The organism is Aestuariirhabdus sp. LZHN29 (genome assembly GCF_049985285.1).
In the GTDB taxonomy this organism is placed as follows: Bacteria; Pseudomonadota; Gammaproteobacteria; order Pseudomonadales; family Aestuariirhabdaceae; genus Aestuariirhabdus.
Genome location: NZ_JBNIEU010000005.1, coordinates 1 through 56,068 on the forward strand (window position 1 = coordinate 1; position 56,068 = coordinate 56,068).

Here is a 56,068-nt window from a genome sequence, read left to right on the forward strand (position 1 = left end):
CCCCTTCGTCTAGTGGCCTAGGACACCGCCCTTTCACGGCGGTAACAGGGGTTCGAACCCCCTAGGGGACGCCACTTAAAAGCCCAGCTTTATGCTGGGCTTTTTCTTGTCCGGCATCCAAGATCCTTAATCAAACGCTTGTATGGTTTTTATGCTGCAGCTTCGTTAGCATGGAGATCGCGTGAAAATGGGATCGGGACTAATGAAAAACATCTATCGGATAGTTTCTGTAGCACTTATCACTTTGGTGGTGATCGTGCTGGGGCGGACGCTGCTATTCAGCCAGCAACCACTCGTTGTAATAGAGGAGGTTGCTGATGTCGAACTTGATGAAGCAAGCACTGCGCGGCGTCTGGCCCAAGCACTAACGTTTAAAACGATCTCTCGTCCATACCCTGAACCACAGAACCCCGAAGTTTTCGGCCCCTTTGTCGATTACCTTAAGGCAAACTACCCGCAGGCTTTCTCTCGACTCGAGGTTGAAACGGTCGGTGGTTTTAGCTTGCTGATTCGATGGCCTGGAAGCGACCGAGCGCTAAAGCCGATATTGCTGATGTCACATATGGATGTTGTTCCTGTCATACCGGGAACAGAGGTGCGATGGGCCCATCCTCCTTTCGCCGGAGTGGTGAAGGATGGGTATATTTGGGGTCGTGGAGCGCTGGATGACAAGTCGGGTGTATTGGGGATTCTGGAGGCCGTAGAAGCCTTACTGGTCGAAGGGTTCGTGCCTGCCCGGGATATCTATCTGGCGTTCGGAGAGGATGAAGAGGTAGGTGGTCAGTTGGGTGCGGTCCAGATTGCGGCCCTGCTCGAATCGAGAGGGGTCAAGCTGGAGTTTCTGCTTGACGAGGGCGGGGCGATTACAGAGGGTATTGTTCCGGGGATGGAGGGGCCTGTGGCGTTGATTGGCCCTGCAGAGAAGGGGTATTTAAGTCTTTCCTTAAGGGCAGAGGATGCGGGAGGGCACTCATCTCAGCCGCCGGCCATTACCGCGGCCGGACGCGTAGCCCGTGCGGTCGACCGAATTCAGTCAAATCCCTTTCCCATTGATATGGGGCAGACCGGTGATTTTATTGCCAGCCTTGGTCCTGAAGCCCCGTTTATGCAGCGCCTGGTGTTTGCTAATGCCTGGCTGTTTAATCCTTTTATCGAATGGTTGCTACCCGAAAACCCGGCATTGATTGCGGGTATGCGAACAACCACAGCGCCGACCATGCTTTCCGGTAGTGTTAAAGACAACGTGCTGCCGATTGAGGCTGAGGCGGTGGTGAACTTCCGGATTTTGCCGGGAGAATCTATCGCATCGGTCACTGCGCGCGTTATTGAGCTGATCGATGATGAAAGGATTGAGGTCACCCCCTATGGGTTTGCGTCTGAACCGTCGGCGGTTTCGTCGGTGGACAGCTACGGGTATCAGATGCTGTCTCGCTCGATCCAGGAAGTGATTGAAGACCCCCGGTTAGTGGTTGCACCACGATTGGTGATTGGGGCGACCGATTCCCGTCATTTCTCTCGCGTGACATCATCCAGCTTCCGTTTTTTGGGTGTGACCCTGGGGCCGGAAGAGCTCAAGGGTTTTCATGGAAGTAATGAGCGTGTGAGCGTACAGGGCTATATGGAGGCGATAAAGATCTATTATCGGCTGATTCGAAATGCAGCAGGCTAGGAGATCTCGGGGAAAACCTGGCTCGATCGAGACAGGGGGAGTTATATTTGTCATAATTTAGTTTGTTTATGACTGCTGTTGGCGGCATTGAATCTATGAATGTTAATCGTGTTGACCTGAATCTGCTGGTTTATCTTGATGTTTTGCTTCGCGAGCGCAATGTAACGCGAGCCGCTAATCAGCTGGGGATTACCCAGCCAGCCATGAGTAATGGTCTGCGCCGCCTGCGAGATCTGTTTGAGGACCCGTTGCTAATTCGAACCAGCGAGGGTATGACGGCAACCGAGCGTGCGCTGGAGCTTCAGCCGGTTATTCGTAACGTACTGGCCACTATTGATAAGGCGGTACAGCCACAAAAGGACTTTGAAGCGTTAACGACCCAGCGCGTCTACCGAATTATGGCCAGCGACTATGCTGAAGCAACCCTGATTCCGCAGGTGCTTTCGCGGCTAAGAACCGAGGCTCCCGGTATAACCCTGGATATGTTGACACCCAGTGATGTGAGTTTCCTGGATGTGGAGCAGGGCAGGGTGGATATGGCCATCAACCGTTTTGATCAGATGCCGCAGTCTTTCCACCAAACAACCGTGTGGATGGATGGGTTCTCCTGTTTGATGAGTGTCGACAATCCGGTGGTGGATCGCTTTAACCTGGATTCCTATTTGACCTCCCAGCATATCTGGGTGAGTAAAACCGGGATGGGGGTGGGCGTCGGAGTCAATCCGAAGGATGTGCAGCGGCTGGGGTGGGTCGATGAGGCTCTGGCCCGGCTGGATAGAAAGCGCAATATTGCGGTGTTTACCCGGCATTATCAGGTCGCCATGTTGCTCGCACAACAGCGTGACCTGATTGCGACGTTACCGAGCCGTGCTGCAGCGCTGCAGACTAGTAACCCGGAGCTGGTCGTTAAGGCGCCACCGTTTGATATTCCCCCTATCGAGTTAAAGATGGCCTGGAGCCCTCTGTTGCAGCACAATCCGGGGCACCAATGGCTCAGGCGATTGATCTCTGATGTCGCGAAAGAGGTGCGTGTACCGCAGTTGAGTGGGTGATGAGAGTACCAGTGTACGGAGAGGTCAGCTAAAGCCGCTCTAGCGCAATGTATCTCCGGGGCTGTTAGCGAGCGACTTAACGCGGTTACCTTGTTGGTGGCTCCCGCCATGGCGGGGCGTTATCACGAGCGATGCAGGCAAGGAGTCGGTTTGTCCTCGGGGATTTCAAGGGACCGGGCAGGGAGAGGGGCTATTGCAGGTACACACCCATCGGCCCGTACATCCTTTACGGGGCAGCTGTTAACGGCAGATTGTATTGGGCAGTGGGTGGGATGATTTCGTCTTTTTATGGCAAAAGATCCAAGTATTTTGCATCAATATCAGCGTTTATATACGCCATGCCTAATTTGTATAGATAATCTAATCGGTCTGATTTAGCGGGGTCTATGGTCGGTGCTTTAAGGCCAAGCTCGTTATATATGCTGCCTAGATAGTCTAAATAGTCATTACCTTCTACCAGTAACAGGCTGGCAGCTCCCACATCAGGCTTTACTGAGTTATTGATCTGTTCGGGAAGATTAATCGCCACGACCACAGGCGACTCCTCGGCACCGGTATGGGCCGTACGTTTATTAACGGTTTGCGTTGCCCAATAGTAAGCAAGCTCTTTGCTCTGGGTTAGAAAAACAGGCTCGATGGTTTCGGTGTAGCTATTGCCGATTGTCGCCATAATTTTTTTTGTGCTTTGTTTTAATGCCTCATCACCTGAGCGTTTTAAACCGAATTCCTTTATTGATGTGATCAATGCCGACGATGTACCGTGATACCAAGTACTTCCAGCTTTAAAACCCTCTTTGGTTAGTAGATCTTTTGCATCTTGTAAGCTGTTTGGGATATTCGTCATCATCAATCTCGCTTTTTAAGGTTTTGCATCAAGGTTAAAGAAAAGGCGGCTCCCTTTTTCAAGGGGCCGCCTTTTTCAAACACTTTAAACTTAAGCTTTATTAAATCAAGGCCTAAGTGACCGAGTCCAATTAGTTGAACTGGTTAGAAGTGTTCTTGGCGCCGCCTGCTTTAAGCGCGTTTTCACCAGCAAAGTATTCTTTGTGATCGTCACCCATGTCAGAGCCTGACATGTTCTGGTGCTTAACACAGGCGATACCCTGACGGATCTCCTTGCGCTGTACGCCGGCAACGTAGCCCAACATACCTGCTTCACCGAAGTACTCTTTAGCCAGGTTGTCAGTAGACAAGGCTGCTGTGTGGTAAGTAGGAAGCGTAATCAGGTGGTGGAAGATGTTGGCTTCGCGAGCACTGTCAGCCTGGAAGGTACGGATCTTGTCGTCTGCGTCTGCAGCCAGCTCAGAATCATCGTACTCAACGCTCATCAGGTTAGCGCGATCGTAAGCAGATACGTCTTTACCTGCTTCAACCCAGCGATCGTATGCTTGCTGGCGGAAGTTCAGAGTCCAGTTGAAAGAGGGCGAGTTGTTGTAAACCAGCTTCGCATCAGGAACCTGCTTACGTACTTCGTTCATCATGCCAGCGATATCAGCAACGCTTGGTGTTGCAGTTTCGATCCAGATCAGGTCGGCACCGGCTTTAATGGCTTCAACACTGTCAAATACGCAACGCTCTTCACCGGTACCTTCACGGAACTGATACAGGCCAGAAGGTAGACGCTTGGGGCGAACCAGCTTACCGTTGCGGTTCAGGCACACATCGCCTTCAGCCATATCAGCAACGTCGATCTCTTCAACGTCCAGGTAAGAGTTGTAGATGTCACCCTGATCGCCAGGCTCTTTAACAACGGCGATCTCTTTGGTCAGGCCTGCACCTTCAGAGTCGGTACGAGCACAGATAACGCCGTTATCGACACCCAGCTCCAGGAAGGCGTAACGCAGAGCGCGGATTTTTGCGTGGAAGTCGGAGTGAGGTACGGTTACTTTGCCGTCCTGGTGGCCACACTGCTTCTCATCGGCAACCTGGTTCTCGATCTGCAGGCAGCAGGCACCCGCTTCGATCATCTGCTTAGCCATCAGGTAAGTCGCTTCTGCGTTACCGAAACCTGCATCGATATCAGCAATAATCGGTACAACGTGTGTCACGTGGTTGTCGATTTTGTCTTGAATTGCGGCTTCAGCAGCGCTATCTCCAGCTTCGCGGGCAGCGTCCAGCTCGCGGAACAGGCCGCCTAGCTCACGGGCATCTGCTTGACGCAGGAAGGTGTACAGCTCTTCGACCAGGCTGGCAACGGAGGTTTTCTCGTGCATGGATTGGTCGGGAAGAGGGCCGAAGTCTGAGCGCAGGGCCGCAACCATCCAGCCCGACAGGTACAGGTATCGACGATCAGTCTGACCGTTAAAGTGCTTCTTGATAGAGATCAGCTTCTGCTGACCAATGAAACCGTGCCAGCATCCCAAAGACTGGGTGTATTTGGTCTTGTCGGCATCGAAGGCGGCCATGTCGGCGCGCATAATGTCAGCGGTGTACCGGGCAATATCCAGACCGGTTTTGAACTTGTTCTGAGTGCGCATGCGAGCTACAGATTCTGCACTAATCTCATTCCAGGCGCTGCCCTGAGTATTGATCAAGGTTGCAGCGGTATCGGTATCTTTTGCGTATTGAGACATGGTCGATCCTTAAAAGTAGGTTGCAACATTCCAGCGGTGCTGGCGGGGTTGTGTTACGCCGGCAATACTAGGGTAAGATGTTTCATAATTGAAATAAATGTCGTTTATTTTTGTTATTCATAATAAGAATGTGATGGCTCACAAAGTTACGGGGGTAGCGGTTGTCGCTTGAGAACATTTAGTTATCGGTGAGTGGGTCCAGGATGGAAGGCGCCTATAGCGTTGAGGGTCGGTAGTGCTTAAAGTGAGCAATCGAAATTAAGAACATATCTTAAGTTGTTGTAATATATGATTGTAATTTATCTCTAAGATCTTTTTTTTAGAAAAATAATCAACGTTGTTAAGTGCTTAAACCCGTGGCGGGCTGTATCGCTAACACGTTGGGTCTGGTGAGTTAGTATGGGGCCCGTTGCTTCTATTTATAGTGGGATCTTATATATTCATTGAAAGAATAGTGAGAATAATACCTATAAATTAGTGAAATTTAGGGTGACTTATTACAATTCTCACGATGCGCACCAGTGCACTACAATTGCGTTTGCTACTTTAGAGGCTTCCAGATTATGACTAACCGAATTCAAAAAGGCGGGCTGCAGATCGCCGATGTTCTATACGATCTGATTACGAATGAGATCGTTCCAGGTACCGGCGTTGAGGCAGACAGGTTTTGGGGTGAGCTTGAAGCAATCGTGAATGAGCTGGGCCCTAAAAACCGGAAGTTGCTGGCCAAGCGTGATGATTTTCAGCAGCAGCTGGATCAGTGGCACAAAGAGCATTCTGGCCAGCCTCACGACGGGGCGGCGTACAAGAACTTTCTGATTAGCATTGGCTACCTGCTGGAGGAGGGGGAAGCGTTTCAGGTACAGACTACAAACGTTGATACCGAGATTACATCTCAGGCTGGCCCGCAACTTGTGGTGCCGGTAAAAAATGCCCGCTTTGCCCTCAACGCGGCCAATGCCCGCTGGGGTAGTCTTTATGACGCTCTCTATGGAACCGACGCAATTTCGGAGGAGGGGGGTGCCGAGAAGGGCAGCGGGTATAACCCGGTGCGGGGTGCCAAGGTTATAGAGTTTGGTCGTAACCATCTTGATGTGGCAGCTCCTCTGGTTGGGGGTGCAAGTCATAGGGGTTCAACCTCCTATCGAATTGAGAGCGGACAGTTGGTCGTCGGTCTTGCCGGTGGCGGCGTGGCGGGCCTGGTTGACCCTGACAAATGTGTTGGTTTCCGTGGCGACGCCTCGGCACCAACGGCCGTGCTGCTGAAGAACAACGGGCTGCATATTGAGATTCAGATTGATGCCAGTAATCGGGTGGGTTCCGATGATACCGCTGGAGTGAAGGATCTATTGGTTGAAGCCGCGGTGACCACCATTATGGACTGCGAAGATTCTGTTGCTGCGGTTGATGCCGAGGATAAGGTCGAGGTCTACGGCAACTGGCTCGGGCTAATGAAAGGCAACCTTGAGGACACCTTCGAGAAAGGCGGTAAGCCCATGACGCGAGCATTGAGTGATGATCGCCGTTACACGGCTCTTGATGGTGGTGAGTTGGTGCTGCATGGCCGCAGCTTGTTGTTCGTGCGTAATGTGGGTCACCTGATGACGATCGATGCCGTGCTTGATAAAGACGGTCGTGAGATTCCCGAGGGTATTTTGGACGGGATGGTTACCGTTCTCGCCGCAATCCATGACCTTAAGGGTAATGGCGAGCGTGGCAATAGCAGGAGCGGTTCGGTCTATATAGTAAAACCCAAGATGCATGGCCCCGAGGAGGTAGCGTTCACGTGCGAGCTGTTCGGGCGCATTGAAGATGCCCTGGGTCTGGCCCGCAACACCGTCAAAGTGGGTATTATGGACGAGGAGCGGCGCACTACTATTAATCTTAAGGAATGCATTCGTGTTGCCAAGGATCGGGTGGTCTTCATTAATACGGGCTTCCTCGACCGTACCGGGGATGAGATTCATAGCAGTATGCTCGCCGGGACCATGATTCCCAAAGCTGCGATGAAGGCTCAGCCATGGATCAGCGCCTACGAAGATTGGAATGTCGACAATGGACTTGCCTGTGGTTTGCAGGGCCGCGCCCAGATCGGTAAAGGGATGTGGGCGATGCCCGACGAGATGGCCGCGATGCTGGAGCAGAAGATAGGGCACCCTATGTCCGGCGCCAATACTGCGTGGGTACCCTCACCAAACGGCGCAACCCTGCACAGCACTCATTATCATCGTGTCAATGTTGTTGCCCGCCAGAACGAGCTTGCAAGCCGCGAACGTGCGAGCCTCGATGATATTCTTACCATTCCGGTGATGGATGACCCATCAACGCTGACGGCGGAGCAGATTCAGCAGGAGCTGGACAATAATGCCCAGGGTATTTTGGGCTATGTGGTGCGCTGGATCGATAGTGGTGTTGGTTGCTCCAAGGTTCCTGATATCAATAACGTTGGGCTGATGGAAGACCGTGCGACCTTGCGTATCTCCAGTCAGCATATCGCTAATTGGCTGTATCATGGTGTCTGCTCGGAAGCGCAGGTGATGGAGACTATGAAACGCATGGCGCAGGTTGTCGATGGCCAGAACGAGGGTGATGCCAGTTACTCCAATATGGCGCCCGCCTTTGATGGGGTAGCGTTTAGAGCCGCTTGCGACTTGGTGCTGAAGGGGACCGAGCAACCCAATGGCTACACCGAACCCCTGCTTCACGCTTATCGTCGGGAGGCGAAAGCGCAACAGTCCTAATACAGGCTCGGTCTTGTCCTGAAATAAGTGTCAACCCTATTCAGGACGGGTCACCCAAAACAAAAAAGCCGACGTCATGTCGGCTTTTTTGTTTTTCAGGCACGCAGTTCTCTTTAGTCGCGTATTAAGCCTGTGAGCGGGGGCACTCATCCGGGGTGGGCGAAACTGCACTGGTGTCGTTGGCCGGTGCGAGGGGCAGTTCCGGGTGGGCGTAGACAGATTGCGAAACCGGGTTGATCGCCTGAGGAGTAGCCTTTGCCAGGCCCAGGGTCGTGAGCGAGAGGGGGCGTACCTGCTGGAGATGCTCTGCGTCGTCTATCAAGGAGATGCCGTAGGAGGGGAGCATCACCTGCAACCGCTCTTTCCAACTGTCGAGCTGCATCTGCCTGGAAAAGCAGCGGGCTAACACATCAAGCATTGCCTTGACGGCGATTGATGCGCCCGGGGATGCACCCAACAGCGCTGCGAGGCTCCCATCCTTGGACGCGATCATCTCCGTGCCAAACTCCAGCGAGCCGTTACCCTTGGAGTCGCGTTTGATGACCTGTACCCGCTGGCCAGCATCGGCAAGTGACCACTGCTGGTCGTTAGCCTGCGGCAGGTACTGGCGCAGGGATTCCATACGCGAGTGGTGGGACTGCAGTGTTTCCTTGATCAGGTAGCGGGTCAGATCCATATTCTTAAGCCCGACTGTGATCAGGGGGCGAAGGTTCCCCGGGCGTATCGAATTAGGCATATCCAACACGGAGCCCTGCTTAAGGAACTTGGTGGTAAATCCTGCGAAGGGGCCAAACAGTAGCGCTTTTTCGCCATCTATGACGCGGGTATCCAGGTGGGGAACGGACATAGGAGGCGCTCCGAGTGCTGGTTTTCCGTACACCTTGGCGCTATGGGCAGCAATAGTTTTCGGGTCTTTGCAGATAAGCCACTGTCCGCTCACGGGGAACCCGCCGTATCCGCTGGCCTCTTCGATCGCTGATTTTTGCAGCAGGGGAAGGGTGCCGCCACCGGCACCGAGGAACACGAAACGACTGGTAAGGTTCAGCGTCTCAGCGGTTGCTGTATTGCGCACCCCTACCTGCCATAGCCCATTGTCATCCTGTTTAAGATCTTGCACACGGGTTCCCAATATCAGGCGGAAAGCCGGGCTGCGCTTAAGGCTGTTTACCATTGCACGGGTCAGTGCGCCGAAATCAATATCGGTGCCCCGAGACATGCGAGTAGCCGCAACTGGTTCTTGTGGGTCTCGTCCGTTCATTATCAGGGGCATCCAGCGCTCAACAACCTGTGGGTCTTCGCTGTACTCCATGCCCTCGAACAGGTGGTGGGTGCTCATTTGATGGTACCTGTCGCGCAGGAAGGCTACGTTTTTCTCACCCCAAACGAAGCTGCAATGGGGAGTGGAGTTAATGAATTGAGCCGGTTCCGGCAGGCTACCCGTTCGTACGAGGTGGCTCCAGAGCTGAAGCGATAGCTCAAATGCGGCGTTGATATCAAGGGCCTTGCTGATATCTACCTCCCCCTTATCATTTTGAGGGGTGTAATTCAGCTCGCAGTAAGCTGCGTGTCCGGTGCCGGCATTGTTCCAGCCTGAAGTGCTCTCCTGCGCGACATCGTCGAGTCCCTCGATCATGGCGATACGGAGCGTCGGATCCAGTTCGTTCAACAGGGTGGCAAGCGTAGTGCTCATGGTTCCGGAGCCTACCAGCAGGGCGTCGTAGAGTTCGTTTTTCATGGCAAGTACCTCGGTGTTGTCTGTTTACGCTGTCTGGCGCGGAGGCCTTTCGGCTCGGGTAAGGAGTTCAGATTGCTACTTTACCGTCATTGACTCATTAGTAAAAATTGATATAAATTATATTGAGCATTAATAAAGGTATATGGTTGTGCGAGCGACTCTTCATCAGTTGAAAGTGTTTCACAAGGTTGCAACGCTGCTCAGTTACACCGCCGCGGGTAACGAAATGGGTATGACCCAACCTGCGGTGAGTATTCAGTTGAAGCAACTTGAGGAGAATATCGGGCTTCCCCTGCTCGACAAGGTCGGCAAGCGAATCTCACTCACTTCCCCTGGGGAGGAGTTGTATCGATTTTGTATCGACCTGTTTGATCGCTTCGACAATATTGATATGACTCTGAGCGCACTCAAAGGGGGACTGGAAGGGGAGTTTCGTTTGGCTGCAGTAACCAGTGCTATGTATTTCACCCCTCATCTTTTGGGCGCTTTTCGCAAGCAGTTTCCCAAGGTCAAGCTTCGTCTTGATGTCGTCAACCGGGAACAGATTATCAATCGCGTAAAAGAGAATAGGGACGATCTGGTGATTATGGGGCTTGTACCCGAAGCCATGCCTTTGGCTTGTTACCCCTTCGTCGATAACCCAATCGTTTTTATTGCTAACCCCTTGCACCGTCTGGCAGTAAAGCAAAACATTCCGTTGAGCGAGTTGGAGCATCACGACATTATTTATCGCGAGATCGGCTCCGGAACCCGCAAAGCGGTGGAGGATTATCTGGAGGAGAAAGGGGTCAGGGTGCAGCCCTCGATGTTGTTGGGCAGCAGTGAAACGATTAAACAGGCGGTAATGGCGGAGCTGGGGATCTCGGCGGTATCGAGGCACAGTGTGACGTTAGAGTTGGCAACAGATTGCCTGGTTGAATTGGATGTCGAAGACTTTCCGCTCTATCGAAGCTGGCATCTGGTACATCACCAGGCCAAGCAGTTGAGTCCGATTGCCCGGGCCTTTATCGATTTCGTGCTTTCACCCACTCTCGATATAGAGGCGTTATGCGACCGGTTTCTTAAAACCCATTACGTTGAGCAGTAGTGCTCTGGACGTTAGCCGAAATAGGGTTCAGGCTATGGGTGCTGAACTAAGCGGGCAGGATAAATAAACCGATTGATTATGTCGCTGGATAGAGAGTTTTTGCTGTGTCACAGACGTTAATGACCCTTCTTTTGCCGATCGCCCTGGGTTGGATAATGCTCTGCGTGGGGCTGACCCTATCGCCAGCTGATTTTCGCCGGGTGTTGTCAACGCCCGGGCAAGTGGTGACGGGGCTGATTTTGCAATTGCTGGGGTTACCGCTTTTGGCGTTGGCTATTGTTTCGCTATTGGGGCTCAGTGGCACGGTTGCTATCGGTCTTTGGTTGCTGGCGTTGGCGCCGGGTGGGGCAACGTCGAACGCTATTAGCCAGTTGTGTGGTGGAGATGCGGCGCTGTCGATTACCCTGACAGCCATCAGCAGTCTTGTTGTCCCCGTCACGCTGCCTTTGCTGCTGCCCCTAATTCTTATCGGAGCAGACCTGCAGCTCGACTATAAAACGGCTGTATTGCAGTTGCTGGTCGTTACAGTGGTGCCTGTTGTTGCAGGAATGGGGGTGCGTCAGATTGCCTTGGCGAGGGTCAGGAAACTACAGCCTCTGCTGCAGCGAACGGCCTTTCTGGCGCTGCTGTTGACGGTGGTTGTGATCGTGCTTGCCAATCAACAGGTAGTGGCCTATTTGTGGTCCCAGGCGGCGCTGGCGGCGCTGCTACTCTGTGTGTCGGGGATGGGGTTGGGGTATCTGGTCAGCACTCGCTGGAAGAACCGTAGAGCTTTGGCTCCGACGTTTGCGGTGGAGGTCGGCATTCAGAACGCGGGCACGGCGATTTTCGTGGCCGCCGTCATCTTGCAGCGTCCGGAGCTTGCCTTGACGCCTCTGGTGTACGGCATTTTGATGAATATCCCCGCCTTTGCCTTGATTCTGTGGCAGCAGCGCTCGGGGAGTGGTGTGCTCAAGTCGTCGGGTTAAAGTTCGTCCACTTTCAAATAGAAACCGCCGCTTCGGTTAAGGGTACCGCTGCTGCGGGAGTTGATCTGCTGATTGTTGCTGCGCCCTGATTCATCAAGCCCACCGATGGTAACCCAATCTCCCAGCTTTACCTGAACCCGAGTCGAGGCGCTTTGGGTGTCGATGGAGCGATTACCATTGAGTGCCTGTTTGCCGTTGTTTTGCAGGCGATCGTTGCGGGCGTTGATGCTAACGTCCGCAAAGCCTTCGCGAACGCGCACGGTCACGTAGAATCCACGTACAACAGATTGGTAGGTGGTACTGGTGGTCCAGCCGTTGCTGCTGGTTACCGGCACCTGCTCGCCGATCTGGACGAAAGCGGGCTGACCCTCCATAGCGCGTACTGTCTGGGTTCCCTTTCCTTGCCGTGAGCGGGTGCCATAGTCGATGCTGATCTGATCCTTGTCTCCATCGCCTACCGAAATTTCGGTATCTCCTGCACTGATCGAGCCATCGACCCTGACGGCACGGCGGCTACGTGCCGTTCGTTCATCCTGGGTAACGCTAATCAGGAGTTGGCGGATAGGGGTGTCGAGTTGATCAATAACCGACCGCAGCTGATTGTAGTTATCGGCAGTGGTTTTTATGATTAGCACGTTGTTGAAGGAGGTGACGGTGCCGCCCGGTGCCACCAGATCCCTAAGTGTGGGTACCAGCTCGCTGGCCAGTTGATGTTGGGTATCCAGGGTGAAGGTTTCCATCTCCGCCAGTAGGGAGGGCGAGGTAACCAGCAGCAAAATGCTGAGAAGGAGGCGTTTCATAGTGACATCTGCCTTATATCCTTGGGGACTACCGAGTGGTTCCAGGGGTGTTCGATGCGCTCGTACCACTGTTTGACTCGACCGGCATCGTTAAAGTTTCCACTGAGGGTAAGGGGTTTGTCGTCAATAATTTCCAGCCAGCCCGTGGCATCAGCCAGTACCAAGGTGAGGCTATCCAGCCTATAGGCGGGAATCGTACAGCGTAAACTAATGAGGCTGTTTATCCGCTGCTGGAGGTGGAGTAACGGATGGTGTTGTTTTACCAGGGAGGCAGTCTCGCTGACCAGTATCTGCACCTTGCTGAGTGGGTTTCTGCGGGCGCTGGCCGAGATTGCAGCCAGCACTTTGGGGTGGCCAAAAAGAGTGGGTACCAGTGTTGGGGCGTAGATAAAAACCTTTTCATCCGCTTGCTTGATCAGCGCGGCAATGTGGTCAACGATCTGGCTCAGGTCGGTAAGGTGGGGTAGAGCGCCGGTCTCTCCCAGGGTGGCATCGGTTTCGATCGGCTCGCCTGCTGGCCGGACTCCTCGTGGGGTGTAATCTTCCGCAGAGGGAGCTTTTATGATGGTGTGAGGGCTTCCGGGGTCAGGGGTGAAATCGATAGGAGTATCCAGAGAGGGCACCGTTCGCTTCATGGCTTGGTGGGGGATGCCCGCCTCTTCAAAGGGCTCCCCCTCATTCAGGTACCCTAGCCGTTGGTAAAACCCAATGCTATCGCTCTGTGCGTGAAGGGTAGTTTCACTCAGGCCCTGCTGGATAGCAATATCATGCAGATAGTTCATCAAGGCGAGGCCAAGGCCTTGCCCCCGATGGCGCTGATAAATGGCTACCCGGCCAATACGGCCATTGGACAGCATTCTGGCGGTTCCTATAGGGATGTTGTTACTCTCAAGGTAGAGTAGAAAGTGCCGCGCCGAGACATCCTGAGCGTCACCCATAAGGGTGAGTTCAATGCCCTGTTCCTGATGAAATACCGCAGAGCGAAGTGCCATGATCTCAGCCTCGGCATCAGCCCATGCCTTCTGCAGGATATGGAAGTTGGTGTTGGGGTTCATGGGGCTCGCTTTCAGTCTATTAGCTCGATAGTACCGAGGGCTAACAACTTTGTCAGCAGGTCGCACTGCGGAGCGGAGAAGGGTCCCGTAATCGGTTTGCCCCTGGCGAGCTGCTGGCAGAGCGTCATTAGCGCCCCGTCAACAGAGAGTTTAGCACCGTCGGCAAAGAGGCTAAGGCGAGAACTTTTGCTGCGTAAAAAGGCAAAGCGATGGCCGGGACAGAGTTGAACTCCGGCGTCTGGAGTTATGGTTTCCACCTCCCGCGCCTCGGGAACCTCCTCAAATTTGGGTTCGGTGACAAACCGGCCAAAGAAATCCTCTAGTAGTGCGGGGTTGTTGAGGGTGCGCAGCAGGAGTTGGCGTACCTGCTGCAGGGCTTGGCGGTCGATCTCCCCGGATGGCGTGGGCCATGACAGGGGCGTATCTACATAGCGGTCTTCAGGGTGAAGGGTTGCGCACAGAGTGTCACAAAAACCACTTAGGAGGTCTGCGGTCGCTGGGGCGCGAAAACCAAAGGAGTAGCTTATGCTGCTGCCTATGGAGGTGCCGCAATGTGCAAGACGGGTCGGGACATAGAGCATATCGCCGGGCTCGAGCAGGTACTCTGCACTAACTTCCAGTTGCTCCAGTAGCTTTACCTGGGAATGGTTTAATAGTCGGGTGGTATGGTCACACCATTGCCCCAGTTGCCAGCGTCGCTCGCCCTCAGCCTGTAGCAAAAACACATCGTAGTTGTCGTAGTGGGGGCCAACACTACCCTGATCAGTCGCGTAGCTGATCATGACATCGTCAATGCGCCAACTGGGGATGAAGTCGATCTCTCGCATCAATGCGTTGACCTCCTCCAGCCATCTATCAGCGCCCTGAATCAGGAGGCTCCAGCCATCAGCGGGAAGCTGGGAAAATCGCTGCTCATCGAATGGACCATGATCCAGTTGCCATTGCTGGGGAGCCGTTTGAACAACCAGTCGGGACTCAACCTCCTCTTCGAGCGATAGACCTGCGATCTCCTCTGGTGGGATAAAACTTTGGAAGCCAGGGATTGCCTGACGGATCAGGAGCGGTTTTTGCTGCCAGTAGTCGGCGAGGAAGGTGGCCGGCGAAATATCGCCGAGAAAGGGGTGTGCTGTCACATTGCCTCCGTTGCAGCGTCAGCGGTTCAGGCAATGGTACCAGTGATAAGCGGTGTTACGAAGTCGGGCGGCTTGCACCGCCCGACGAGGGGGTCAGATATCGCGTGCCTGTTCGATCGCATTACCGATGTAGTTGGCCGGAGTCATCGTCTTCAGTTGTTGTTTGACCGCTTCCGGTAGCTCCAGACTGTCGATAAAAATCGCCAGGGTTTGCTGATTGATGCTCTGGCCGCGGGTCAGTGCTTTGAGCTTCTCGTAGGGTTGGTCGATGCCATAGCGGCGCATTACCGTTTGGATGGGCTCGGCGAGAACCTCCCAGGAGTTGTCCAGGTCTGCGTTGAGGCGCTCGGCATTGACTTCGAGTTTGCTGATTCCTTTGAGGGTGGCCTGGTAAGCAATCAAACTATGGCCAAAGCCAACCCCAAGGTTGCGTAGAACGGTCGAATCCGTCAGGTCACGCTGCCAGCGAGAGACGGGAAGCTTGCTCGCCAGGTGTTGCATGATGGCGTTGGCGATGCCGAGGTTACCTTCGGAGTTTTCGAAATCGATCGGGTTTACCTTATGGGGCATGGTCGATGATCCGACCTCGCCTGCGATAGTTCTTTGTTTGAAGTAACCCTGGGAGATATAACCCCATACATCGCGGTCAAAATCGAGCAGGATGGTGTTGAAGCGGGCGAACGCGTCGTAGAGCTCGGCAATGTAGTCGTGTGGTTCAATCTGGGTGGTGTAGGGGTTCCATTCGAGGCCGAGGCTCTGAACGAATTTCTGCGCATTTGCTTGCCAGTCAATTTCCGGGTAAGCAGAGAGGTGGGCATTGTAGTTGCCCACAGCGCCGTTAATCTTTCCCATGGGGTTAATGGCAATGATCTGTTTCAACTGGCGCTGCAAGCGCGCTGCAACGTTTGCCATCTCCTTTCCTACGGTGGTAGGGGAGGCGGTTTGGCCGTGGGTACGCGAGAGCATGGGTTGCTCAGCAAGGCTAAGGGCCAGGCTCTTGATAGCCTCAATGACCTCTTCCATTGCCGGGAGCATGCACTGGTCGCGCCCTTCGGAGAGCATCAGGGCGTGAGAAAGGTTATTGATATCTTCTGAGGTGCAGGCGAAGTGGACAAATTCCGAGATACGATTCAGCTCCTCGTTGCTGGCGAGTTGCTCTTTGATGAAGTATTCCACGGCTTTGACGTCGTGATTGGTGGTGCGCTCGATCTCTTTGATGCGCTCGGCATCGGCTTCGCTAAAGTTATCGGCGATGCGATCGAGCAGGGCGTTCGCCGCCGCGCTGAGTTCGGGTACTTCGGAGATCTGGGGGTGGTCGGCCAGGCATTGCAGCCAGCGAACTTCAACAATTACGCGGAAGCGTATCAGGCCGAACTCACTGAACACGGGGCGCAGGCTACCGGTTTTGCTGCCATAGCGACCATCAATGGGTGAGACGGCTGTAATAGGAGAAAGTTGCATGTTGCTAGTCCGAAGTTAAGGTTGATTGGCGGGGCGCATGATACACAAAAGTGGGGTGTTTTTCAGGGGCGTAGCAGGTGATTCACACAGCTAAGCATCTTTTTTCGGCCAAGAATTAATTGCCAGCGGTACCCGCCGACCTGACGCCATAGCATTGCTGAGCGGATTCCTCCGAGAAGGCTGGCGCGGATACGTTGGGCGTTGTCGCTGCTTTGCAGGTGGCGGATATCCCCGGTGACATGGATACGGTTGGAAAAGGTGCTGAGGGTGTCCTGATAGAGTGCTGCCATGGCCCCAATGATGTTTTCGTGGGTTATTTCGAAGTGGACACATTGCTGACTTACTTGTTCAAGTCGATTGCCAAGAATTGAAAGCATCTCTTTGTTTTTAGATAGTTTTCTTTCGAGTTGAATTAGGGTGAGCGCATAACGAACGGCGTCTCCGGACATCGACTTTCGGTCTCGTTCGAGAACGTGTTTGAGATGGGTTAGCCCCAGATAAAGTCCGTGGCGCCCTTCATACACATCCTCTACCGATTCTGGCTTAGTCACCAGAACGCTATTAAGGGTGCACTCGAAACTGTCTGTTGGAACGCTACCGGTGCGGGCAATCTTCTCCACCAGAACGGCTGATTGGAAGATACCGGCTAAAGCGAGAACCTGATCCTGATAGTTGTGTGCCATGACTGAACGCTATTCCTTAATTGGATGCAGATGTGACGCGAGTGGACTGTACTCGCTGCTCGATAACACCACCACCGAGGCAGTGTTCACCATCATAGAAGACGACCGACTGCCCCGGCGTTACTGCTCGTTGAGGTGTATCAAATTCGACTCGGTAGCCCCCGGTAGCTTCATTATATAAAGTGCAGGGTTGATCGCTCTGGCGGTACCGCACTTTGGCTTTCAGTATGGCAGGCAGGGAGGGGGGCTGGTCATTGACCCAGTGAATGCTACTTAAGGTCAGGGCGTCGGAGAACAGCATTGGGTGCTCATTACCCTGGGCGGCAATCAACACATTACGTTCAAGGTCTTTTTCTACCACATACCAGGGGGCTTCACCGGCTTCCTTGAGGCCGCCAATTCCAAGTCCCTGGCGCTGACCCAGGGTGTGGTACATCAATCCATTGTGTTGGCCGATGATCTCACCTTCCGGGGTTTCGATATTTCCGGGTTGTGCGGGAATGTATTGCTTCAGGAAATCCTTGAAGCGGCGCTCGCCAATAAAACAGATGCCGGTACTGTCTTTTTTGTTGTGGGTAACAAGATCGTGCGCCTCCGCAATCTCCCGGACGCGGGGCTTTTCAAGTTCTCCCACGGGGAAGAGGGTCTTGGCGATCTGCGCCGAGCCTACCGCGTGCAGGAAATAGCTTTGGTCCTTATTGTTGTCGATGCCTTTTATCAATTGGTAATGGCCATCGTGCTCACGGCGGCGAACATAGTGTCCGGTGGCGATCGCATCCGCACCAATCAGCAGGGCGTAATCGAGAAATGCTTTAAATTTAATCTCCCGGTTGCAGAGAATGTCAGGATTGGGGGTACGCCCGGCTTTATACTCTTCAAGGAAGTGCTCGAAGACATTATCCCAGTATTCCGCCGCAAAATTTGCGGTATGCAGGTGAATACCCAGTTTATCGCACACTAATTGCGCGTCTTTTAAGTCTTCTTTAGCCGTGCAGTACTCGGTGCCATCATCTTCATCCCAATTTTTCATGAACAGGCCTTCAACCTGGTAACCCTGCTGTTGCAAAAGGAGGGCGGAAACAGATGAGTCGACACCGCCGGACATGCCGACGATCACCTTGGTATTCATGTTATTGCTCATGGTGCCTGCAAAATAGGGGAGGTTTGATGGGGCGGCTATTTTACCCATGCTCCCGAATAAGTTCCAATGGATAGCGTTTTCCAGCCAGGTAGTCGTCCAGACAGGTCCGAACCAGTGGGCTGCGGGTCGGGACCGAGTACTCTGAGAGCTCTTTAAGCGTAAGCCAGCAGGTTCCGCTAATATCGCTATCGCGCGTTAGATCGTCTCGCAGGCGTAGCGGTTGCGCGCTAAAGCAGTAGCGATGGTAGATCGTCTGGTTGGCTGCAGCATGGTAGATATAGATGCCAACAAGCGCCTTGATATCCACCTCCCAGCAACTCTCTTCAAGGGTTTCCCGAAGGGCTGCCTGCACCAGGGTTTCGCAGGGTTCAAGGTGGCCAGCGGGTTGATTGAGTACCATGCCCTGATCTGAGAGCTCTTCCACAAAGAGGAAGCGGCCCTGATCTTCCACGACAGTTGCAACGGTAATATGGGGTGGCCATTTCATCGGTGTTGAACTCTGTATCTGGTTGGGTTGATGCTTGGTGACGCCAGGATCTTTTTTCCGGTTTGATCGCCGAGCGAGAAAGGTGTTAAAACTAGCACTCTTTAGGCGGGGGTGCCCGCGCATATTTCCTTAAACGGATGATAGTTAATGAGCCAGCAGCGTTTTACTCATTTGGATGAGCAGGGCCATGCCCACATGGTCGATGTGACCGAGAAACAGGTAACTGAACGGGTTGCGATTGCAGAATCCTGGGTGCAGTTGAATCAGGAAACCTTTGACCTGATCAGCAGCCGCGAAATCGAGAAGGGCGATGTGCTGGCTACGGCGCGGATCGCAGGTATTCAGGCTGCAAAGCGTTGTTCGGACTTGATTCCGCTTTGCCATCCTCTGGCCTTAACCAAGGTTAAGGTAGAGTTTGAGCTGCACCCGGACAGCCATCGTATTCGGGTAGAATCCCTATGCAAGCTGGCGGGGCGCACAGGTGTAGAGATGGAGGCGCTTACGGCGGCTTCAATTGCCGCGCTTACGATCTACGATATGTGTAAGGCTGTAGATAAGGGGATTGTAATAGAAAGCACTCGACTGCTGGAAAAGTCCGGGGGTAAATCTGGCCACTGGCTGGTTGCGGGTACGACTCCATGAATATCGCCATTCAATATGAAGATTTTAGCCTCGCAGAGGAGGTGGCTGCACTGCGGGCTGGCAATAGCTCGGTAGGGGCGGTGGTTACTTTTGTTGGGGTAGTGCGTGATCTTAACCTGGATGCAGGGGTTTCCGCGTTGGAACTGGAGTGTTATCCGGCAATGGTTCAGAAAACCCTATCCACTATCGTTAAACAGGCGCAGGAGCGTTGGCAAGTGATGGATGCCACTGTTATCCATCGCATTGGCCGTCTGGAGGTAGAGGATCAGATCGTTTTCGTCGGGGTGACAAGCAAGCATCGCGGGGATGCCTTCGCGGCTTGCGAGTTTATTATGGATTACCTTAAAACGGACGCCCCGTTTTGGAAAAAGGAGCACGCTCAGGACGGTGCCCGATGGCTCGATGCAAGAGATAGCGATAGCAGTGCCCGCGAGCGCTGGGAGCGCAGCGAATAGGGCGGGTGCAGTTTATAGGTGGTAAAAAAGAGGCGTATAGCCTCTTTTTTTGTCAGGTTATTAGCGAGTTGGCCCGGGGTCAGTTCTCGCTGGATACGGTTTCTACCTCCTGACTGCTGTTTGTGTGTTCTGCTGCTGGTTCGTTGGCTGCCGGTTCCGTGGCTGTGATATTGATGGCGTGAAGACCTTTTGGCCCTTGTAAGATGTCGAAATTCACATCTTGACCGGCCTTAAGGGTCTTGTAGCCATCCATCTGGATGGACGAGTAGTGAACGAAAAGATCTTCGTCGCTGCCCTCCGGCAGAATAAAACCATACCCTTTGGCATTGTTAAACCACTTTACTTTACCAATAGGCATCCTCTACATCCCTCTGCTAGCTGGCTTGTGAGGCCAAACATCCCTATTTTGTTCGCTTTCCTGACTTGGGCAAAAAAGCAAACCCATCGCTCCACCGTTCGCGGGAACAGCCTCAAGTGTTTAACAAGTGATCGATTCTGTCAAGGAGAGGGGCTGCCAATGCCAACTGAGTCGCTGTATTATGGCGGATTGATCCACTTTTAACTGTTTTTTGCGGGAAAAACGCAATGGGTAAAGTTTTTGATGTTCGTCTAACATTAGGTAGTGAAGATGGTCAGGAGGGCGATGGTCACGTAGTTGTTGCGCCAACTAAGCCGAAACTGAAACCACCGCCGATGTATCGTGTAGTGCTTTTGAATGACGATTATACGCCGATGGATTTTGTGGTAGAGGTGCTGGAGCTCTTTTTTAACATGAACCGGGAGAAGGCGACCCACGTGATGCTGTCGGTTCATACTCAGGGTAAGGGAGTCTGTGGAATCTTTACGCGAGATATCGCGGAAACTAAAGCGGAACAAGTGAATCAATACTCTAGGGAGTGTGAGCATCCGCTGCAATGTAAGATCGAACGGGAATAATTACTCAGGAAGCCTGACAAATGCTGAATAAAGAGTTGGAAATAACCCTCAACTTAGCGTTCAAAGACGCACGAATGAAGCGGCATGAATTCATGACCGTAGAGCATCTTTTACTGGCGTTGCTGGACAACCAGGCAGCGCTGAGTGTGCTCAATGCTTGTGGTGCCGATATGGAGAGATTGCGACGCGATCTCACCGAGTTTGTCGATTCGACAACGCCACTGATCCCCAATAGCGAGGATGAGCGGGAAACACAGCCTACTCTCGGTTTTCAAAGGGTGCTGCAGCGAGCTGTTTTCCATGTTCAGAGTTCTGGTAAGCGAGAGGTTACCGGGGCCAACGTGTTGGTTGCGATCTTTAGTGAGCAGGAGAGTCAGGCGGTATATTTCCTTAAACAACAAAGCATTGCACGTATCGACGTGGTCAATTATATTGCGCACGGCATATCTCGCGTGGAGGGCACCCACGATCACGGCGATGCAGATCATCATGAAAGCGTTGAGGAGGAGTCGACCCAGGAGGGCGCTACCAATCCTCTGGAAAGTTTCGCCTCAAATCTGAACGAGTTGGCTCAAAGGGGTAAAATTGATCCCTTGGTAGGGCGTGATCTGGAGCTCGAGCGGGTGTCCCAGATCCTGATTCGCCGCCGCAAGAATAATCCTCTGTTGGTGGGTGAAGCCGGAGTTGGTAAAACCGCAGTTGCGGAAGGACTAGCCAAAAGAATAGTGGACGGTGAGGTCCCTGATATCCTGTCTCAAGCAACGGTTTACTCGCTTGATCTGGGCGCCCTGTTAGCGGGAACCAAGTATCGCGGGGATTTCGAAAAGCGTTTCAAGCAGTTGCTGGCGGAACTGGCTAAACGTGAACACGCCATTCTTTTTATTGACGAGATCCACACCATTATCGGAGCAGGAGCTGCATCGGGCGGGGTGATGGATGCTTCTAATCTGCTGAAGCCTTTACTTACCAGCGGTAATATTCGCTGCATTGGCTCTACCACCTTTCAGGAATTTCGTGGCATCTTTGAAAAGGATCGCGCGCTCGCCAGGCGTTTTCAGAAGGTTGATATCAATGAGCCTTCGGTTGCCGACACGGTTGAGATTCTGAAGGGGTTGAAGAGCCGTTTTGAGGAGCATCACCAGATCAAGTATAAGAAAGCGGCGTTAGAAGCCGCCGCCGAGCTGGCCGATCGCTATATCAATGATCGTCACATGCCCGATAAGGCGATAGATGTGATCGATGAGGCGGGTGCTTACCAAAGGTTGCAACCCGAAAAACGCCGTCGCAAATCGATTGGGGTTGGAGAGGTAGAGGCGATTATTGCCAAGATCGCCAGGATTCCGCCAAAGAGTGTGTCCTCCTCCGATAAGGAGGTTTTGGAGACGTTAGAGCGCAATCTCAAGCTGGTCGTGTTTGGCCAGGATGAGGCCATCGGCTCTTTGGCCACAGCGATTAAGCTCTCGAGAGCAGGCCTTAAGTCCCCGCAAAAACCTGTGGGATCTTTTCTGTTTTCTGGTCCTACCGGGGTGGGTAAAACCGAGGTTAGCCGCCAACTTGCAGAGGGGTTGGGCATTGAGTTGATTCGTTTCGATATGTCTGAGTATATGGAGCGCCACACCGTATCGAGGCTGATCGGGGCTCCACCGGGTTATGTTGGTTTTGACCAGGGCGGCTTGTTAACAGAGGCTATCAATAAGAGCCCCCACTGCGTGTTGCTTTTCGATGAGATCGAAAAGGCCCATCCGGAGGTGTTCAACCTGTTGTTGCAGGTGATGGATCACGGCACTCTGACCGACAATAATGGTCGTAAGGCCGATTTCCGCAATGTCATTATCATCATGACAACCAACGCGGGGGCGGAAACCATAGCGCGCAGCTCCATCGGCTTTAGCGTGCAGGATCATACTTCCGATGGTATGGAGGCGATTAAAAAGCTCTTTACTCCAGAGTTTCGGAATCGGCTGGATAGCATTATTCAGTTCGGTGCGCTCTCTGTCGAGAGTATCAAGCGGGTTGTTGATAAATTCCTGACAGAGTTGCAGGCGCAGTTGGATGACAAGAAAGTCATGCTTGATGTCGATGAGGAGGCGCGTAGCTGGCTCGCTGCGCAGGGTTACGACAAGTTAATGGGCGCACGACCGATGGCGCGACTCATCCAGGATAGCATTAAGCGACCCTTGGCGGAGGAGATATTGTTTGGTGAGTTGTCCGTGTCCGGCGGAACGGCTTACGTGACAATCAAGGGTGGGGAGTTGGCGATTAAGGCCGAAGCCGCTGCGTAGCAGCGGCTTTAATACCGTTTAACGTGCCCGGTAGGTGATGCGGCCTTTCGACAGGTCGTAAGGGGTGAGTTCTACTCGTACCTTATCGCCGGTCAGGATGCGGATATAGTTTTTGCGCATCTTGCCTGAAATGTGCGCAGTAACGACATGACCATTTTCCAGTTCTACCCGGAACATAGTGTTTGGAAGGGTGTCGATAACAGTACCTTCCATCTCAATTGAATCTTCTTTTGCCATTCGGCATCTTCCTCAAACTGGTGATTCAGAACTGAACCTTGGTACAGTCTGCATTAAAATCAGGCGCGTATGATGCCCTAATTAATACTTGAAATCAAAGGATTGCGGCGGAACCTTTGATGGTTTTAGCGAAGCTCCATCCACTGGTTGTCGAGCAGTAGTTCCAGTGGGCGATATTTACCCTTGTAACTCATTTTTTTGCACTGTTTTATCCAGTATCCAAGGTACAGGTAGGGCATATTGAGCTGACGGCATAGTTCGAGTTGTTTGAGGATGCAGTAACTACCAAGGCTGCTTTTAGCGAGGTCCGGGTCAAAGAAGGTGTAGATTGCGGACAGTCCATCCTCAAGCTGGTCCGTTACCGATACCGCGACCAGCGTGTCCCCATCGTGGAATTCGTAGAGGTGGCAAAATTCCCAACTGCTGGTGAGGAAGGATTCGTACTGAGATGGGGTTGGGGGTGCCATGTCCCCATCCCCGTGGCGGCTATTGATATAGCGCTGGTAGAGTTGATAGTGGCTTTCATCGTAGCGGGCGGGATGGCGTTGGCAACTAAGGTGCGCGTTCCGCTTCAGGATCCGTTTCTGACTTTTGGTTGGTGTCGCGCGATCGGCCCGGATGCGGATGGGTATACAGGCGTTACAATCGCCGCAGTGGGGTCGATAAAGGTGTTTTCCGCTGCGGCGAAATCCAAAGTTTGAAAGCTGGCTGTAAAGTGCGTGGTCAACGGTGACTTCTGGATCTAGAAAAAGAGTTGTCGCCTGCCGCTCGTCCAGGTAGCTGCAGTCGTGTGATGGGGTAGTATAGAAACGCAGTTCTTTCAGGTTCGACATGCCACTATCCGTTGTAATCCCCGTCCAGTTTCCAGAGGGTGGGTCGCTCTGATTCTGCGCCTGTAGGATAGGGATTGGCAAATTTATTGAGTTGCTCGTGAAACTCTTCGCGTCCCATGGAGCTCGCACCCAGAGATCTGAGGTGGGGGCTCTCTACCTGGCAGTCGATCAGTTGAAACTGCCACCGCTCCAACTGTGCGCAGAGGTGGACCAAGGCGATCTTCGATGCATTGCTTACCAGGCTAAACATCGACTCACCAAAAAAGACTTTGCCTATAGCGATGCCATATAGCCCACCAACCAGTTCACCTTGCTGCCAGCACTCGATCGAGTGAGCGTGGCCCAGAGTGTGCAGATTGCAGTAGGCGTCGTACATTTCAGGCGTTATCCAGGTCTGGTCGGTATAATTTCTGGAGGCTGCGCAATGTTTCATGACGGCGGGAAATGCGCGATCCACGGTTATTTTAAAGCGCTTTTGTCGTAGCACTTTTTGGAGCGATTTTGAGATATGAATCTTTGAAGGGAGTAGCACGCAGCGTGGACTAGGAGACCACCACAGGATAGGTTCTCCCGGGCTAAACCAGGGGAAAATCCCTTGTCTGTAGGCGCTCAGGATCGTTTGGGGATGCAGGTTTCCTCCCGCCGCCAGCAAGCCGTTAGGCTCACTGAGGGCCGTATCGATCGGCGGAAAGATGACCTGTTTTTCATCGAGCCATGGCAGACGTGGCATCGTACAGGACGGTTACTCTTCGTCCAGGAAACGCTCGGCGTCGAGTGCAGCCATGCAGCCGGTACCCGCGGAGGTGATCGCCTGCCGATAGATATGATCTGCAACATCACCTGCGGCGAATACCCCGCTAATACTGGTCTGGGTCGCATTGCCTTCGGTGCCACTGTTTACCTTCAGGAATCCATCTTTCATCTCAAGTTGGCCTTCAAACAGGTCAGTGTTGGGTTTGTGACCTATCGCAATAAAGACACCGGCAACGTCCAGCTCTTTGGTCTCCCCGGTCTGTGCGTTTTTGATCCTGGCGCCAGTTACTCCGGTCTCATCACCGAGCACCTCATCGAGTGTTTGGTTCCACTCCAGTGTGACATTTCCATTTGCGGCCTTCTCGAAGAGCTTGTCCTGCAGAATTTTTTCACAGCGCAGCTTGTCTCGGCGATGGATGAGAGTGACCTCGGATGCGATGTTGGCAAGGTAAAGCGCCTCTTCCACAGCGGTGTTGCCGCCGCCAACAACGGCTACCTTCTGTTTTTTGTAAAAGAATCCATCACATGTGGCGCAGGCGCTCACGCCTTTGCCCATAAAGGCTTCTTCCGAGGGGAGTCCCAGGTATTGGGCGGTAGCGCCGGTCGCGATGATTAGCGCGTCGCAGCTGTATTCCCCGCTGTCCCCCTTCAGGCGGAAGGGGCGTTGACGCAGGTCCGCTTCATTGATGTGGTCGTATACAATCGAGGTCTCAAAGCGTTCAGCGTGTTCACGCATGCGTTCCATCAGCTCGGGACCCTGTAGCCCTTCGGCGCCCGATGGCCAGTTGTCCACCTCGGTGGTAGTCGTGAGCTGTCCACCCGGTTGCATGCCGGTGATCAGTACCGGGTTGAGGTTGGCGCGGGCGGCATAGACTGCTGCGGTATAACCGGCCGGGCCGGCACCGAGAATAATCAGGCGGGCATGTTGGGTGTCGCTCATGAGGGTATCCTGTAATAGAGGCTGAAAGCTGAATCATGCTGTAGGGCGGTAATAATACGGAAGCTGGTGAAGGGGTTCAATCGGTTATCGAATGGTCCACAGTTTCTTTAGAAAAGTCGTTTAAATACCGTTGGTTATGGTCGCTGGTAGAGCAAATGAGTACAATGGTGCCTGAGTCGTAGTCGATGCTTGCGACGGTTTTTTTGTAGGGACATCAAAGGAAGCGGATTTGAAAGACTCCAAAGCGGCAAAGCCTGCATCAACCACCACGTTGAAGCAGCAATTCTCTCTTCGTTTACGCGAGGGAGGTTTGATTCTTCTGTTGGCGCTTTGCGTCTACATGTTGATGGCTTTAACCACCTATCATGGTGCTGACCCCGGTTGGTCGAGCGCGGTAAGCCACGGTGAGGTTCGCAATGCTGCAGGGAGAAGCGGAGCCTGGTTTTCAGACCTGCTGTTGTCACTGTTCGGATATTTTGCCTACCTGTTTCCTTTAATTCTTGGGGGCAAGTGTTGGCAGCTATTTCGCGGACGCCACCACGCCTCCCGTTGGAGGCCTACGCTTGCAGGGCTGCGGCTGGCAGGTCTTATCGCCACGCTGGTGTCAGGAGCAGCGCTGGCAACGCTTCATATTTCAGTTGATAGCTCGCTGCTACCTGAAACAGCGGGGGGGATTCTTGGAGGCATCATAGCCAACGGTTCCCTCGATAGTTTGGGGCGGCCGGGCCTGACCCTGGTCTTGGTAAGCTGCTTTTTGGTTGGGGTGACGGTATTCACCGATCTCTCTTGGCTGAAGTTGATGGATCGTACCGGCACCATCACACTAAACCTGCTCAGCGCGCTGATGTTGCGCTTGCGGCGCTGGAAAGCGGATTTTGTGGAGCGCCGTGAAAGCCGCGAAATCCAAAAAGTTAAACAGGAACGTAAAGTGGTCATTGCCCAGGAAGTTAAGCGGCAGAAGGCCCGTGAACCGGTAAAAATAGCGGCGCCAGTGAAAAAGCTTGAGTCCAGTAAACGGGTTGTCAAAGAGCGCCAGGCGAGCCTGTTTGATGAGCCTGTCAAGGGCGCTCTGCCACCGCTGTCCCTGCTTGACGATGCGGACAAAAGCGCTGTTCATGGGTATTCTGCAGAATCACTGGAGGGGATGTCCAAGCTGCTTGAGCTCAAGCTGAAAGACTTCGGTGTGATTGCAGAGGTCGTCGCGGTGCATCCGGGACCGGTTGTTACCCGTTTTGAAATTCAACCCGCCGCGGGTGTAAAGGTCAGTAAAATCACTAACCTTGCCAAGGACCTGGCAAGGTCTTTGGCAGTTATCAGCGTTCGAGTTGTCGAAGTGATTCCGGGTAAATCCGTGGTTGGAATCGAGATTCCCAACGAAGATCGCAATACGGTCTATTTTTCCGAGGTGGTAGGTTCTCCGGTATTCGATGAAACCGTGTCCCCCGTAGGCCTCGCCCTGGGGCATGATATCGGTGGTGCCCCTGTGGTGGTGAATCTTGCCAAGATGCCCCATTTGCTCGTCGCAGGCACTACCGGCTCCGGTAAATCGGTTGGGGTAAATGCGATGATACTGAGCATTTTGCTTAAGGCCTCTCCCGAAGAGGTTCGGCTGATTATGGTCGACCCAAAGATGCTGGAACTCTCCATTTACGACGGCATTCCCCATCTGCTGACGCCTGTGGTCACCGATATGAAGGACGCCGCTAATGCCTTGCGTTGGTGCGTTGCCGAAATGGAGCGTCGGTACAAGCTCATGGCCGCGATGGGGGTGCGTAATATTGCGGGCTACAACCGTAAGGTAAAAGATGCTGAAAAGGCTGGGGAGCCGTTGCCTGATCCTTTGTATGATCCGATAGGGGAGAGTGACGTCGCGCCAACGCTTGAAACCCTGCCCTTTATTGTGGTCGTGGTCGATGAGTTTGCCGATATGATTATGGTGGTCGGCAAGAAAGTGGAAGAGCTGATTGCCCGAATTGCCCAGAAAGCGCGAGCGGCCGGTATCCACCTGATATTAGCTACCCAGCGTCCGTCGGTAGATGTTATTACCGGGCTTATTAAAGCAAACGTACCCACGCGCATTGCGTTTCAGGTCTCTTCTAAAATCGATTCACGCACCATCCTCGACCAAGGCGGGGCTGAGCAGTTGCTGGGCCACGGAGATATGCTGTATCTGCCGCCAGGGAGTGGTGTGCCTGTTCGGGTTCATGGTGCTTTTGTCTCTGATGATGAGGTTCACCGCGTTGTGGATGACTGGAAGAAACGTGGCGAACCTGATTTCATTGATGAGATACTTAGTGGTGCCAGTGGCAGCGACATGGGCCTCGGTGGTGGGGGAGACGACGGCGAAGAATCCGATGCGCTTTATGACCAGGCGGTTGCTTTTATTACCGAAACACGGCGGGCATCAATCTCATCGGTGCAGCGTAAATTCAAAATTGGCTACAATCGTGCTGCTCGTTTAATTGAAAGTATGGAAATGGCAGGTGTAGTCAGCTCTATGGGCAGCAATGGTGGGCGTGAAGTGTTGGCACCACCAGCTCCCCGAGATTAACCAAGGAATCTATAACTCTTATGCGTCTGTTTATGATCTTGTTGTCGAGCCTTTGCTTGGGAACGGTACAGGCTAGCGATGTTGATGAGCTAAACCGCATGTTATCCAAGGCTCGCAGTATCAACGCCCAGTTTGAGCAGTTGACCATGGACGCTAGTGGGGCGCGGGTTCAGCAATCCAGTGGACAGTTGGTAGTAGAGCGTCCGGAACGTTTTCGTTGGCAAGTCGCAGCTCCGTTCCCGCAGTTAGTGATTTCAGATGGTCAGCGTGTATCTATCTACGACCCGGATCTGGAGCAGTTGACGATTCAAGCGCTGGACCCACGTGCAGGGACGACCCCGGCGTTGATTCTTAGTGGCGACCGGCAAGCAATAGAGCGGGATTTTGAGGTTAAAGCGGTGCAGCGAGAGGGTGAAGTGCTGCGCTTTAAGCTGGTTCCCCGTGCGCCGGACTCCCTTTTTGAGAGTCTGGAGCTGGAGTTCGTTAATGACCAAATAGGGGCGATGCAACTCGTGGACTCCTTTGGTTCCAGCACTCGTATCGATTTCTCCTCGGTAGAGATAAATATGCCAGTGCCCCCAGAGTTGTTTGAAATGAGTGTCCCCGAAGGCACCGATATCATCGAAGACCTACGTTGATGCACACCCCGGGACTTTTTGCAGAGGAGGGCTATCGGCCACTGGCGGACCGATTACGGCCTCGCTCCCTCGAAGAGTACCTCGGCCAGGATCACCTATTGGCCGAGGGGCGCCCGCTGCGTTCGGCTTTGGAGCGGGGTGCGATTCATTCGATGGTGCTATGGGGGCCGCCCGGTGTGGGTAAGACAACCTTGGCGCGACTGATCTCCTCCTACGTCGACGCCCGTTTCGAGGTGGTGTCTGCGGTGCTATCCGGGGTTAAAGAGATACGAGCAGTCGTTGAGCGCGCCCAGCAGTGCAGGGGGCAACAAAAAACCATTTTGTTTGTCGACGAGGTGCACCGCTTCAATAAGGCGCAGCAGGATGCTTTTCTTCCCTACGTAGAGGATGGCACCCTGATCTTTATCGGCGCTACCACTGAAAATCCCTCCTTTGAACTCAATAATGCACTGCTATCACGGGCTCGAGTATATCTACTGAAGTCGTTACCCGTTGCCAGTCTGCACGCGGTGGCTCGTGCCGCGTTAAGTGACGTTGAGCGTGGCTTGGGGGGGCGAGATCTTTCCATTGCTGATGATGTGCTTGACCTGTTATGTGGTGCCTGCGATGGGGATGCCAGACGCTTGTTGAACCTTTTGGAGATCGCGTCTGACCTGATAGATGACGGCAGCCCGGTTACTCGGGAGGCGATCGCCGAGGTGTTGGGAGAATCGGTGCGGCGCTTCGACAAGGGAGGAGACCAGTTTTACGATCAGATATCTGCATTTCATAAATCAGTACGTGGATCTTCACCCGACGGAGCTCTCTACTGGTTTGCTCGGATGCTCGATGGAGGAGGGGACCCCCTTTACGTTGCCCGCCGCCTGTTGGCGATCGCCTCAGAAGATATTGGGAATGCGGATCCCCGAGCGATGCAGGTCGCACTGAATGCGTGGGATGCGTTCGAGCGCCTGGGTCCGGCTGAGGGTAATCGAGCGATTGCCCAGGCTGCGGTTTATTGCGCCTGCGCGCCCAAAAGTAACGCCGTATACACGGCGTTCAAAGCCGCCTGTGCGCAGGTGGGAGCAGGAGCCAGTGAAGAGGTTCCCCCGCATCTGCGCAATGTACCAACCTCGTTGATGAAAGAGCTGGGATATGGTGCAGAGTATCGCTATGCCCATGATGAGGAGAATGGGTATGCAGCGGGTGAGCGTTACCTGCCCGAGTCTATTGGCAATCAGCGTTATTACGAGCCTACTGACAGGGGGCTAGAGCGGAAAATCGGTGAAAAGTTGAAGTTTCTGCGAGAGCTTGATCAACGCAGTGATCGTCAGCGGGGGGGAGGCTGAAATGTGGCAACAACTGCTATTTGTAGGCGCTGGGGGGGCGGTCGGTGCGGTTGCGCGTTTTATGGTCTATCACCTCTACGGTTTGACCGGTTCGAAGCTATTTCCAATGCCCACGCTGATCGTTAATGTAGCGGGTTCCTTTTTAATCGGAATCGCTTATTTTACGCTGGTAGAAAGGCTACAATTGCCACCGGTGTGGAAAAACGGCCTGATCAGTGGGTTTCTGGGTGCTTTCACTACGTTTTCTACCTTCTCCCTGGACGCGCTGCGGATGATCCAGAATGGAGAGGTGGGGATCGCGATGGGGTACATTGTCGCTAGCGTGGTATTTTGCCTTATGGCGACGCTGGCAGGATTTTTTGTCGTTGAAAAATTAATCAGCTAATTGTTTGTAAGGTAACCAATGTTAGACGCAAAACTGGTGCGAGGGAGCACTGAAGAGATCGCCGAGAAACTGTTGGTAAAGCAGTTCAAGCTCGATGTCAGCCGTATTCAGGCCCTCGAAGGGCGCCGTAAAGAGATTCAGGTCAAGACCCAGGAGCTGCAAAATGAACGCAAGGTTGGCTCGAAGCGATTCGGCCAGCTTAAGGCTGCGGGTGAAGACATTGCTCCTCTTAAAGCAGAGATGGATCGGCTCGGAGAGGAGTTAAAGGTATCCGAGGATCTGCTGAACCAGGTTCAGCATGAGCTCAATGATATTCTTTTGCAGGTTCCCAATATACCGGACCCCTCTGTGCCTGCTGGCACGACGGAAGATGACAACGTTGAGAATCGGCGTTGGGGCACTCCGAGAGAGTTTGATTTCGAACCCAAAGATCATGTCGCTTTGGGAGAGCTCAATGGAGAGCTTGATTTCGAGACGGCAGCGAAACTTTCCGGCGCGCGCTTTGCAGTCATAAAGGGCAAGCTCGCTCGCCTGCACCGGGCCATCACCCAGTTTATGATCAATACCCATATTGAGGAGCATGGGTATGAAGAGATCTATGTGCCTTACCTGGTCAATGCCGACTCTCTTCGGGGAACCGGACAGCTACCCAAGTTTGAAAAAGATCTGTTCAAAATAGAGCGCGAGGATCAGCACGATCTTTACCTGATCCCTACAGCAGAGGTGCCGGTCACCAATGTTGTGCGGGACAGCATCGTCGAAGGTGCTGATATGCCGCTGAGCTACGTATGCCACTCTCCCTGCTTTCGAAGTGAGGCAGGTAGTTATGGTCGGGACGTTCGGGGAATGATTCGCCAGCACCAGTTTGACAAGGTTGAAATGGTGCATGTGGTTCGCCCAGAAGACTCCTGGGACACGCTGGAAAAACTCACAGGTCACGCCGAATCAATTCTGAAAAAGCTGAACCTTCCCTACCGAGTGGTAACACTCTGCGGAGGTGATCTCGGCTTTTCCTCTGCTAAAACCTATGATATCGAGGTTTGGCTTCCCGGCCAGCAAAAGTATCGTGAAATTTCCTCATGCAGCAATATGACGGACTTTCAGTCTCGCCGCATGATGGCCCGGTGGCGGAATCCGGAAACGGGCAAGCCGGAGCTGGTTCATACGCTTAATGGTTCGGGCCTTGCTGTCGGGCGTACCATGGTAGCGATCATTGAGAACTATCAGGACGAGCGAGGGCGCATTCAGGTGCCCGAGGTACTTCTCCCCTATATGGGTGGAGTTACCAAAATCTAATAATCCGGGGCGCATGCCCCGGTTCTTGTTTATTACCATTGTTTTTATTGATAGCGAGTCACTGGGTTTTTATGGATTTCTTGCCGCTCTACTTTGATCTAAAAGACAAGCCGTGCCTGGTTATCGGCGGTGGGGAGGTAGCCTGCCGTAAAGCGTCACTATTACTTAAGGCTGGCGCGCATATCTTAATCGTTGCGCAGGAAGTAGGCGCGGGTGTTCGTGCGCTTGCTGAGGATTCAAGAGTAGAGATCGTACAGGGCAGTTACGCTCCCGAGCAGCTTGAGGGTAAAGTGCTGGTTATTGCGGCGACCAATAACTATCGGGTAAATAGTGCGGTCTCTGAACAGGCTAAATCCAATAATATCCCCGTTAACGTGGTTGATAATCCATCATTGTGCAGTTTTATTTTGCCTGCGATTATTGATCGCTCTCCGATTGTTGTAGCCGTCTCCAGCGGAGGAAAATCACCTGTGCTTGCACGCCTGCTGAGGTCTCGGTTGGAGTCGACAATTCCAGCAGCCTATGGTCGCTTGGCTGAACTGGTTGGAGGGTTCCGTGATGCGGTAAAGGCTCGTTTTTCCAGTATCAACCAGCGCCGCGGATTTTGGGAGTCGGTTCTTCAGGGGGATGTTGCGGAGCTGGTTTTCTCTGGTAAGGAGGCGGAGGCCGGGGAGCGTCTGGCGCAACTCATCGAAGCCCGATCTAGCGACGAACTGCCGGTCGGCGAAGTTTATCTGGTAGGGGGAGGACCGGGGGATCCCGATCTATTAACCTTTCGTGCGCTGCGCTTGATGCAGCAGGCCGACGTTGTACTGTACGACCGGTTGGTGTCAGAAGCGGTGCTTGATATGACTCGCCGAGATGCAGAGCGTATTAATGTCGGCAAAGCGCGCTCCCGGCACACCTTGCCCCAGGAGGAGATCAACGATCTGTTGGTCAGGCTGGCACGGGAGGGGCACCGTGTGTTGCGCCTCAAAGGGGGCGACCCCTTTGTTTTCGGTCGTGGCGGAGAGGAGATCGACAAGCTTGCCGAGAATGGAATCCCTTTTCAGGTAGTGCCAGGTATTACTGCGGCAACGGGCTGTTCGTGCTATGCGGGCATTCCGTTGACGCACCGGGATTATGCCCAGTCGGTACGATTTATTACCGGGCACTTAAAGGATGGCACCTGCAAATTGCCCTGGGATGAGCTGGTGCACAAAGGGCAAACGGTCGTGTTTTATATGGGGCTGATAGGGCTGCCGACGATCTGCCGGAAGTTGATTGAGCATGGCCGCGGCCCGGACACCCCGATCGCGTTGATTCAACAGGGCACTACCCGAAATCAGCGTGTTTTTACCGGCACTTTGGCTACCATCGCCGACATTATCGCCCGCCAGGAAGTAAAGGCACCTACCCTGATTATCGTGGGTGAAGTCGTTTCGCTACGCGAGAAATTGGGGTGGCAGGGGGATGCCTGATTTGGCAAGCAGATCTGCACTTAAAGGCGGGATTTATCCCGTTGTTGCCATAACTCCGACGCCAGCTCGAGAGCTTGATGCTGGGATTGGGCTTTTCCCATCTGCTTAAGCGCTATCGCCGCGGTACTGATGACCGCCGAGTGGCCGTATTCGTCTTGAGTGGTTCCGCGCCATAGGCCGGTCAGGTTGCTGAGTTCTAGGCTCTCAGGTTTTAGATGACGCCGTTTAAATAGCGCCGGCCACTCCTCCTCCACAAGATCCTCTCCAAGGACGGCCCTTACCTGTAAAGGGTTGTCAGGATTGCGCTCGATCTCTCCGCCGTCGCCTTTAATGACCGAAATATTTTCATAGCCGAGCAGCTTGCCGGCAAGTTGGTGCACTGGCTGGTAGGCTGGGTGAAAGATGCTCTGGATAACATGGGGTGCGTCAAGTGGGTTGAGTAGTCGTACCAGGGAGTGCACGGGGGAGCGGACACCGAGAGTATTGCGAAGATCGATAATAGCTTGTAGTTCGGGGCAGAGCGTCTTCAGTGGCATATAGGCGAAACGCTGCTCGGAAATTGCGCCTCGCACCTGCTTCCACGAGCAGCACACGGGAAACCCCAGCTCCTCGAGAACCTTTCGGGTGTAGATGCGGCCTGAGGTGTGCCCTTCGGTACCGTGCATGAAAACTCGAACACCATGATCATTTAACAGCAGCACACTGAGAATAAACCAGGGCAGTTGGCGGCGTTTTCCTGCGTATGAAGACCAGTCCAGATCCACGGCAATGGGTTCGTCAGGTAACTGGATATAATCGCGAACAGCATGGGCAAATCCCGCCAGCTCTTCGGAACTTTCGCTTTTTACGCGCAGTAGTAACAGAAACGCGCCGAGCTGAACGAGCTCGAATTCACCGCGCAGAACCATACCCATTGCGGCTTGAGCTTCCTCCTGGGTGAAGGAGCGTGACCCCTTGGGGCCTTTGCCAAGAATCCTGAGATAGGGTGCAAAAGGGTGCTCGGTGAGCTGTGGGGTGGTTATCTGGGTCATGGACTATATGCAATTGGTTGGTTTGGGTAAGCCCGCGATCCGCGAGGCCAATTTTGCAGGACTCCCGGGGAACAGTTGTAGCAGGTAGATACTGTTACCTTTTTCGCTGCCTAAAGTGCGGCTTATATGCTTAACCAGCGGCCGCATTGCGGGAGAAAGTTGGTATTCGTCGTAGAAGGCCCTGAGGCTGTTAATGACCTCCCAGTGAGCCTGCTCCAGAGTAATATCGTCTAGCCGTGCGAGCTCGACAGCTACCTCCGGAGACCAGTCCTTGAGGTGTTTGAGATACCCCTCGCCATCCAGCTCTATAGACAGGTTGCCAGCTTGGATGTATCGCATATCAGCCCCAGCTGAGAGATTTAGTGTGTTGTTCGGTCAGAACAACGAAGCCATCGTAGTCGACCGGTGTAACCTGTTCAGGAAGCAACTCACTGAGTCCCCGGGCGCGCAGGTCTTCCTGTAAGGCATAAATCCTTAGTGTGGAGGGCTGCTCGCACAGCAACTGGAATCCGGAGGAGCCGGGTAGCACATTAAAAACGCCATCCTCGATCAATAGGAGTGAGGCGTCGGGGAGCGCCAGATTTAGGCAGCGTCGCAGCGCGTCGGAGCCCGAGTCTGGTTTGTTGACAATATGCAGCATAGGCTCCTTCCTAGAATCCAAGAACGATATCAGTATCGTTGAGATGACCAGCCAACTCTTCGCGGGATAGGCATTCGACCCTAACGCAAAGTTGTTGGGGGTCTAGGCCTCGTGCTTTAAGACTATCGTTACATACCAGCAGGCGCTCGATACCGTAAAGTTCCAATGCTGGTAAGGCCGCTGAAAACTTTTTTTGTCCCGGCGCCCGGGGATTTTGCAGGTCCAGTAGTTGATAGACACCGTCACCGTCGAATAGGAGGGATACATCGAGGTCAAAAGCTGCGCCGATGAGTGCGGTATCCAGGGCTTCCTTGGCTGCGAGGCTTCCGTAGGGAGGTTTGCTGGTAAGAACGCAGAGGGATTTTGTCATGCTTCAGGCCCCGAAGGTGATCAGGCGGTCGCTATTGACGGCGCCCTCAATAAGCTGGCCCAGCCCCGACAAAGTTGTTGCGTTGGAAAGGTTGGCGCAGCTTTTTTCGTAACGTTGTTGCTCTTCATGGTTGAGTAGTCCTCGCCGCAAAGCCGCAGCGACACACACAACGGCGTCTAGCTTATGAGTATCAATAAACGCCTGCCACTGCGCCGGAAGATTAATTTCATCCTGGGGTGGTACGGCGAGGCTGGAGCCAACGTGTACCCCATCCTGGTAGAAAAAGAGACGGCTAATCACGTGGCCGCGTGCGATCAGGGCATGACAAAAGCTCAATGCGCTGTAGCAAGCCTGACTCGTGTAAGGAGCGCCGTAGATGGCAATGGTGTAATTCATCCATTACTCCGGGGCTGCGAAAGAGGGAGTATCGTAAAAAGCAAAAGGCCCCGATATTGTCGGGGCCTTTGCAAAGCCGGTTGAGGGTTAATCGTCACCGCCGAATACACCAACCAAATGCAGAAGGTGAATAAAGAGATTGTAGATGCTCAGGTATAGCGCCACGGTCGCCATCACATAGTTGGTTTCACCACCGTGAATGATGTTGCTGGTGTCATAAAGAATAAAACCGGAAAACAGCAAAACCGCCATCACGGATATCGCCAGCTGCATGCCGCTAATCGAGAAAAACATCCCAACCAGTATCGCCGCGATCAGTACCAGCAGGCCGACAAAAAGGAATCCACGCATAAAACTGAAGTCTTTGCGGGTTGTTAGCGCATAGCCGGACAGCGCAAAGAATATCAGTCCGGTCATACCCAAGGCTGAAGTGACGATGTTGCCACCGTTGGGCAGGGACAGGTACATGGAAATAATGGGGCCGAGCTGATAACCCATATATCCGGTGAACAAAAACACCAGAGGCAGTGCCCACACGCTATTACGGGCTTTGCTGACAGCAAACAGCAAGCCAATCATGATTACAAGGGATAGAATCCAGTGGACGGCAGGAGCGTTCATCAGGACGGCAACAGTGCTGGTTAAAGCGCTGAAGACCAGGGTCATAGATAGCAACATATAGGTGTTGCGGATCACCTTGTTGGTTTGAAGTACCTGCTCCTCCGAGCGGGCAATCGCCGTTACTTGCTCATTCATTCGCCTGTTTCTCCATGCATGCTAATTGAGAGTTGAATCCAATGTTCATCATACCGGCAGCCCTTTGTAAATCAAGTAGATACCGCTCTATTATGATGAAAACGACCGCTTGCGGATTCCTAACAGTTCAGGGTTTAAGCGTTTTGAGTCGTCTCCAAACGGATAGTTCCTGATAAGGTGGGATTAATCAATGGAATCAAGCGATTCGCCGTTGACACAGTGCGTAATTCGGGTAAGATTTGCGCCATCTCGAAGCCGGTGCTTGTGGCGGCGAGATTGCTTTAGGTGAGCTGGCAGAGTGGTTGAATGCAGCGGTCTTGAAAACCGCCGTAGGTTAGTAGCCTACCCGGGGTTCGAATCCCTGGCTCACCGCCACATTTAAACAACAACGCCCCGTTTTCGGGGCGTTGTTGTTTCTACTGGTTACCAAAGTGACATCCCCCGCGCTATTTATCGTATCTCTGCACTAATTCTGCACCAAACAAAGGCGATTCTGTGCCGGCTGAAGTCGTGGCCACGATAGCCTGTATACCCCTGTTTTCCTTGACGCCGGAGTCTGTTTGAGGGCGCCCGGGCTGGTTTTGATGTCCGCGTTCATGCTTTGTGATAAGTCGCCGAAAATTACCCTTATAAATTCCAGTGCTATTGCTATACTGATTCTCTGTTTAGCCGACCGATGGGCAACTTCTTTCGGAGTTCTGCAGTGGCAGGAGTTGCACTTATAATAAGCATAAGGAGTGCGCAATGCTGAAATCCCTCAGTATCGACCCTGGGAAATGCACAGGGTGTCGTCAATGTGAAATGGCCTGTTCGTTTGAAAAAGAGGGGGTGTTTAACCCGTCTCGCTCACGAATCCAGGTGTTTGAATTTCATCACGAAGGGCGTTTCGTGCCCTATACCTGTACACAATGTAGCGAAGCCTGGTGCATGAAAGCATGCCCGGTAGATGCAATACGTACCGATCTTGAACTGGGCGCCAAGCTTGTTTATGACGATATCTGCGTTGGTTGCAAGGTCTGCACCATCGCCTGTCCTTTCGGCACCATCAACTACGTTCCCGAGACGGGGAAAGTCGCAAAATGCGACCTATGCGATGGCGCGCCTAAGTGTGCTGAAGCTTGCCCCACTGATGCGATCACATTTATTGACGCCGCTTTGACGGGGATGGAACGCATGAGACAGTCCGCTTCGGCAAATAATCCAACCGCTGGCCAAAGCGCCTGATCGCAGAGGAGAGACAACTATGTCATGGTCACAAAAAGTTCTGCGTGTAAATCTTACCAATGGAACAGCAGTTGCTGAGCCGCTTAATATGGAGTGGGCTCAAAAATACCTGGGACAAAGAGGGCTGGGAACTCGTTACCTTTGTGAAGAGGTCGATCCTCAGGTGGATGCGCTATCACCCGAAAATAAGCTGATTATGGTTAATGGGCCTTTAACCGGGACCATGGCCGCCACCGGTGGCCGATATGCTGTGGTCACCAAAAGCCCTTTGACCGGAGCGGTCGCATGTTCGAACTCTGGTGGTTTTATCGGTGCCGAGTTGCGAAATGCTGGCTGGGATATGGTGATATTTGAAGGGCGCTCTGACAAGCCGGTCTATCTGAATATTGAAAACCAAAACGCGGAGCTTTTAGACGCTTCGGATTTGTGGGGTACCTCCGTTTGGGAGACCGATGAGAAAATCCGCCAGCGGCATCAGGACCCAAGGGTGCGAATAGCTGCGGTTGGACGTTCTGCGGAAAACGGCTGCCTTTATTCGGCGATTGTTAACGATCTGCATCGTGCGGCGGGCCGCTCCGGGGTAGGCACTGTTATGGCCTCCAAGAATCTCAAGGCGGTGGTGGTGCGAGGTTCCCTTGGTGTTTCCGGGATTAAGGATCCTCAGCGATTTATGAAAGAGATCGCGATTCAAAAACAGGTTCTGGCCGATAACCCCGTCACCGGGGTAGGGTTGCCCACTTACGGTACCCAGGTGTTGATGAACGTGATTAATGAGGTGGGTGCACAGCCAACCCGCAACGCCCGCGATGTCCAGTTTGAGAGTGCACACAAGATTTCCGGTGAAGCGATGCATGAACCACGGGAAAGCGATGGCAAGCCAAACCTGACCCGCAATGCCGGCTGCTTTGCCTGCACAATTGCCTGTGGGCGAATATCAACCATTGACCAAACTCACTTCTCAATCAAAAACAAGCCTCAGTACTGGGGTAATACCGGTGGTCTGGAGTATGAGAATGCGTGGTCGATGGGGTCCGATACCGGGATTGATGATCTTGACGCGGTGACCTATGCGAACGCTATCTGTAATGAAGATGGCATCGACCCAATCTCTTTCGGCGCTACTCTGGCTGCCGCAATGGAGATGTTCGAAGCCGGTGATCTGACCCTTGAAGATACCGGTGGGCTGGAGTTGCGGTTTGGCTCGGCGGAAGTATTGGTTAAGGCGGTTGAGTTGACCGCAGCCGGTGAAGGGTTTGGTAAAGAGTTGGCGATGGGGTCCAAGCGGTTGTGCGAAAAATACGGCCGCCCTGACCTTTCCATGACCGTTAAAGGGCAGGAGTTTCCAGCTTACGACCCGCGCGGTATTCAGGGTATGGGTTTGGCCTACGCCACCTCAAACCGGGGAGCTTGCCATTTACGAGGTTACACCGTCTCCTCAGAAGTGCTCGGTATTCCCGAGAAAACCGATCCGTTGGCGACCGAAGGAAAGCCTGAATTGGTCAAGGCGTTTCAGGATGCAACCGCTGCGGTAGACTCCTCCGGATTGTGCGTCTTCGCTACCTTTGCCTGGACCCTTGATAACATTGCGCCGCAGATTGATGCAGCCTGCGAGGGGGAGTGGACCGTAGAGCGATTGGCTGAGACGGGGGAGCGCATCTGGAACATGGAGCGCCGCTTTAATCTGGCGGCGGGCTTAACTGGAGCCGATGATTCGCTGCCCAAACGTTTGCTAACCGAAGCCGCCAAGACCGGGCCTGCAAAGGGTATGGTTGCCAAATTGGGTGATATGTTGCCGCAATACTACGAGATTCGTGGTTGGGGTGATGACGGAGTGCCCAGCAAGGAAACCTACCAGAGGCTGGGGCTGTAACCAGGTAGTGACTCGCTCCTCACCGGTTTTGCTCCCGAAGCAGAACCGGTGAGGGTACTCTTTTCAGGCATGGAACTGGAGTTGAATGTCATGCATCACCTGATTATCGGAGCCGGGGCGGCGGGAGTGGCCGCCGCCGAAACCCTACGGCAACACTCGGCAGACGATAGGATTACCCTGATCAGCTCCGAGCACTCCGAGCCCTATTCCCGGATGGCGATCCCCTATCTACTGACCAACAAGATAGAGGAGCGGGGCACACACTTGCGTCAACGTTCTGATTATTACCGGACCCAGCGCATCGATATACTTCATGATAACGTCACCGGAATCGATGCAGGATCTCGACAGGTTACCCTGTCCAGTGGCAGTACCATCGATTATGACCGTTGCCTGATCGCCAGTGGATCACTTCCTGTAAGGCCGGCCATCGAGGGTATTGATTTGCCCCTGGTGCAGAGTTGCTGGACCCTGGAAGATGCCCGTGAGGTCGCGAGACTGACAAAGCAGGGAACGCCAGTCGTGCTAATGGGGGCCGGTTTTATTGGCTCTATTATTCTGGAGGCCCTGGCGCTTAGGGGAGTAGAGCTTACCGTGGTCGAACATCAGGACCGGATGGTTCCTCGAATGATGGGGGAGAAGGCGGGAGGGCTCCTCAAGTCATGGTGTGAGTCTAAGGGTGTCAAGGTGCTGACCTCCACCGATATTCTTAGTGTTAAATCGATCTCCATTGATCGCGTTGCGGTTGAGTTAAGCTCGGGTGAAACCTTGGAAGCGGGTCTTGTGATTGCCGCTGCGGGGGTAAAACCCAATTTGGATTTTGTGCGCTCGGGTCAAATTGATATCCAGCACGGTATCCTGGTTGATCGATATATGCGCACGAGTGCCCCGGACCTGTATGCTGCAGGGGATGTGGCCCAGGCCCTGGATCGTTCTACCGGTAAGCCTATGGTGCAAGCGATTCAGCCGACCGCGGTGGAGCATGGCCGTTTGGCAGCGCTTAACATGATTAAACCTGAATCTGTTGCCCATCGTGGGTCACTGATTATGAACGTATTGGATACTTTGGGGTTACTCTCCTGCTCGATTGGGATCTGGCAAGGGGTTGCGGGCGGAGATAGTGTTGAGCGCTATGACCCCAAACGGTTCCGGTATCAGTGCTTACAGTTTTCCGGTGATCGATTAATAGGCGCGACTATAGTGGGTCATCGTGACCATCAGGGAGCTTTGCGAGGTCTGATAGAGGGTGAATACTCTCTCGGTAGGTTCAAAGAGCTTCTTTTGAAGGATCCTAATCGGATAATGGAGGCGTACCTTGCGGTTTCCCAGTCAGACGCCACATTGGTGCGGTAGCGAATAATGCAGATAACCCTAAAGCTGTATGCGTCTTTCGGACGTTTTCTCCCGCCGGGCGCCCGACACAATACCGTCGAGTTGGAGCTGGAGTCAGGGCAATCAATTCATTCGGTGCTAGATCGCTACGCTGTGCCGTTGAAAGAAGCCCATCTGGTGGTGGTTAATGGTGTTTTCGTATGTGAAAGTGAGCGTGATAGCTACCGTTTGAGCGAGGGTGATACGTTGGCGGTATGGCCGGCAGTGGCGGGAGGATGACGGCGCTAGAGAAGCCCCGGGTTATCAGTAAGGAGATGTCACTTGTTCCCGACGAGTTCCGTCGTCAGTTGGCTCGCTTAGCGGAGCGCCTGACTCTCGCTGTAGAGCGCGAGCAGAACCGCTATCATCTCACAGGTCCTGATTCACTAAGGGTTTGTATCGACCTGGAACAGCTGCCCCCAAGGCGCATCGCCTCCATCTCCTTGCCCGTTATGCAGGTTCGTATTGAGTTTTTAGACGCCACCAGCGAGCAGTTCGCTGAATTTAAACACTGTTTTGACCTCTATTTTCGTAAAGGGGGGGGCTGAATGGAGGTCGTGGCGGTAAACAGCGGACACAAAAAATCCGCAACTAAGCGGATTTAATGTTACGAGGTTTCTCTCGGCTTCCTGCCTTTGTAGCATCCTGCTACTGTGCTCCTGACATCCTTATCTGAGCAATTTCCTTTCCTGCGCCATCCTGGCTAGCAACCGAAAAGTGCCTTCACTGGCAGATGACCCTATCCCTAATCCGTGTCAACTTATCGATTGCTTGAGTTCAGTATACGGGTTTGGCAGGTTGATACATCGCTACTTTCCCCTGATGCTCTGTAGGATATATCCTACATCGCTGTACGCAATCGTTGATCGAGGCGGGCCTTTAACCGAGATTCGGCTCATGGCCTGAAAGAGCGGCAGCATATGAAAAAGCCCCAATGCTGAGGATCCTGCATCGGGGCTTTGTTTGGTCACCGCTACACCAGTGCCTGTTCGGCGGAAACGTAGTCGTAACCCAGGTCCCGCGCCACTGCTTCGTAGGTCACCTTGCCCTTGCAAACGTTGAGACCCGCTCGTAGGTGAGGATCATCGTTTAGCGCCGCTACCACCCCTTTGTTTGCCAAAGAGACGGCAAAGGGCAGGGTCGCATTGGTTAACGCAAAGGTGGACGTCCGGGCGACGCCTCCAGGCATGTTGGCGACACAATAATGGACGATGCCATCAACTTCATAGGTTGGTTCCTGATGGGTTGTGGCGTGGCTGGTTTCGAAGCAGCCACCCTGATCGATAGCCACGTCCACGAGAACCGCGCCAGTCTTCATTGTGCCCAGCATTTCACGTGTCACCAGGTGGGGTGCTGCGGCCCCGGGAATCAGCACAGCACCGATAACGAGATCAGACTGGGCAACAGAGGTAGCGATGTTTTCGCTGTTTGAATACAGGGTCTTGAGGCCCGGGCCGTAGAGCTCGTCGAGTTGCTTAAGGCGGGGCAGTGAACGATCCAGGATAGTTACATCAGCTCCCATACCTAGCGCCATTCGTGCGGCATTCACACCCACAACGCCACCTCCAATAACGGTCACTTTGGCAGGTGCAACACCCGGGACGCCGCCAAGCAGGGTTCCGTTGCCGCCTTGGGCCTTTTCAAGGGCGTGGGCTCCCGCTTGAATTGACATGCGACCAGCAACCTCGCTCATGGGAGCGAGCAGGGGCAGGGCACCGTTTCGATCGGTCACTGTTTCGTAGGCGATGCAGATAGCGCCTGAGTCAACGAGTAGGCGGGTCTGCTCGGGATCGGGAGCGAGGTGTAGATAGGTGAACAAGATTTGACCGGGGCGCAGCATGCGGCACTCATTGGCCTGTGGTTCTTTCACCTTCACAATCATCTCTGCACGGGCGAATATCTCCTCCGCGCTATCGACAATTTCAGCGCCTGCGGCCACGTACTGTTCGTCAGTTAGACCTATGCCCAGGCCCCCGTTGAGTTGCACCAGCACTTGATGCCCCTGGTGGGTGAGCTCGCGAACCCCGGCGGGGGTCATGCCGATACGGTACTCGTGGTTCTTAATTTCTTTAGGGACGCCGACTAGCATTGCTTTCTCCTTCAAATGAAGATTTTGTTGTTGGTAAAGCACTAGTTTAGGGTATTTTTAAGAGTAAAAAATTGTGTTATTGCTATTAGTGCAGTTAAGTTTTCCGGTCTAGTGGTGATTATTAGTGAATTACTGGTATATTGATGTTGCTCATTAGTTAATTGGAGTGTTTGATGGGGATCTCTATAATAGGCAGCAACTAGAACGAACCTAGGAACTGAAATAGTGGCACTTGAATACCGAGTAGTACCCGTAACCCCTTTCCAACAAAACTGCTCGGTTATTTGGTGCAGCCAAACACGTAAAGCGGCGATCGTTGACCCTGGCGGAGATCTTGATCGTATTATGGCGGTGGTTGAGGATGAGGGGTTGGATCTTGAACAGATCCTGTTAACCCATGGCCACGTTGATCACATCGCGGGTACCGATGAGCTGAAGCGGCTCACGGGTGTGCCGATAATAGGGCCGGGAGAGGAGGATCTGTTTTGGATTCAAATGCTTCCCGAGATATGTAAGCAGTATGGTTTCCCTCCCGCCTTAGGTTTCTCTCCCGATCGCTGGCTGAAGGAGGGTGATAACCTGGAGGTCGGCAATGAAACGCTACGGGTCATACACGCTCCTGGCCATACTCCAGGACATATCATCTTTTTTCATAAAGAGCAGTCGTTGGCCTGGGTCGGTGATGTTCTGTTTCAGGGCTCGATCGGTCGTACCGATTTCCCCAAGGGGGACTATGACACCCTGATTCGCAGTATTCGCGAGCGCTTGTGGCCGTTGGGGCAGGAGGTGACTTTCGTGCCCGGTCACGGTCCCAACTCCACGTTTGGGAAAGAGCGCCGGAGTAACCCTTTTGTTGGTGACGGTTTGTTTGAATAGCCCCCGTAAATTCTCGGTTTATGGGCGCGAGACCGCACAAACCATCTCTGTAATGTCGTAAATGGTCAGGCATATCTGTCCAACCTTGCCGTCGGCTGAGGCCAGCGGAGTTATCGTCGTATTCTGGTACATAAAGTCGACGGTACCGGTAATCGGGTGGTAGTTGTTGAACTTGAAAAGGTAGGGGCGTTGCTGCCAGGTGGTAAACGCCCGATTTCCCAAAAGGAAAACGGGTTTGGTTTTTTGCCGGAACCACTCTTCGTCAAGTTCCGGAAAGATGCTAAAAAGTGATTTTTCCCGAACCTGAATTGGACTTTTCCCGCTGTGATTTTCCATAAAGGTGTTCCATGCGAGCACCCGGTAGTCGGAGTCCAGCACAACCAGCCCTACATCAATCGTCTGGATCATCGACATTAACCAGTGAATATCGTTGATCTCAAGGGGCGAGCTTTCCATAGTTATTCCACCAGATAGCCGATACGTTCGTTGAGGAAGGCAACCGACTGCTCTGTATAGAGCAATAGCAGGTCACACTCGATGTTAAGCCCTTCCACGCTAAAGCCTACTTCGATAGCCAGTGTCTTTTTCCAGCGCTCCTGGGTATTGGTTTTGAGGATTTCATCGATGCTCAGATGCTGCCCTAGCACCTGGGGATGGCTTTGGCTAAAGGTGAGATCCAGCTGCGTTTCCAGTCCCTTCAGGCATGCACCAATCAAAATATTTGCGACATCCATCAGTACTTCAATTTCGGTATCGGGGTCGATTAGCCCCTTGTACCCCATCTGTCGGGCGATATCCTGATAGCTCGAGTCATGGAAAATAAGCAGGGCTTCACCCGCAATGCCCGCACCTATAAACCCTTGGCAAATGGCGGAGCAGGCCTCCTCGCGATTGCTGTAGTTCAATGCCATCTGTAGTTCGCTGACCTCAATCAGGTTAACCCGTGGTACCGGCATGCGCACAAATACATCGAGCAGCCGTGCCAGCAGGTCTGCTGCACGGCCAATGGCGACGTTGGTGATTTCCCGGTAGGCATCGATATAGTCGGCTTTGGCGACGAACTGTTGCGCCAGGCTGTCGGGGGCTACACCCTCGTCTTTTTTCTGCCGGGATTGATGGAGGTTTGCTTTGTTACCCGGGTCGTCGCTTAAACGTGGAACATGCAATTGTTCAATAACTTTGGCTAGGGTTTCCGCGCTGGCGGGCTTTTTAATAAAGCCGTGCGCACCTAGTTCCATCACCCTTTGCCGCGCTTTAGGCTGAATATCCCCCGAGACAACGATTACTTTGCTTGAAATTCCACGTTGCTTGATCGCTTCGAGGGTACCGTAACCATCAAGGATCGGCATGGTCAGGTCCAGGAAGAGGATCTCCCCGTCGCCGTTTTCAAGGGCGGAAAGTGCTTCCTCGCCATTGGTGACAAAGCTTATTTGTGCGTCCAGATTCTGCGGAAGCGCCCTTGCGAGTTGTTTTCGGGCCATGCTGGAATCATCACAAATCAGAATGGAGCAGCTCATCAGAGAGGGGGGTCCTGTCGCTTAAGGGTCCCCTAATCATAGTTGCCTATTCATTGGCCGTCGTGATTGTTGGCACCAGGCTATCTACAATCCGCTTCGCCAAGTAGGTAGAATGGCCCCCTTTATTGCAAAGACCAGCTGTGGAGTGTCGGGGATGTTGTCTGAAAGTGCGTCCAACAGATTTGGGGGGATCGCTCGTCTTTATGGGGTGCAGGGGCTGGAACGCTTACTGGCTTCACACGCTTGTATTGTCGGTATCGGAGGGGTGGGTTCCTGGGCGGCAGAAGCGCTTGCAAGGACTGGCGTTGGTGCTCTTACGCTGATCGACCTCGACGAGATCTGCGTTACTAATAGCAATCGCCAGATTCATTCGCTGGCTTCAACTGTCGGCCAATCAAAGGTGATGGTTATGCGCGAGCGTCTATTGCAGATCAATCCAGAGTGCCGAGTAACCGTCGTCGAGGATTTTATCGACAGTGACAACGTTCGGCGCTTGCTTGAGGGACCTTTCGATCTTGTGATTGATGCGATCGATAACGTGCCGGCAAAAGCCGCTGTGGTCGCATACTGCAGGCGCAATAAGGTAAACCTGGTCTGCACCGGGGCGGCGGGGGGGCAAACCGATCCTTTGGCGATCGATATTGCGGACCTGAACAAGACCTACAATGATCCGCTTTTGGCGAATGTGAGGTCACTGTTAAGAAAACGCTATGGGTTTTCGCGCAACACTCGACGTAACTATGGTGTGTCCTGTGTTTATTCAACACAGCAACTGCTCTACCCCCAGGCGGATGGTTCCGTATGCAGCCAAAAGTCCCTCACCGACGGAGAGGTAAAGCTCGACTGCAGTGGCGGTTTTGGGGCGGCTACGATGGTGACAGCCAGTTTTGGCTTCGTTGCCGCAGCGAGAGGTGTTGAGCGTATACTGAAGCAGGTAAAATCTACCGATTCTCAGCCTGATGCCGGATCTGCTCCATAATTCGGTGCAACCCATTGCTACGCGAAGGGCTTAGGTGGCGCTCCAGACCGAGCGGGTAAAAGTCAGCCATCGGGTTAAAGGTGCGTAACTCGTCAGCAGAGCGTTGGTTGGCAAGGCTTAGTAACAGTGCGAGCAACCCCCTCAACAGGCGAGAGTCGCTGTCTGCCATAAACCAGAGTTTACCGCTCTCAGTGGCTTTGACATGCAGCCAAACAGGGCTTTCGCACCCGCTAACCAGCGCCTCTTCTGTTCTCATCGACTCCGGCAATAAAGGAAGCTGGTCGCCGAAAACCATGATTTGACGGTAGCGTTGCTGCCAATCGCGTTTTGCTAGTAACGGCTTGCATAGGCTTTCAAACGTTAGCTCCTGTCCGTACCGCTGGAAGCCCTTTTCAAAAGGTGAGGAGTCTACGGCTTGCCTGCGCTGGGGCGTTTTGCTGCCCGTGACGATGGACTCGAGCCGGTCGGCAAAGCGATCTATCTCTTCCCGGGTGTTGTAGATGGAGAAAGAGGCGCGTAGGGTCCCCTGGGTTCCCAGTAGGCTCATCAGCGGCATGGCACAGTGGTGGCCGGTTCGTACGGCGATCCCTTCAAGATCGAGCTGTGCGGCAACATCTTTATGGTTCAGTGCCGGAATCTCTATTGATAGGACGGGACCCTGGCTCGCGGGGTGCCCAATCCGCTTTATACCCGGTATGCGAGCGCACCGTTCGATAGCGCGATGCAGCAAGCCTTGTTCGTGTTGAAGCAGGAGGTTTCGGTCAAAACCGGCGATCATATCCAGAGCTGCAGCGAAACCTATGGCTCCGCTGATGTTGGGAGTGCCAGCCTCGAAGCGCAGCGGTGCTGGCTGGTAACTGCTGCCGGAAAAACTGACATGGGAGATCATTTCGCCACCGCCTTGCCAGGGGGGCAGTTGATTCAAAAGTGTCTGTTTACCATAAAGGATACCGATACCGGTGGGGCCGAATGCCTTGTGACCGGAACAGACAAAGAAATCACAACCCATTTGCTGTAGGTCGATGGGGTGGTGGGCCACCGCCTGGGCGCCGTCGACCAGAACCAGCGCGCCGGCATCGTGGGCCATCAGGATCATAGGGGAGAGATCCGGCTGCGTACCAATGGCGTTGGAGCACTGGGTAACGGCAACAAGACGGGTTCTGGGCCCGAGCAAAGCGCGGTAGGCCTCTAGGTCGAGGTCGCCTTCAGTGGTTAACGGGATGACCTTTATTGTGGCCTTGTAGCGCTGTGCGGCAAGCTGCCAGGGAACGATGTTCGCGTGGTGTTCCAATGCACTGATCACTATTTCATCGCCCGGGGCGAATGCCAGGGTGTTGGCCACAAGGTTGATACCCTCGGTGGCTCCGCGGGTCCAGATTATTTCTGACCGGTCCGCCGCGTTAAAAAATCTCTTTACCGTATCTCTGGCGTTTTCATAGGTTTGGGTCGCACGGTCAGCGAGTCGGTGTGCTGCCCTGTGCACATTCGCGTTGGATCCCCGATAGAAATCGTCGATTGCCTGCAATACACACAGAGGTTTCTGGGTGGTTGCAGCGTTGTCGAAGTAGATAAGACCATCTTGTGTAGCCCCATCAATAATCAGTGGGAACTGTTTTCGTATCTGTTGGGGATCAAAGTCAGGCATAGGGTAGCAGTACCGGAGGTGATAGCGAGGGCCCGTTCAACGGCGCACACTGCGATCGCGCAGGCGCGCCATAGTGCGTTAATGCACACTCTAGATCAAGGGGTGGGCGGTTGGTATCGGGACTAAACCAGATGACAGAATACCCCATCGTGCTAGAATTCGTGGCCTGAAATTGAATCTTCCTGAGACAATCCCGGTTTCTCTATTAGGTATATCCAGATAATGAACAGTTATACAACGAAAGCTTTACTAGCCGGTGATGTTGCAGCCGGTAACAGGGTCCAGATTAAAGGCTGGGTCCGGTCACGCCGCGACTCCAAAGCCGGAATCTCCTTTGTTAGCGTAAACGACGGCTCCAGCTTCGACTCCTTGCAGGCGGTCGTACCATCGACGATCGAGAACTACGAAGCTGAGGTGTTGAAACTCAGTGCAGGGTGTTCGGTAATCATCGAGGGGGAGCTTGTCCCGTCCCAAGGGCAGGGCCAACGCTTTGAAATACAGGCGAGCAAGGTTGAGGTTATCGGTTGGGTTGATGATCCAGAAACTTACCCTATCGCCAAAAAACGCCATACCTTCGAGCATCTTCGTACGGTTGCCCACCTTCGCCCCCGCACGAATGCGTTCGGTGCGATTACCCGAGTCAGAACGACCCTAGCTAACGCGATCCACAATTTTTTCTACCAGCAGGGATTTCAGTGGATCAATACGCCTCTTATCACTGCCAGCGATTGCGAGGGCGCAGGGGAGCTGTTTCGTGTCAGCACGCTGGATATGTCGAATCTCCCCCGTGATGACAACGGTTCGGTCGACTATAACGAAGACTTTTTTGGGAGCGAAAGCTTTCTTACCGTCTCGGGCCAATTGAATGTTGAAGCCTATTGTTTGGCAATGTCCAATGTTTACACCTTTGGCCCAACCTTCCGGGCGGAAAACTCCAATACCAGCCGCCATCTGGCAGAGTTCTGGATGGTGGAGCCCGAGATTGCCTTTGCGGATCTAAATGATTGTGCGGACCTGGCAGAGGCATTGCTCAAGTATGTGTTTAGAGTGTTGTTGGACGAGCGCAGCGAAGATATGGCCTTTTTTGCCCAGCACATCGATAAAGAGGCGATTGCACGGCTCGAGCACGTTATTAGCTCTGATTTTGAACGCATGGATTATTCCGATGCGATCCGTATTCTTGAGGGGTGTGGCAAAAAGTTTGAATATCCGGTGAAGTGGGGGCTGGACTTGCAGTCAGAGCACGAGCGTTACCTCGCGGAGGAGCACGTAGGGCGTCCCGTGGTATTAATGAACTACCCCAAAGAGATTAAGGCGTTTTATATGCGTTTGAACGATGATGATCGTACGGTGGCCGCTATGGACGTTCTGGCCCCGGGGATTGGTGAGCTTATTGGCGGTAGTCAGCGAGAGGAGCGCCTCGATGTACTGGATCGCCGTATGGCGGAGGTGGGGCTCGATAATCAACTCTCCTGGTACCGCGATCTGCGTCGCTATGGCACCGTTCCCCACGCAGGTTTCGGTCTTGGTTTTGAGCGTTTGATTAACTATGTGACCGGTATGGACAATATTCGTGACGCGATCCCCTTTCCTCGTACTCCCAAGAGCGCGCCTTTCTAGGAAAGAGGGGGCGCTAAAGCCGGGCGTTTAACAGGGTGTATCCGGCTTGTTATGCTCCGCTGCTGGTTCGGGGTTAGGCGGAGCGTGACAGAATCCCTGGGGGGGAACGTCGAGCGCTGCATTAAACTTGCTGGACAGGTTTTGAAACGCGATCAGGCCGGTCAGTTCAACAATGCCGTCATCATCGAAGTAATGGCGAACGGCATCAACCTCCGTACTCGTGACCTGACGATCGCTAAGGGTGACTGCCTCTGTGTAGTCGAGAACGGCGCGCTCTCGCGCATCGAACAGATCGCAGCTGCGCCAGTTTTCCAATTCGAGGACCTTATCCATTGTGCCGCTGCGCTCCGCCATCTTTGCGGAGTTGATGTCAACGCAGAAGTGACACCAGTTGAGCTGGGATACGCGGACGGTGATCATGGAACGCAAGGCTGGGTCAAGCGGCGAAGATCGCCGGTCGAGTACACCGTAGAGGATGGCGACTGCAGCAAACAGCTTGGGGACTCGCCCCCAGATGAGCCCGGGGTTGAGGACCTGTCCGTATCGGCGCTGTTGACTCCAAAAGAAGGGTTTAAGCCAAATGGGGTAATGACTTTCGGGTTTTGTAGGCACGCGCATAGTGGATAAAGTCCTTTTAAAATAGAGAGGCGGGGGCCGAGTGTAATCTCCCGCATAAGATGGGGGGCAAAGCTGGTTTTCAGACCCCGTCAGGCACGATGCAATATCTCAGGTTTATGGCACAAAAACGCCGACTTTGGTCAACACCTGTTGGTATTTCCCTACATTGCGTTGAAGAGCCTCCAGTTGCAGCTTTCCTCTTATTTTTTTGGGGTGGCCATTGACCAGAATGCTGGAGGCGTCACCCTGTCCCGGCAGAACCGATCCGCTGGCGCACTGAGCCGGGGTCAAGGGCGGCAGGCGCATATGGAGGGGGCGCGGCTTTGTCTTTATCGCAGGCAAAAAAAATCCCGGCAACGCCGGGATTAAAAGGATAAAGCACGAGAACAACACATCAACAATAGATCTACTACAGGAGTATCTGGGTGCAATGTTACGGACTCTGGCGGGATGCGGCTATTGGTAGTTATCCTGCAACGATAGCGGAAAATACCTAGGGAACCTGCCTCGAGTCAGGGTGCCAATTGTTGCACTTATTAGCCCGCTTGCTGGAACGCGAGGCTGGTTTCGATCTCATCCTCTGGTAGGGGCGTGGCATAGGCGTCGCGTAATGGAATGGGGGTATGGCAACGCAGTGTTTCGGCGATCATTTTTTCTACACCCTTGTCCAGCGGTGTCCAGTGTATGGCGTATACGCGGTTGTTTTGATCCAGTCGTGGCACAATTTGCTGGAAGTGCTCAGGCGTATAGCGCATGGCGGGCAGGTGCTCGACGAAGCAGAGGCGCTCAAGCTCTTCCGGGTGCCAGAGTCCACGCTCCTGTAGATTCTGCAAATAGCGTTCTGCTGCCTGCGGAATGGGCATACCAGGGTTGCCGTCGAGTTCTGTTAAAACAACAATTTTACCTTGTTGATAATGAAGGACGGTGACTCCATAACACGCCAGTTGGTTATTCCAGTCGTTGGATCGAACAAGTAGCATCCGCACTCTCCAGCAGCCGTTATAGCTGAGTCGTAACTGTTGTAAGCGATCTTTAACCGAGCAAAAAGGGGCGCATGCGCGAGGGCTTCGCGCATGACCTTGTTAGCCCGGACCGTGGGAGAATTATAGAGAAATATTGCCTGGGACGTTAGATGATTAAGGCATAGCTATACTTCGCTTGATCACTATCCCCCGCGAGCTTCCCGATAGGTACCAATACCTAGTTTCCTGGCGGGTATTCGGTGGTATAAACGACGCATCGGCCTTGCCCTCCAAGGGTTGAAAGGTTCTTCGGATATAAGGAATACCACAATGAATGCTCTTGGCGACCTGAAGCCCCGTCCCCTATGGAATTACTTTGCTCAGCTGTGCAAAGTGCCGCGTATCTCCCAGCAGGAGGAGGCTGTTCGACAGTTGCTAGTCGACTTTGCTGCTGCCTTAGGGCTCGGGTATCAGATCGACAGTGCGGGAAATCTTATTGTAAGGAAACCTGCCACGGCAGGGTACGAGGGGCGATGCGGAGTGATTCTGCAGAGCCACCTCGACATGGTGCCGCAGAAAAATAGCGGTATTAATCACGATTTTGATGTTGACCCGATCAGGCCGCTCATTGACAACGGTTGGGTGCGAGCCGATGGCACCACGTTAGGCGCGGACAATGGAATTGGTGTTGCCGCTATGATGGCGGTATTGGCGGCCGATGACTTGCATCATGGACCCATTGAAGCCCTGTTCACCGTTGATGAAGAGAGGGGTATGAGTGGCGCGGAAGGACTCGAAGCTGGTGTGCTGCAAGGCGATATTCTATTCAATCTTGACTCCGAGGATGAGGGTGAGCTTTTTGTCGGGTGCGCCGGTTGTGTAGATATTGTCGCAACCGCCAGCTACTCACCGGAGTCGCAAGTCGAACATGGTAAGAGTTATGAGATTTTTGTCAGCGGGCTCAAAGGGGGGCACTCCGGATGTGATATTCACCTGGGCCGGGGTAACGCTAACAAAATAATGAACCGGTTGCTGAAGCGGGCTACAGAAGAGCTTGGGCTAGCGATATCCACCATCACCGGCGGTAGTTTGCGAAACGCGATACCCCGTGAGTCCATTGCCAGAGTTGTCGTCCCGGTGGCGCACGCAGAGCGTTTGAGGCAGATGGTTGACGAGGTCGCCAGGGTGGTCGCAGCTGAGCTGGAGATGGTTGATTCTGGTGTAAAAATTGAGATAAGCGACACCGCGCCTGTTGAGGAGGTTATGCCAAGCGCTGTTCAGGCGCACTGGCTTGCGGCACTTGCCTGTTGCCCCCACGGGGTGCAACGGATGAGCGATACGCTATCTGGTGTTGTGGAAACTTCCAACAATTTGGCCACCCTGAACATTGGTGGGGGTGTTATTGAGGTGGGTTGTATGGCTCGAAGCGCGGTTGATAGTGCCATTGATGAGCTGGCCGATGCCGTATGCAGCTGTTTCAGTTTGGTCAATGCTGACACGCGACTGGAAGCGCCTTCTCCGGGTTGGCGGCCGAATATGCAGTCTCCCATTCTTGAGGTTTTATCGACAACCTATAAGCGTCTTTTCGGAGAGAAACCCGCAATTAAGGTAATTCACGCGGGATTGGAGTGCGGGCTGTTGGGGGGTACTTACCCCCACTGGGATATGATCTCGTTTGGGCCAACGATTCGGTTTCCACACTCCCCTGATGAACGGGTCGATATAAAAACAGTAGGCCGTTTTTGGCAGCTGCTGACGTCTGCCTTAGCCGACACCCCGGAATCAAAGAGGGATTAGGCGAGCTACACTGACTGTTGTGTTGATTACGGAGCGGACGTGGCGGGTCCATGTCCGACACGAAATTATGCAACTCAGTATTTTTGACCTTTTCAAAGTGGGTGTGGGGCCCTCAAGTTCACACACGGTAGGTCCCATGTGGGCCATGTGCCGCTTTTTGAAGCGCCTGACCCGCAGTGGGTTTCTGGATCAGGTTGAGCGGCTTGAGGTTCATCTCTATGGCTCGCTTGCCTTAACCGGTAAGGGGCACGGTACCGATCGTGCGGTAATTCTAGGGTTGTCAGGTTGCCGGCCGGACCGGGTTTTGCCGGCGGAGGTTGTCAGCATCTTTAATCAGGTGTGCAGCCGCAAGGAGCTGGTCGTCGGGGGCCGGATCATCGGTTTTGATCCAGTCCAACATATCGGTTTTCACCATTTCGAAACGTTGCCGCGCCACCCCAACGGCATACGAGTGGAAGCCTATTCTTCTGATCGATTGCTGGATCATAGGGAGTATTTCTCGGTCGGTGGAGGATTCGTTGTTGAAGAGGGGGAGGTTGAAGCGGTGGCTCTTGACGCCAATGGTGCCGCTCCTCCCTACCCATTTACCACGGCCATACAGCTGCTTGAGCTTTGTAATCTGAATAACCTCACCGTTTCTCAGCTGATGCTGGAAAATGAGTTGAGCATTCAGGGGGATAAGCAGGTGGTGCTGCAGATGCTCGACCGGATCTGGCAGGTCATGGAGGAGAGTATAGAGCGGGGTTGCAAGCAAGAGGGCATACTTCCCGGTGGGCTGGGTATACGGCGTCGGGCTAAAAGCCTGTTTGAGGACCTAAAGTCCAGGCCAGAGGCTGCCCTGCGTGATCCTTTGGCAGCCATAGACTGGGTCAGTCTGTACGCGTTAGCGGTAAATGAGGAAAATGCCGCCGGCGGCCGGGTGGTTACCGCACCCACCAATGGCGCTGCAGGGGTGATTCCCGCCGTACTGGCCTATTATATGCGGTTTATGCACGGTGCTAGTCAAAAAGGTATGAGAGAGTTTTTGGCTACAGCGGCAGCCATTGGCATGCTTTATAAACACAATGCTTCTATTTCCGCGGCGGAAGTTGGTTGTCAGGGGGAGATTGGTGTTGCCTGTTCGATGGCTGCGGGGGCACTCGCCGGCGCAATGGGCGGTAGTTGCGAGCAGATAGAGAACGCGGCAGAGATCGGTATGGAGCACAATCTGGGTATGACCTGTGATCCTATTGGTGGATTGGTGCAAGTGCCTTGTATAGAGCGTAATACTATGGGGGCGATTAAGGCCATAAACGCTGCGCGATTGGCGCTACGTGGTGATGGGCAGCACCGGGTTAGCCTCGACTCGGTAATTGAAACCATGCACCAAACTGGAATCGATATGCAGTCAAAGTACAAAGAAACCTCCCAGGGTGGCTTGGCAGTCAACGTCGTTGAATGCTAGCGCGCCGTTAGATCAGCGTTGCTGGGCATGGCGCGGGAGCCTGTCCCGGCGGTAGGGGGCGCGGTGTTTGCTATTGTGTAAGTGCTAACGCTTTGATGAAACGCCTATGCGCCAGATACACACATTGTTAATTTGTGCTTCGCTGAAGATCTTTTTTTTAGCGAGTCCGCTTGGGCACGCGTCTTCTGTGTCAGGGGGTGGCAGCGTCCAGAATCACAAGGCATCGGGTTTGCCTATGGCGGAAAAAAGGAGCGGTTCAAATTGCACCTATTGGAAAGACAGTCTTAAGATTCTTATTAATAAGCAGTCTTATCCTGTTGATTATATTGATAATTATTCAATTTCTAGAGGGAGAAGGTTGGTTGTTCAAGGGTATGTGGAGTTAGCTAAGCACTGCTCGTTTGGTAGTGCCGCGCGGGCGGCTCTGTTTCGGAAAATTTGCGAATTAAACGCTGAGCTAATCGCCAATGCCGCCCCCGATGTACTTTCCCTAACCATGACCCAGGTACTGGCAGGGCAGTGGGAGCGAATAAGCCTGTTGCAGTATGGTGCACGCATGCAGGCCGCTTATTGCGAAAGGGGACCGGCTTATCCCTTAATCGTCGCTCAGTAACCCGTCATCGAGGGTTTATTGTTTAAATGCTGGGGCGTTTTCCGTATAATGCGGCCTCATTTTTTAAGGTGGAGATCAATTTATGTCCAAACTGAGCATGGGTGGGCGGTTCGTGAAGCAGGAAGAGCTGGAGGCGATGGAGCAGAAGCGTCTTGTGGCATTGCTGGAGATAACGGAGAAGCATAGTGCCCAGGTCTCGGAACTGACTGCTCAGCTGGAAGTGGCTCGGAAAGAGGCCGCACGTGCAACTGAGCTGCTTCAAAATGAAAAACGCGACACCGCGAGTCGCCAGCGATCGCTGGAGGAGGAGCTGAAGGGTCTCCGAGCATTAAACCCTGAGCGCATGAAGAAGCAGGGCAAGCGTTTGCAGGAGCAAAATCGTGCGTTGACGGCTGATTTGAATGTCCATAAGAGCAAGAATAAGCAGCTCAACGAACAACTGAAAAAAGCAAAAGCCGAGCTTGAGCAACTCAAGGCGGAAAGCGAGCAGGACGATACGCAACAGGTTGCCTGACCGCAATTGGATTGGGTCGCCAACTAAGGCATTTTCCCGCCCCGGCGCAAGGTTTATACTAAGCCTGTAAACGCTAACGGTGTGGAGTCGTAATGGGTGATCGATTCAGGGAGCTGAAGCCGCGCTCCAGTTCGGTAGAGGTTGCTCGATTTTTGCAGCACGCCGAATCTCTTCCTTTGGTACCTGCATCGCGTCGAGGGCGATTGATATTTGCCCTCGACGCGACAGCCAGCCGTGAACCCACCTGGGATCGCGCATCCCATCTACAGTCGAAAATGTTTGCTAACACAAAGGCGCTGGGAAATCTCAGCGTACAACTTTGTTATTATCAGGGTTTTCGCCAGTTCACTGCCAGTGATTGGGTCGATGGTCCCCAACAGCTGCTCGGCAAAATGGAGCGGGTGCGTTGTCTCGC

The 56,068-nt window shown here is 53.4% G+C and carries 56 protein-coding genes and 1 tRNA gene (1 of these 57 cut by a window edge); 29 read left to right on the top strand and 28 right to left on the bottom strand.

Annotated features, from left to right (window positions below):
- Positions 1–202: 202 nt before the first annotated feature.
- Together ACP3PW_RS15705 and ACP3PW_RS15710 are read left to right on the top strand one after the other, a co-directional pair.
- Positions 203–1,669, top strand: a complete 1,467-nt coding sequence (locus ACP3PW_RS15705) for a M20 family peptidase (RefSeq protein WP_426417685.1) — start codon at positions 203–205, stop codon at positions 1,667–1,669.
- A 95-nt stretch (positions 1,670–1,764) separates the two neighbouring features.
- On the top strand, positions 1,765–2,721 hold the full coding sequence (locus ACP3PW_RS15710) for a LysR family transcriptional regulator (protein WP_426417686.1): 957 nt from the start codon (positions 1,765–1,767) through the stop codon (positions 2,719–2,721).
- Positions 2,722–3,007: 286 nt separating this feature from the next.
- Here ACP3PW_RS15710 and ACP3PW_RS15715 read toward each other — a convergent pair whose 3' ends face one another.
- Together ACP3PW_RS15715 and ACP3PW_RS15720 are read right to left on the bottom strand one after the other, a co-directional pair.
- A complete protein-coding gene (locus tag ACP3PW_RS15715; protein ID WP_426417687.1) occupies positions 3,008–3,568 on the bottom strand; it encodes a hypothetical protein in 561 nt (186 codons plus the stop codon).
- 127 nt (positions 3,569–3,695) lie between these two features.
- Positions 3,696–5,294, bottom strand: a complete 1,599-nt coding sequence (locus ACP3PW_RS15720) for an isocitrate lyase (RefSeq protein ID WP_426417688.1) — start codon at positions 5,292–5,294, stop codon at positions 3,696–3,698.
- A 563-nt stretch (positions 5,295–5,857) separates the two neighbouring features.
- On the opposite strand from ACP3PW_RS15720, the gene ACP3PW_RS15725 reads away from it, so the two are divergent.
- Positions 5,858–8,035: a malate synthase G gene (locus ACP3PW_RS15725; RefSeq protein ID WP_426417689.1), complete on the top strand. Its 2,178-nt coding sequence runs from the start codon at positions 5,858–5,860 to the stop codon at positions 8,033–8,035.
- Positions 8,036–8,159: 124 nt separating this feature from the next.
- On the opposite strand, the gene mqo is transcribed toward ACP3PW_RS15725, so the two are convergent.
- Positions 8,160–9,770: a malate dehydrogenase (quinone) gene (mqo, locus tag ACP3PW_RS15730; protein WP_426417690.1), complete on the bottom strand. Its 1,611-nt coding sequence runs from the start codon at positions 9,768–9,770 to the stop codon at positions 8,160–8,162.
- Between the two features lie 148 nt (positions 9,771–9,918).
- Here mqo and ACP3PW_RS15735 point away from each other — a divergent pair, with 148 nt between their 5' ends.
- The gene (locus ACP3PW_RS15735; protein WP_426417691.1) at positions 9,919–10,857 is read left to right on the top strand and encodes a LysR family transcriptional regulator; all 939 of its coding nucleotides are present in this window, start codon (positions 9,919–9,921) and stop codon (positions 10,855–10,857) included.
- Between the two features lie 104 nt (positions 10,858–10,961).
- Positions 10,962–11,825, top strand: coding sequence for a bile acid:sodium symporter family protein (locus tag ACP3PW_RS15740; protein WP_426417692.1), 864 nt, complete (start codon positions 10,962–10,964; stop codon positions 11,823–11,825).
- Here the strand turns inward: ACP3PW_RS15740 and ACP3PW_RS15745 are convergent.
- The 7 genes from ACP3PW_RS15745 to ACP3PW_RS15775 all read right to left on the bottom strand — a co-directional run bounded on the left by ACP3PW_RS15745 (position 11,822) and on the right by ACP3PW_RS15775 (position 18,585).
- Positions 11,822–12,625, bottom strand: coding sequence for a secretin N-terminal domain-containing protein (locus tag ACP3PW_RS15745; RefSeq protein ID WP_426417693.1), 804 nt, complete (start codon positions 12,623–12,625; stop codon positions 11,822–11,824). The genes ACP3PW_RS15740 and ACP3PW_RS15745 overlap by 4 nt on opposite strands.
- Positions 12,622–13,680 carry a GNAT family N-acetyltransferase gene (locus tag ACP3PW_RS15750; protein WP_426417694.1) on the bottom strand — a complete coding sequence of 353 codons (1,059 nt, stop codon included), beginning with the start codon at positions 13,678–13,680 and terminating at the stop codon, positions 12,622–12,624. The genes ACP3PW_RS15745 and ACP3PW_RS15750 overlap by 4 nt, the downstream gene beginning before the upstream one ends.
- An 11-nt stretch (positions 13,681–13,691) precedes the next feature.
- Positions 13,692–14,813: a JmjC domain-containing protein gene (locus ACP3PW_RS15755; RefSeq protein ID WP_426417695.1), complete on the bottom strand. Its 1,122-nt coding sequence runs from the start codon at positions 14,811–14,813 to the stop codon at positions 13,692–13,694.
- Positions 14,814–14,906: 93 nt separating this feature from the next.
- Entirely contained in the window at positions 14,907–16,274 is a 1,368-nt protein-coding gene (purB, locus tag ACP3PW_RS15760) for an adenylosuccinate lyase (RefSeq protein WP_426417696.1), read from the bottom strand.
- Between the two features lie 62 nt (positions 16,275–16,336).
- Positions 16,337–16,957 (bottom strand): high frequency lysogenization protein HflD, encoded by a 621-nt coding sequence (gene hflD / locus ACP3PW_RS15765; protein WP_426417697.1) that lies wholly within the window; start codon positions 16,955–16,957, stop codon positions 16,337–16,339.
- A gap of 16 nt (positions 16,958–16,973) precedes the next feature.
- A complete protein-coding gene (gene mnmA / locus ACP3PW_RS15770) occupies positions 16,974–18,098 on the bottom strand; it encodes a tRNA 2-thiouridine(34) synthase MnmA (RefSeq protein WP_426417698.1) in 1,125 nt (374 codons plus the stop codon).
- Between the two features lie 40 nt (positions 18,099–18,138).
- Complete coding sequence (locus ACP3PW_RS15775; protein ID WP_426417699.1) at positions 18,139–18,585, bottom strand: NUDIX hydrolase; 447 nt, start codon at positions 18,583–18,585, stop codon at positions 18,139–18,141.
- A 147-nt stretch (positions 18,586–18,732) separates the two neighbouring features.
- Here ACP3PW_RS15775 and moaC point away from each other — a divergent pair, with 147 nt between their 5' ends.
- Positions 18,733–19,227, top strand: a complete 495-nt coding sequence (gene moaC, locus ACP3PW_RS15780; RefSeq protein ID WP_426417700.1) for a cyclic pyranopterin monophosphate synthase MoaC — start codon at positions 18,733–18,735, stop codon at positions 19,225–19,227.
- Entirely contained in the window at positions 19,224–19,682 is a 459-nt protein-coding gene (moaE, locus tag ACP3PW_RS15785) for a molybdopterin synthase catalytic subunit MoaE (protein WP_426417701.1), read from the top strand. The genes moaC and moaE overlap by 4 nt, the downstream gene beginning before the upstream one ends.
- Before the next feature lie 79 nt (positions 19,683–19,761).
- Here the strand turns inward: moaE and cspD are convergent, their stop codons facing one another.
- Complete coding sequence (gene cspD / locus ACP3PW_RS15790; RefSeq protein ID WP_426417702.1) at positions 19,762–20,040, bottom strand: cold shock domain-containing protein CspD; 279 nt, start codon at positions 20,038–20,040, stop codon at positions 19,762–19,764.
- A gap of 227 nt (positions 20,041–20,267) precedes the next feature.
- Between cspD and clpS the strand changes: the two genes are divergently transcribed.
- Both clpS and clpA read left to right on the top strand, forming a co-directional pair.
- Entirely contained in the window at positions 20,268–20,618 is a 351-nt protein-coding gene (clpS, locus tag ACP3PW_RS15795) for an ATP-dependent Clp protease adapter ClpS (protein WP_426417703.1), read from the top strand.
- Positions 20,619–20,638: 20 nt separating this feature from the next.
- Positions 20,639–22,900 carry an ATP-dependent Clp protease ATP-binding subunit ClpA gene (gene clpA, locus ACP3PW_RS15800; RefSeq protein WP_426417704.1) on the top strand — a complete coding sequence of 754 codons (2,262 nt, stop codon included), beginning with the start codon at positions 20,639–20,641 and terminating at the stop codon, positions 22,898–22,900.
- 18 nt (positions 22,901–22,918) lie between these two features.
- Here clpA and infA read toward each other — a convergent pair whose 3' ends face one another.
- The 4 genes from infA to trxB form a co-directional block, all read right to left on the bottom strand.
- Positions 22,919–23,137, bottom strand: a complete 219-nt coding sequence (gene infA, locus ACP3PW_RS15805; protein ID WP_027706826.1) for a translation initiation factor IF-1 — start codon at positions 23,135–23,137, stop codon at positions 22,919–22,921.
- 125 nt (positions 23,138–23,262) lie between these two features.
- Positions 23,263–23,970 (bottom strand): arginyltransferase, encoded by a 708-nt coding sequence (locus ACP3PW_RS15810; protein WP_426417705.1) that lies wholly within the window; start codon positions 23,968–23,970, stop codon positions 23,263–23,265.
- Positions 23,971–23,974: 4 nt separating this feature from the next.
- Positions 23,975–24,700 carry a leucyl/phenylalanyl-tRNA--protein transferase gene (gene aat / locus ACP3PW_RS15815; RefSeq protein ID WP_426417706.1) on the bottom strand — a complete coding sequence of 242 codons (726 nt, stop codon included), beginning with the start codon at positions 24,698–24,700 and terminating at the stop codon, positions 23,975–23,977.
- Between the two features lie 12 nt (positions 24,701–24,712).
- Positions 24,713–25,663, bottom strand: coding sequence for a thioredoxin-disulfide reductase (gene trxB, locus ACP3PW_RS15820; protein ID WP_426417707.1), 951 nt, complete (start codon positions 25,661–25,663; stop codon positions 24,713–24,715).
- A 229-nt stretch (positions 25,664–25,892) separates the two neighbouring features.
- Here trxB and ACP3PW_RS15825 point away from each other — a divergent pair, with 229 nt between their 5' ends.
- The 6 genes from ACP3PW_RS15825 to cysG all read left to right on the top strand — a co-directional run bounded on the left by ACP3PW_RS15825 (position 25,893) and on the right by cysG (position 33,321).
- A complete protein-coding gene (locus ACP3PW_RS15825; RefSeq protein WP_426417708.1) occupies positions 25,893–28,214 on the top strand; it encodes a DNA translocase FtsK in 2,322 nt (773 codons plus the stop codon).
- A gap of 20 nt (positions 28,215–28,234) precedes the next feature.
- Positions 28,235–28,852, top strand: coding sequence for an outer membrane lipoprotein chaperone LolA (lolA, locus tag ACP3PW_RS15830; RefSeq protein ID WP_426417709.1), 618 nt, complete (start codon positions 28,235–28,237; stop codon positions 28,850–28,852).
- Complete coding sequence (locus ACP3PW_RS15835) at positions 28,852–30,180, top strand: replication-associated recombination protein A (protein WP_426417710.1); 1,329 nt, start codon at positions 28,852–28,854, stop codon at positions 30,178–30,180. The genes lolA and ACP3PW_RS15835 overlap by 1 nt, the downstream gene beginning before the upstream one ends.
- Position 30,181: 1 nt before the next feature.
- Positions 30,182–30,565: a fluoride efflux transporter FluC gene (locus ACP3PW_RS15840; protein WP_426417711.1), complete on the top strand. Its 384-nt coding sequence runs from the start codon at positions 30,182–30,184 to the stop codon at positions 30,563–30,565.
- Positions 30,566–30,583: 18 nt separating this feature from the next.
- A complete protein-coding gene (serS, locus tag ACP3PW_RS15845; protein ID WP_426417712.1) occupies positions 30,584–31,861 on the top strand; it encodes a serine--tRNA ligase in 1,278 nt (425 codons plus the stop codon).
- A gap of 71 nt (positions 31,862–31,932) precedes the next feature.
- Positions 31,933–33,321: a siroheme synthase CysG gene (cysG, locus tag ACP3PW_RS15850; protein ID WP_426417713.1), complete on the top strand. Its 1,389-nt coding sequence runs from the start codon at positions 31,933–31,935 to the stop codon at positions 33,319–33,321.
- Between the two features lie 20 nt (positions 33,322–33,341).
- Here the strand turns inward: cysG and ACP3PW_RS15855 are convergent, their stop codons facing one another.
- The 6 genes from ACP3PW_RS15855 to ACP3PW_RS15880 form a co-directional block, all read right to left on the bottom strand.
- Positions 33,342–34,352, bottom strand: a complete 1,011-nt coding sequence (locus ACP3PW_RS15855) for a glycosyl transferase family protein (protein ID WP_426417714.1) — start codon at positions 34,350–34,352, stop codon at positions 33,342–33,344.
- A 3-nt stretch (positions 34,353–34,355) separates the two neighbouring features.
- The gene (locus ACP3PW_RS15860) at positions 34,356–34,691 is read right to left on the bottom strand and encodes a TusE/DsrC/DsvC family sulfur relay protein (protein WP_426417715.1); all 336 of its coding nucleotides are present in this window, start codon (positions 34,689–34,691) and stop codon (positions 34,356–34,358) included.
- A gap of 1 nt (position 34,692) precedes the next feature.
- Positions 34,693–34,992: a sulfurtransferase complex subunit TusB gene (gene tusB / locus ACP3PW_RS15865; protein ID WP_426417716.1), complete on the bottom strand. Its 300-nt coding sequence runs from the start codon at positions 34,990–34,992 to the stop codon at positions 34,693–34,695.
- A 10-nt stretch (positions 34,993–35,002) separates the two neighbouring features.
- Complete coding sequence (gene tusC / locus ACP3PW_RS15870; RefSeq protein ID WP_426417717.1) at positions 35,003–35,362, bottom strand: sulfurtransferase complex subunit TusC; 360 nt, start codon at positions 35,360–35,362, stop codon at positions 35,003–35,005.
- Positions 35,363–35,365: 3 nt separating this feature from the next.
- A complete protein-coding gene (gene tusD, locus ACP3PW_RS15875; RefSeq protein WP_426417718.1) occupies positions 35,366–35,758 on the bottom strand; it encodes a sulfurtransferase complex subunit TusD in 393 nt (130 codons plus the stop codon).
- Positions 35,759–35,845: 87 nt separating this feature from the next.
- Entirely contained in the window at positions 35,846–36,514 is a 669-nt protein-coding gene (locus tag ACP3PW_RS15880) for a Bax inhibitor-1/YccA family protein (protein WP_426417719.1), read from the bottom strand.
- A gap of 284 nt (positions 36,515–36,798) precedes the next feature.
- Here ACP3PW_RS15880 and ACP3PW_RS15885 point away from each other — a divergent pair.
- The 6 genes from ACP3PW_RS15885 (at position 36,799) to ACP3PW_RS15910 (ending at position 41,527) form a co-directional block, all read left to right on the top strand.
- Positions 36,799–36,889: transfer RNA gene (locus ACP3PW_RS15885), tRNA-Ser, on the top strand.
- A 369-nt stretch (positions 36,890–37,258) separates the two neighbouring features.
- Complete coding sequence (locus ACP3PW_RS15890) at positions 37,259–37,738, top strand: 4Fe-4S dicluster domain-containing protein (protein ID WP_426417720.1); 480 nt, start codon at positions 37,259–37,261, stop codon at positions 37,736–37,738.
- A 19-nt stretch (positions 37,739–37,757) separates the two neighbouring features.
- Positions 37,758–39,608, top strand: coding sequence for an aldehyde ferredoxin oxidoreductase family protein (locus ACP3PW_RS15895; protein ID WP_426417721.1), 1,851 nt, complete (start codon positions 37,758–37,760; stop codon positions 39,606–39,608).
- Between the two features lie 69 nt (positions 39,609–39,677).
- Positions 39,678–40,961 carry an NAD(P)/FAD-dependent oxidoreductase gene (locus tag ACP3PW_RS15900; RefSeq protein WP_426417722.1) on the top strand — a complete coding sequence of 428 codons (1,284 nt, stop codon included), beginning with the start codon at positions 39,678–39,680 and terminating at the stop codon, positions 40,959–40,961.
- Positions 40,962–40,967: 6 nt separating this feature from the next.
- Positions 40,968–41,219, top strand: a complete 252-nt coding sequence (gene thiS, locus ACP3PW_RS15905; RefSeq protein ID WP_426417723.1) for a sulfur carrier protein ThiS — start codon at positions 40,968–40,970, stop codon at positions 41,217–41,219.
- Positions 41,216–41,527, top strand: coding sequence for a hypothetical protein (locus tag ACP3PW_RS15910; RefSeq protein ID WP_426417724.1), 312 nt, complete (start codon positions 41,216–41,218; stop codon positions 41,525–41,527). The genes thiS and ACP3PW_RS15910 overlap by 4 nt, the downstream gene beginning before the upstream one ends.
- A 425-nt stretch (positions 41,528–41,952) precedes the next feature.
- On the opposite strand, the gene ald is transcribed toward ACP3PW_RS15910, so the two are convergent.
- Positions 41,953–43,068 (bottom strand): alanine dehydrogenase, encoded by a 1,116-nt coding sequence (gene ald, locus ACP3PW_RS15915; RefSeq protein ID WP_426417725.1) that lies wholly within the window; start codon positions 43,066–43,068, stop codon positions 41,953–41,955.
- Between the two features lie 225 nt (positions 43,069–43,293).
- Here ald and ACP3PW_RS15920 point away from each other — a divergent pair, with 225 nt between their 5' ends.
- Positions 43,294–43,944, top strand: a complete 651-nt coding sequence (locus ACP3PW_RS15920) for an MBL fold metallo-hydrolase (RefSeq protein WP_426417726.1) — start codon at positions 43,294–43,296, stop codon at positions 43,942–43,944.
- A gap of 18 nt (positions 43,945–43,962) precedes the next feature.
- Here ACP3PW_RS15920 and ACP3PW_RS15925 read toward each other — a convergent pair whose 3' ends face one another.
- Both ACP3PW_RS15925 and ACP3PW_RS15930 read right to left on the bottom strand, forming a co-directional pair.
- Entirely contained in the window at positions 43,963–44,400 is a 438-nt protein-coding gene (locus ACP3PW_RS15925) for a PAS domain-containing protein (RefSeq protein ID WP_426417727.1), read from the bottom strand.
- A gap of 2 nt (positions 44,401–44,402) precedes the next feature.
- On the bottom strand, positions 44,403–45,461 hold the full coding sequence (locus ACP3PW_RS15930; protein ID WP_426417728.1) for a response regulator: 1,059 nt from the start codon (positions 45,459–45,461) through the stop codon (positions 44,403–44,405).
- A gap of 112 nt (positions 45,462–45,573) precedes the next feature.
- On the opposite strand from ACP3PW_RS15930, the gene tcdA reads away from it, so the two are divergent.
- The gene (gene tcdA / locus ACP3PW_RS15935) at positions 45,574–46,440 is read left to right on the top strand and encodes a tRNA cyclic N6-threonylcarbamoyladenosine(37) synthase TcdA (RefSeq protein ID WP_426417729.1); all 867 of its coding nucleotides are present in this window, start codon (positions 45,574–45,576) and stop codon (positions 46,438–46,440) included.
- Here the strand turns inward: tcdA and ACP3PW_RS15940 are convergent.
- Positions 46,403–48,085, bottom strand: coding sequence for a SufS family cysteine desulfurase (locus ACP3PW_RS15940; protein WP_426417730.1), 1,683 nt, complete (start codon positions 48,083–48,085; stop codon positions 46,403–46,405). The genes tcdA and ACP3PW_RS15940 overlap by 38 nt on opposite strands.
- A gap of 222 nt (positions 48,086–48,307) precedes the next feature.
- On the opposite strand from ACP3PW_RS15940, the gene asnS reads away from it, so the two are divergent.
- Positions 48,308–49,705, top strand: a complete 1,398-nt coding sequence (asnS, locus tag ACP3PW_RS15945) for an asparagine--tRNA ligase (protein WP_426417731.1) — start codon at positions 48,308–48,310, stop codon at positions 49,703–49,705.
- A 27-nt stretch (positions 49,706–49,732) separates the two neighbouring features.
- Here asnS and ACP3PW_RS15950 read toward each other — a convergent pair whose 3' ends face one another.
- The 3 genes from ACP3PW_RS15950 to ACP3PW_RS15960 all read right to left on the bottom strand — a co-directional run bounded on the left by ACP3PW_RS15950 (position 49,733) and on the right by ACP3PW_RS15960 (position 51,303).
- Complete coding sequence (locus tag ACP3PW_RS15950; RefSeq protein ID WP_426417732.1) at positions 49,733–50,323, bottom strand: carboxymuconolactone decarboxylase family protein; 591 nt, start codon at positions 50,321–50,323, stop codon at positions 49,733–49,735.
- A 114-nt stretch (positions 50,324–50,437) separates the two neighbouring features.
- Entirely contained in the window at positions 50,438–50,665 is a 228-nt protein-coding gene (locus tag ACP3PW_RS15955; RefSeq protein WP_426417733.1) for a hypothetical protein, read from the bottom strand.
- 194 nt (positions 50,666–50,859) lie between these two features.
- Positions 50,860–51,303, bottom strand: coding sequence for a hypothetical protein (locus tag ACP3PW_RS15960; RefSeq protein ID WP_426417734.1), 444 nt, complete (start codon positions 51,301–51,303; stop codon positions 50,860–50,862).
- Between the two features lie 312 nt (positions 51,304–51,615).
- Between ACP3PW_RS15960 and ACP3PW_RS15965 the strand changes: the two genes are divergently transcribed.
- The 5 genes from ACP3PW_RS15965 to ACP3PW_RS15985 form a co-directional block, all read left to right on the top strand.
- A complete protein-coding gene (locus ACP3PW_RS15965; protein WP_426417735.1) occupies positions 51,616–53,082 on the top strand; it encodes an aminoacyl-histidine dipeptidase in 1,467 nt (488 codons plus the stop codon).
- A 67-nt stretch (positions 53,083–53,149) separates the two neighbouring features.
- Complete coding sequence (locus tag ACP3PW_RS15970; RefSeq protein WP_426417736.1) at positions 53,150–54,526, top strand: L-serine ammonia-lyase; 1,377 nt, start codon at positions 53,150–53,152, stop codon at positions 54,524–54,526.
- Between the two features lie 106 nt (positions 54,527–54,632).
- A complete protein-coding gene (locus tag ACP3PW_RS15975) occupies positions 54,633–55,139 on the top strand; it encodes a hypothetical protein (RefSeq protein ID WP_426417737.1) in 507 nt (168 codons plus the stop codon).
- 82 nt (positions 55,140–55,221) lie between these two features.
- Positions 55,222–55,653 (top strand): hypothetical protein, encoded by a 432-nt coding sequence (locus ACP3PW_RS15980; RefSeq protein WP_426417738.1) that lies wholly within the window; start codon positions 55,222–55,224, stop codon positions 55,651–55,653.
- Positions 55,654–55,745: 92 nt separating this feature from the next.
- A protein-coding gene (locus ACP3PW_RS15985) for a VWA domain-containing protein (protein WP_426417739.1) crosses the window boundary here: on the top strand, positions 55,746–56,068 show its 5' end (the start). It continues 385 nt past the right edge of the window; the window shows 323 of its 708 coding nt (coding positions 1–323); its start codon is at positions 55,746–55,748; its stop codon lies beyond the right edge, outside the window.

Bases quoted from the DNA above. Each gene is read 5' to 3' on its own strand.
- tusD (WP_426417718.1), bottom strand. From the start codon at position 35,758: ATGAATTACACCATTGCCATCTACGGCGCTCCTTACACGAGTCAGGCT.
- ACP3PW_RS15715 (WP_426417687.1), bottom strand. From the start codon at position 3,568: ATGATGACGAATATCCCAAACAGCTTACAAGATGCAAAAGATCTACTA.
- ACP3PW_RS15925 (WP_426417727.1), bottom strand. From the start codon at position 44,400: ATGGAAAGCTCGCCCCTTGAGATCAACGATATTCACTGGTTAATGTCG.
- ACP3PW_RS15900 (WP_426417722.1), top strand. From the start codon at position 39,678: ATGGAACTGGAGTTGAATGTCATGCATCACCTGATTATCGGAGCCGGG.
- tusB (WP_426417716.1), bottom strand. From the start codon at position 34,992: ATGCTGCATATTGTCAACAAACCAGACTCGGGCTCCGACGCGCTGCGA.
- ACP3PW_RS15835 (WP_426417710.1), top strand. From the start codon at position 28,852: ATGCACACCCCGGGACTTTTTGCAGAGGAGGGCTATCGGCCACTGGCG.
- ACP3PW_RS15975 (WP_426417737.1), top strand. From the start codon at position 54,633: ATGCGCCAGATACACACATTGTTAATTTGTGCTTCGCTGAAGATCTTT.
- ACP3PW_RS15810 (WP_426417705.1), bottom strand. From the start codon at position 23,970: ATGTCGAACCTGAAAGAACTGCGTTTCTATACTACCCCATCACACGAC.
- ACP3PW_RS15860 (WP_426417715.1), bottom strand. From the start codon at position 34,691: ATGCGATACATCCAAGCTGGCAACCTGTCTATAGAGCTGGATGGCGAG.
- hflD (WP_426417697.1), bottom strand. From the start codon at position 16,957: ATGGCACACAACTATCAGGATCAGGTTCTCGCTTTAGCCGGTATCTTC.
- ACP3PW_RS15895 (WP_426417721.1), top strand. From the start codon at position 37,758: ATGTCATGGTCACAAAAAGTTCTGCGTGTAAATCTTACCAATGGAACA.
- ACP3PW_RS15880 (WP_426417719.1), bottom strand. From the start codon at position 36,514: ATGAATGAGCAAGTAACGGCGATTGCCCGCTCGGAGGAGCAGGTACTT.
- purB (WP_426417696.1), bottom strand. From the start codon at position 16,274: ATGCAACTTTCTCCTATTACAGCCGTCTCACCCATTGATGGTCGCTAT.
- ACP3PW_RS15980 (WP_426417738.1), top strand. From the start codon at position 55,222: ATGTCCAAACTGAGCATGGGTGGGCGGTTCGTGAAGCAGGAAGAGCTG.
- ACP3PW_RS15965 (WP_426417735.1), top strand. From the start codon at position 51,616: ATGAATGCTCTTGGCGACCTGAAGCCCCGTCCCCTATGGAATTACTTT.
- ACP3PW_RS15710 (WP_426417686.1), top strand. From the start codon at position 1,765: ATGAATGTTAATCGTGTTGACCTGAATCTGCTGGTTTATCTTGATGTT.
- clpA (WP_426417704.1), top strand. From the start codon at position 20,639: ATGCTGAATAAAGAGTTGGAAATAACCCTCAACTTAGCGTTCAAAGAC.
- tusC (WP_426417717.1), bottom strand. From the start codon at position 35,362: ATGACAAAATCCCTCTGCGTTCTTACCAGCAAACCTCCCTACGGAAGC.
- ACP3PW_RS15940 (WP_426417730.1), bottom strand. From the start codon at position 48,085: ATGCCTGACTTTGATCCCCAACAGATACGAAAACAGTTCCCACTGATT.
- lolA (WP_426417709.1), top strand. From the start codon at position 28,235: ATGCGTCTGTTTATGATCTTGTTGTCGAGCCTTTGCTTGGGAACGGTA.
- cspD (WP_426417702.1), bottom strand. From the start codon at position 20,040: ATGCCTATTGGTAAAGTAAAGTGGTTTAACAATGCCAAAGGGTATGGT.
- infA (WP_027706826.1), bottom strand. From the start codon at position 23,137: ATGGCAAAAGAAGATTCAATTGAGATGGAAGGTACTGTTATCGACACC.
- ACP3PW_RS15745 (WP_426417693.1), bottom strand. From the start codon at position 12,625: ATGAAACGCCTCCTTCTCAGCATTTTGCTGCTGGTTACCTCGCCCTCC.
- ACP3PW_RS15725 (WP_426417689.1), top strand. From the start codon at position 5,858: ATGACTAACCGAATTCAAAAAGGCGGGCTGCAGATCGCCGATGTTCTA.
- ACP3PW_RS15970 (WP_426417736.1), top strand. From the start codon at position 53,150: ATGCAACTCAGTATTTTTGACCTTTTCAAAGTGGGTGTGGGGCCCTCA.
- ACP3PW_RS15705 (WP_426417685.1), top strand. From the start codon at position 203: ATGAAAAACATCTATCGGATAGTTTCTGTAGCACTTATCACTTTGGTG.
- ACP3PW_RS15910 (WP_426417724.1), top strand. From the start codon at position 41,216: ATGACGGCGCTAGAGAAGCCCCGGGTTATCAGTAAGGAGATGTCACTT.
- cysG (WP_426417713.1), top strand. From the start codon at position 31,933: ATGGATTTCTTGCCGCTCTACTTTGATCTAAAAGACAAGCCGTGCCTG.
- ACP3PW_RS15890 (WP_426417720.1), top strand. From the start codon at position 37,259: ATGCTGAAATCCCTCAGTATCGACCCTGGGAAATGCACAGGGTGTCGT.
- moaE (WP_426417701.1), top strand. From the start codon at position 19,224: ATGAATATCGCCATTCAATATGAAGATTTTAGCCTCGCAGAGGAGGTG.
- ACP3PW_RS15720 (WP_426417688.1), bottom strand. From the start codon at position 5,294: ATGTCTCAATACGCAAAAGATACCGATACCGCTGCAACCTTGATCAAT.
- ACP3PW_RS15840 (WP_426417711.1), top strand. From the start codon at position 30,182: ATGTGGCAACAACTGCTATTTGTAGGCGCTGGGGGGGCGGTCGGTGCG.
- trxB (WP_426417707.1), bottom strand. From the start codon at position 25,663: ATGAGCGACACCCAACATGCCCGCCTGATTATTCTCGGTGCCGGCCCG.
- clpS (WP_426417703.1), top strand. From the start codon at position 20,268: ATGGGTAAAGTTTTTGATGTTCGTCTAACATTAGGTAGTGAAGATGGT.
- serS (WP_426417712.1), top strand. From the start codon at position 30,584: ATGTTAGACGCAAAACTGGTGCGAGGGAGCACTGAAGAGATCGCCGAG.
- ald (WP_426417725.1), bottom strand. From the start codon at position 43,068: ATGCTAGTCGGCGTCCCTAAAGAAATTAAGAACCACGAGTACCGTATC.
- mnmA (WP_426417698.1), bottom strand. From the start codon at position 18,098: ATGAGCAATAACATGAATACCAAGGTGATCGTCGGCATGTCCGGCGGT.
- ACP3PW_RS15930 (WP_426417728.1), bottom strand. From the start codon at position 45,461: ATGAGCTGCTCCATTCTGATTTGTGATGATTCCAGCATGGCCCGAAAA.
- ACP3PW_RS15775 (WP_426417699.1), bottom strand. From the start codon at position 18,585: ATGAAATGGCCACCCCATATTACCGTTGCAACTGTCGTGGAAGATCAG.
- ACP3PW_RS15950 (WP_426417732.1), bottom strand. From the start codon at position 50,323: ATGCGCGTGCCTACAAAACCCGAAAGTCATTACCCCATTTGGCTTAAA.
- ACP3PW_RS15750 (WP_426417694.1), bottom strand. From the start codon at position 13,680: ATGAACCCCAACACCAACTTCCATATCCTGCAGAAGGCATGGGCTGAT.
- thiS (WP_426417723.1), top strand. From the start codon at position 40,968: ATGCAGATAACCCTAAAGCTGTATGCGTCTTTCGGACGTTTTCTCCCG.
- ACP3PW_RS15855 (WP_426417714.1), bottom strand. From the start codon at position 34,352: ATGACCCAGATAACCACCCCACAGCTCACCGAGCACCCTTTTGCACCC.
- tcdA (WP_426417729.1), top strand. From the start codon at position 45,574: ATGGCCCCCTTTATTGCAAAGACCAGCTGTGGAGTGTCGGGGATGTTG.
- moaC (WP_426417700.1), top strand. From the start codon at position 18,733: ATGAGCCAGCAGCGTTTTACTCATTTGGATGAGCAGGGCCATGCCCAC.
- asnS (WP_426417731.1), top strand. From the start codon at position 48,308: ATGAACAGTTATACAACGAAAGCTTTACTAGCCGGTGATGTTGCAGCC.
- aat (WP_426417706.1), bottom strand. From the start codon at position 24,700: ATGCCACGTCTGCCATGGCTCGATGAAAAACAGGTCATCTTTCCGCCG.
- mqo (WP_426417690.1), bottom strand. From the start codon at position 9,770: ATGAAAAACGAACTCTACGACGCCCTGCTGGTAGGCTCCGGAACCATG.
- ACP3PW_RS15960 (WP_426417734.1), bottom strand. From the start codon at position 51,303: ATGCTACTTGTTCGATCCAACGACTGGAATAACCAACTGGCGTGTTAT.